This is a genomic window from Pseudomonas sp. BN505 (genome assembly GCF_029873175.1).
Taxonomy (GTDB): Bacteria; Pseudomonadota; Gammaproteobacteria; order Pseudomonadales; family Pseudomonadaceae; genus Aquipseudomonas; species Aquipseudomonas putida.
On the sequence record NZ_SSOI01000053.1, the window covers coordinates 57672 to 112832 of the forward strand.

At 63.4% G+C, this 55161-nt stretch carries 56 protein-coding genes and 1 pseudogene (2 of these 57 running past the window's edge); 29 read left to right on the forward strand and 28 right to left on the reverse strand.

Annotation, left to right across the window (positions count from 1 at the left end):
• The 12 genes from E8E78_RS18015 to ureG form a co-directional block, all read left to right on the forward strand.
• Positions 1 to 687, forward strand: the 3' portion of a protein-coding gene (locus E8E78_RS18015; protein ID WP_049273226.1) for an MFS transporter. 621 nt of this gene lie to the left of the window's left edge; the window shows 687 of its 1308 coding nt (coding positions 622–1308); its start codon lies off the left edge, out of view; it ends in the stop codon at positions 685 to 687.
• Positions 688 to 809: 122 nt separating this feature from the next.
• A complete protein-coding gene (locus tag E8E78_RS18020) occupies positions 810 to 2459 on the forward strand; it encodes a VRR-NUC domain-containing protein (protein ID WP_049273225.1) in 1650 nt (549 codons plus the stop codon).
• Complete coding sequence (locus E8E78_RS18025) at positions 2456 to 4717, forward strand: ATP-dependent DNA helicase (protein ID WP_059395507.1); 2262 nt, start codon at positions 2456 to 2458, stop codon at positions 4715 to 4717. Before E8E78_RS18020 ends, E8E78_RS18025 begins: the two co-directional genes overlap by 4 nt.
• A gap of 306 nt (positions 4718 to 5023) precedes the next feature.
• The gene (locus E8E78_RS18030; protein WP_049273223.1) at positions 5024 to 5938 is read left to right on the forward strand and encodes a tyrosine-type recombinase/integrase; all 915 of its coding nucleotides are present in this window, start codon (positions 5024 to 5026) and stop codon (positions 5936 to 5938) included.
• 373 nt (positions 5939 to 6311) lie between these two features.
• Positions 6312 to 7145 (forward strand): urease accessory protein UreD, encoded by an 834-nt coding sequence (locus E8E78_RS18035; protein ID WP_049277668.1) that lies wholly within the window; start codon positions 6312 to 6314, stop codon positions 7143 to 7145.
• A 9-nt stretch (positions 7146 to 7154) separates the two neighbouring features.
• The gene (locus tag E8E78_RS18040) at positions 7155 to 7457 is read left to right on the forward strand and encodes an urease subunit gamma (protein WP_016486440.1); all 303 of its coding nucleotides are present in this window, start codon (positions 7155 to 7157) and stop codon (positions 7455 to 7457) included.
• Positions 7458 to 7476: 19 nt separating this feature from the next.
• A complete protein-coding gene (locus E8E78_RS18045) occupies positions 7477 to 7794 on the forward strand; it encodes an urease subunit beta (RefSeq protein ID WP_016500038.1) in 318 nt (105 codons plus the stop codon).
• The gene (gene ureC, locus E8E78_RS18050) at positions 7791 to 9494 is read left to right on the forward strand and encodes an urease subunit alpha (protein ID WP_280313892.1); all 1704 of its coding nucleotides are present in this window, start codon (positions 7791 to 7793) and stop codon (positions 9492 to 9494) included. Before E8E78_RS18045 ends, ureC begins: the two co-directional genes overlap by 4 nt.
• Before the next feature lie 10 nt (positions 9495 to 9504).
• Entirely contained in the window at positions 9505 to 10002 is a 498-nt protein-coding gene (ureE, locus tag E8E78_RS18055; RefSeq protein ID WP_016500036.1) for an urease accessory protein UreE, read from the forward strand.
• Between the two features lie 18 nt (positions 10003 to 10020).
• Positions 10021 to 10566 carry a HupE/UreJ family protein gene (locus E8E78_RS18060; RefSeq protein WP_049277665.1) on the forward strand — a complete coding sequence of 182 codons (546 nt, stop codon included), beginning with the start codon at positions 10021 to 10023 and terminating at the stop codon, positions 10564 to 10566.
• Positions 10566 to 11240: an urease accessory protein UreF gene (locus E8E78_RS18065; protein WP_049277664.1), complete on the forward strand. Its 675-nt coding sequence runs from the start codon at positions 10566 to 10568 to the stop codon at positions 11238 to 11240. The genes E8E78_RS18060 and E8E78_RS18065 overlap by 1 nt, the downstream gene beginning before the upstream one ends.
• 11 nt (positions 11241 to 11251) lie before the next feature.
• Positions 11252 to 11875, forward strand: coding sequence for an urease accessory protein UreG (gene ureG / locus E8E78_RS18070; protein WP_049277655.1), 624 nt, complete (start codon positions 11252 to 11254; stop codon positions 11873 to 11875).
• 160 nt (positions 11876 to 12035) lie between these two features.
• Here the strand turns inward: ureG and E8E78_RS18075 are convergent, their stop codons facing one another.
• From E8E78_RS18075 to mcpP, 11 genes and pseudogenes are all read right to left on the reverse strand, one after another.
• On the reverse strand, positions 12036 to 12764 hold the full coding sequence (locus tag E8E78_RS18075; RefSeq protein ID WP_049273403.1) for a thioredoxin family protein: 729 nt from the start codon (positions 12762 to 12764) through the stop codon (positions 12036 to 12038).
• Positions 12765 to 12859: 95 nt separating this feature from the next.
• Positions 12860 to 15061, reverse strand: coding sequence for an LTA synthase family protein (locus E8E78_RS18080; protein ID WP_049273404.1), 2202 nt, complete (start codon positions 15059 to 15061; stop codon positions 12860 to 12862).
• 136 nt (positions 15062 to 15197) lie between these two features.
• Positions 15198 to 16475 (reverse strand): hypothetical protein, encoded by a 1278-nt coding sequence (locus E8E78_RS18085; RefSeq protein ID WP_049273405.1) that lies wholly within the window; start codon positions 16473 to 16475, stop codon positions 15198 to 15200.
• A 46-nt stretch (positions 16476 to 16521) separates the two neighbouring features.
• Entirely contained in the window at positions 16522 to 17274 is a 753-nt protein-coding gene (locus E8E78_RS18090; protein WP_016500030.1) for a hypothetical protein, read from the reverse strand.
• A 45-nt stretch (positions 17275 to 17319) separates the two neighbouring features.
• The gene (locus E8E78_RS18095) at positions 17320 to 18000 is read right to left on the reverse strand and encodes a C39 family peptidase (RefSeq protein ID WP_049273407.1); all 681 of its coding nucleotides are present in this window, start codon (positions 17998 to 18000) and stop codon (positions 17320 to 17322) included.
• A 61-nt stretch (positions 18001 to 18061) separates the two neighbouring features.
• Positions 18062 to 19513, reverse strand: a complete 1452-nt coding sequence (locus E8E78_RS18100) for a hypothetical protein (RefSeq protein WP_049273408.1) — start codon at positions 19511 to 19513, stop codon at positions 18062 to 18064.
• Between the two features lie 50 nt (positions 19514 to 19563).
• Positions 19564 to 20142, reverse strand: coding sequence for an autotransporter adhesin (locus tag E8E78_RS18105; RefSeq protein WP_049273410.1), 579 nt, complete (start codon positions 20140 to 20142; stop codon positions 19564 to 19566).
• A 1-nt stretch (position 20143) separates the two neighbouring features.
• Positions 20144 to 20584 (reverse strand): hypothetical protein, encoded by a 441-nt coding sequence (locus E8E78_RS18110; protein ID WP_049273411.1) that lies wholly within the window; start codon positions 20582 to 20584, stop codon positions 20144 to 20146.
• A 297-nt stretch (positions 20585 to 20881) separates the two neighbouring features.
• Positions 20882 to 21451 carry an AAA family ATPase gene (locus tag E8E78_RS18115; RefSeq protein WP_049273412.1) on the reverse strand — a complete coding sequence of 190 codons (570 nt, stop codon included), beginning with the start codon at positions 21449 to 21451 and terminating at the stop codon, positions 20882 to 20884.
• Complete coding sequence (pnuC, locus tag E8E78_RS18120) at positions 21448 to 22014, reverse strand: nicotinamide riboside transporter PnuC (protein ID WP_049273413.1); 567 nt, start codon at positions 22012 to 22014, stop codon at positions 21448 to 21450. The genes E8E78_RS18115 and pnuC overlap by 4 nt, the downstream gene beginning before the upstream one ends.
• A gap of 225 nt (positions 22015 to 22239) precedes the next feature.
• Positions 22240 to 23872: pseudogene (gene mcpP / locus E8E78_RS18125) on the reverse strand (methyl-accepting chemotaxis protein McpP).
• A 300-nt stretch (positions 23873 to 24172) separates the two neighbouring features.
• Here mcpP and E8E78_RS18130 point away from each other — a divergent pair.
• Positions 24173 to 25003 (forward strand): undecaprenyl-diphosphate phosphatase, encoded by an 831-nt coding sequence (locus E8E78_RS18130; RefSeq protein WP_049273419.1) that lies wholly within the window; start codon positions 24173 to 24175, stop codon positions 25001 to 25003.
• Entirely contained in the window at positions 24996 to 25409 is a 414-nt protein-coding gene (locus tag E8E78_RS18135; RefSeq protein ID WP_049273416.1) for a DUF1294 domain-containing protein, read from the forward strand. Before E8E78_RS18130 ends, E8E78_RS18135 begins: the two co-directional genes overlap by 8 nt.
• 58 nt (positions 25410 to 25467) lie before the next feature.
• Here the strand turns inward: E8E78_RS18135 and E8E78_RS18140 are convergent, their stop codons facing one another.
• A complete protein-coding gene (locus E8E78_RS18140) occupies positions 25468 to 25827 on the reverse strand; it encodes an MmcQ/YjbR family DNA-binding protein (RefSeq protein WP_028613769.1) in 360 nt (119 codons plus the stop codon).
• Complete coding sequence (locus E8E78_RS18145; RefSeq protein ID WP_059395505.1) at positions 25820 to 26722, reverse strand: LysR substrate-binding domain-containing protein; 903 nt, start codon at positions 26720 to 26722, stop codon at positions 25820 to 25822. Before E8E78_RS18145 ends, E8E78_RS18140 begins: the two co-directional genes overlap by 8 nt.
• A 133-nt stretch (positions 26723 to 26855) precedes the next feature.
• Between E8E78_RS18145 and E8E78_RS18150 the strand changes: the two genes are divergently transcribed.
• Positions 26856 to 27467, forward strand: coding sequence for an FMN-dependent NADH-azoreductase (locus tag E8E78_RS18150; RefSeq protein WP_049277030.1), 612 nt, complete (start codon positions 26856 to 26858; stop codon positions 27465 to 27467).
• A gap of 92 nt (positions 27468 to 27559) precedes the next feature.
• On the opposite strand, the gene E8E78_RS18155 is transcribed toward E8E78_RS18150, so the two are convergent.
• The 3 genes from E8E78_RS18155 to E8E78_RS18165 form a co-directional block, all read right to left on the reverse strand.
• A complete protein-coding gene (locus E8E78_RS18155; protein ID WP_049277029.1) occupies positions 27560 to 28762 on the reverse strand; it encodes an FAD-dependent oxidoreductase in 1203 nt (400 codons plus the stop codon).
• 81 nt (positions 28763 to 28843) lie between these two features.
• The gene (locus E8E78_RS18160) at positions 28844 to 29443 is read right to left on the reverse strand and encodes a cupin domain-containing protein (RefSeq protein ID WP_049277028.1); all 600 of its coding nucleotides are present in this window, start codon (positions 29441 to 29443) and stop codon (positions 28844 to 28846) included.
• Between the two features lie 39 nt (positions 29444 to 29482).
• Complete coding sequence (locus tag E8E78_RS18165) at positions 29483 to 31435, reverse strand: FAD-dependent oxidoreductase (RefSeq protein ID WP_049277027.1); 1953 nt, start codon at positions 31433 to 31435, stop codon at positions 29483 to 29485.
• A 176-nt stretch (positions 31436 to 31611) separates the two neighbouring features.
• Between E8E78_RS18165 and E8E78_RS18170 the strand changes: the two genes are divergently transcribed.
• From E8E78_RS18170 to E8E78_RS18195, 6 genes are all read left to right on the forward strand, one after another.
• Positions 31612 to 32661 (forward strand): ABC transporter substrate-binding protein, encoded by a 1050-nt coding sequence (locus E8E78_RS18170; protein ID WP_059395503.1) that lies wholly within the window; start codon positions 31612 to 31614, stop codon positions 32659 to 32661.
• A gap of 33 nt (positions 32662 to 32694) precedes the next feature.
• Positions 32695 to 33450, forward strand: a complete 756-nt coding sequence (locus tag E8E78_RS18175) for a class II aldolase/adducin family protein (protein WP_049277024.1) — start codon at positions 32695 to 32697, stop codon at positions 33448 to 33450.
• Between the two features lie 129 nt (positions 33451 to 33579).
• The gene (locus E8E78_RS18180; protein ID WP_049277023.1) at positions 33580 to 34464 is read left to right on the forward strand and encodes an EamA family transporter; all 885 of its coding nucleotides are present in this window, start codon (positions 33580 to 33582) and stop codon (positions 34462 to 34464) included.
• A gap of 69 nt (positions 34465 to 34533) precedes the next feature.
• Positions 34534 to 34854, forward strand: coding sequence for a YbjQ family protein (locus E8E78_RS18185; protein WP_016500011.1), 321 nt, complete (start codon positions 34534 to 34536; stop codon positions 34852 to 34854).
• Positions 34855 to 34992: 138 nt separating this feature from the next.
• The gene (locus E8E78_RS18190) at positions 34993 to 35181 is read left to right on the forward strand and encodes a hypothetical protein (protein ID WP_003253897.1); all 189 of its coding nucleotides are present in this window, start codon (positions 34993 to 34995) and stop codon (positions 35179 to 35181) included.
• 321 nt (positions 35182 to 35502) lie between these two features.
• Positions 35503 to 35814, forward strand: coding sequence for a hypothetical protein (locus E8E78_RS18195; protein WP_049277018.1), 312 nt, complete (start codon positions 35503 to 35505; stop codon positions 35812 to 35814).
• A gap of 46 nt (positions 35815 to 35860) precedes the next feature.
• Here E8E78_RS18195 and E8E78_RS18200 read toward each other — a convergent pair whose 3' ends face one another.
• Positions 35861 to 36193: a hypothetical protein gene (locus E8E78_RS18200; RefSeq protein ID WP_016486521.1), complete on the reverse strand. Its 333-nt coding sequence runs from the start codon at positions 36191 to 36193 to the stop codon at positions 35861 to 35863.
• Between the two features lie 300 nt (positions 36194 to 36493).
• Complete coding sequence (gene ampC, locus E8E78_RS18205) at positions 36494 to 37636, reverse strand: class C beta-lactamase (protein WP_280313895.1); 1143 nt, start codon at positions 37634 to 37636, stop codon at positions 36494 to 36496.
• A 119-nt stretch (positions 37637 to 37755) separates the two neighbouring features.
• Here ampC and E8E78_RS18210 point away from each other — a divergent pair, with 119 nt between their 5' ends.
• On the forward strand, positions 37756 to 38748 hold the full coding sequence (locus tag E8E78_RS18210; protein WP_016500006.1) for a bile acid:sodium symporter family protein: 993 nt from the start codon (positions 37756 to 37758) through the stop codon (positions 38746 to 38748).
• 153 nt (positions 38749 to 38901) lie between these two features.
• On the opposite strand, the gene E8E78_RS18215 is transcribed toward E8E78_RS18210, so the two are convergent.
• Together E8E78_RS18215 and E8E78_RS18220 are read right to left on the reverse strand one after the other, a co-directional pair.
• Positions 38902 to 39495 (reverse strand): DUF4157 domain-containing protein, encoded by a 594-nt coding sequence (locus E8E78_RS18215; protein ID WP_059395501.1) that lies wholly within the window; start codon positions 39493 to 39495, stop codon positions 38902 to 38904.
• On the reverse strand, positions 39482 to 40045 hold the full coding sequence (locus E8E78_RS18220) for a TetR/AcrR family transcriptional regulator (RefSeq protein WP_016500004.1): 564 nt from the start codon (positions 40043 to 40045) through the stop codon (positions 39482 to 39484). Before E8E78_RS18220 ends, E8E78_RS18215 begins: the two co-directional genes overlap by 14 nt.
• Positions 40046 to 40134: 89 nt before the next feature.
• On the opposite strand from E8E78_RS18220, the gene E8E78_RS18225 reads away from it, so the two are divergent.
• Positions 40135 to 40866, forward strand: coding sequence for an SDR family oxidoreductase (locus E8E78_RS18225; RefSeq protein ID WP_016500003.1), 732 nt, complete (start codon positions 40135 to 40137; stop codon positions 40864 to 40866).
• Between the two features lie 29 nt (positions 40867 to 40895).
• The gene (locus tag E8E78_RS18230) at positions 40896 to 41510 is read left to right on the forward strand and encodes a 2-hydroxychromene-2-carboxylate isomerase (protein ID WP_049274883.1); all 615 of its coding nucleotides are present in this window, start codon (positions 40896 to 40898) and stop codon (positions 41508 to 41510) included.
• Here the strand turns inward: E8E78_RS18230 and E8E78_RS18235 are convergent.
• From E8E78_RS18235 to E8E78_RS18255, 5 genes are all read right to left on the reverse strand, one after another.
• A complete protein-coding gene (locus E8E78_RS18235; RefSeq protein WP_016500001.1) occupies positions 41483 to 41782 on the reverse strand; it encodes a hypothetical protein in 300 nt (99 codons plus the stop codon). The two genes, E8E78_RS18230 and E8E78_RS18235, sit on opposite strands and share 28 nt — an antisense overlap.
• A gap of 2 nt (positions 41783 to 41784) precedes the next feature.
• On the reverse strand, positions 41785 to 42330 hold the full coding sequence (locus tag E8E78_RS18240; protein ID WP_016500000.1) for a cupin domain-containing protein: 546 nt from the start codon (positions 42328 to 42330) through the stop codon (positions 41785 to 41787).
• A gap of 81 nt (positions 42331 to 42411) precedes the next feature.
• Positions 42412 to 43617: an MFS transporter gene (locus E8E78_RS18245; protein ID WP_280313902.1), complete on the reverse strand. Its 1206-nt coding sequence runs from the start codon at positions 43615 to 43617 to the stop codon at positions 42412 to 42414.
• Positions 43618 to 43703: 86 nt separating this feature from the next.
• On the reverse strand, positions 43704 to 44237 hold the full coding sequence (locus tag E8E78_RS18250) for a cytochrome b (protein ID WP_016499998.1): 534 nt from the start codon (positions 44235 to 44237) through the stop codon (positions 43704 to 43706).
• Positions 44234 to 45286, reverse strand: coding sequence for a catalase family peroxidase (locus tag E8E78_RS18255; protein ID WP_049274881.1), 1053 nt, complete (start codon positions 45284 to 45286; stop codon positions 44234 to 44236). Before E8E78_RS18255 ends, E8E78_RS18250 begins: the two co-directional genes overlap by 4 nt.
• A 123-nt stretch (positions 45287 to 45409) precedes the next feature.
• On the opposite strand from E8E78_RS18255, the gene E8E78_RS18260 reads away from it, so the two are divergent.
• A complete protein-coding gene (locus tag E8E78_RS18260) occupies positions 45410 to 45931 on the forward strand; it encodes a sigma-70 family RNA polymerase sigma factor (protein ID WP_049274880.1) in 522 nt (173 codons plus the stop codon).
• Positions 45928 to 46680 carry an anti-sigma factor gene (locus E8E78_RS18265; RefSeq protein ID WP_049274879.1) on the forward strand — a complete coding sequence of 251 codons (753 nt, stop codon included), beginning with the start codon at positions 45928 to 45930 and terminating at the stop codon, positions 46678 to 46680. The genes E8E78_RS18260 and E8E78_RS18265 overlap by 4 nt, the downstream gene beginning before the upstream one ends.
• Before the next feature lie 177 nt (positions 46681 to 46857).
• Here the strand turns inward: E8E78_RS18265 and xthA are convergent, their stop codons facing one another.
• The gene (gene xthA / locus E8E78_RS18270) at positions 46858 to 47670 is read right to left on the reverse strand and encodes an exodeoxyribonuclease III (protein ID WP_049274878.1); all 813 of its coding nucleotides are present in this window, start codon (positions 47668 to 47670) and stop codon (positions 46858 to 46860) included.
• 162 nt (positions 47671 to 47832) lie between these two features.
• Here xthA and E8E78_RS18275 point away from each other — a divergent pair, with 162 nt between their 5' ends.
• Genes E8E78_RS18275 through E8E78_RS18285 form a run of 3 tightly spaced genes read left to right on the forward strand, consistent with a single transcriptional unit; the run spans position 47833 to position 53949 of the window.
• The gene (locus E8E78_RS18275) at positions 47833 to 48483 is read left to right on the forward strand and encodes a GNAT family N-acetyltransferase (protein ID WP_016499993.1); all 651 of its coding nucleotides are present in this window, start codon (positions 47833 to 47835) and stop codon (positions 48481 to 48483) included.
• A 52-nt stretch (positions 48484 to 48535) separates the two neighbouring features.
• Positions 48536 to 50278 (forward strand): autotransporter assembly complex family protein, encoded by a 1743-nt coding sequence (locus E8E78_RS18280; protein WP_041167753.1) that lies wholly within the window; start codon positions 48536 to 48538, stop codon positions 50276 to 50278.
• Positions 50275 to 53949, forward strand: coding sequence for a translocation/assembly module TamB domain-containing protein (locus E8E78_RS18285; RefSeq protein WP_059395498.1), 3675 nt, complete (start codon positions 50275 to 50277; stop codon positions 53947 to 53949). Before E8E78_RS18280 ends, E8E78_RS18285 begins: the two co-directional genes overlap by 4 nt.
• A 19-nt stretch (positions 53950 to 53968) precedes the next feature.
• On the opposite strand, the gene E8E78_RS18290 is transcribed toward E8E78_RS18285, so the two are convergent.
• Positions 53969 to 54523 (reverse strand): DUF2589 domain-containing protein, encoded by a 555-nt coding sequence (locus E8E78_RS18290; protein ID WP_016499990.1) that lies wholly within the window; start codon positions 54521 to 54523, stop codon positions 53969 to 53971.
• A gap of 73 nt (positions 54524 to 54596) precedes the next feature.
• A protein-coding gene (locus E8E78_RS18295) for a DUF2589 domain-containing protein (protein ID WP_016499989.1) crosses the window boundary here: on the reverse strand, positions 54597 to 55161 show its 3' portion. The gene runs 83 nt beyond the window's last position; the window shows 565 of its 648 coding nt (coding positions 84–648); its start codon lies beyond the right edge, outside the window; it ends in the stop codon at positions 54597 to 54599.

Below are 55161 nucleotides of genomic sequence, written 5' to 3' on the forward strand. Positions count from 1 at the left end.
GCCTCGGTGCAAACGCCGAAGGCTTCGTACTTCGCTGGCTGGCTGGACCTGTTCAAGCACCGCAGCACATGGGGTGCCGTGCTGGGTTTCATGGGTGTGATCTACATGCTGTGGCTGCACCTGACCTGGTTGCCGGGCTACTTCGAGCGTGAACACGGCCTGGACCTGTACAAGACCGCCTGGGTCGTGTCGCTGGCCTACGGCTTTGGTGCGGCGGGTACAATCGTTGCCGGGCGCTTCTGCGACCGGCTGGTGAAGCGTGGCATGACTGTGCTGGGTAGCCGCAAGTTCAGCGTCATTACCGGCCTGGTGCTGGCGGCGCTGTTCACCTTGCCGCTGTCGTTCGTCACCGGCCTGACAGGCTGCGTCATCCTGCTGTGCCTGGCACTGTTCAGCATCAACATGGCCAGTGCCACTGCCTGGATGATCGTCAATACCATCGTGGACAGCCCGCGCGTGGCCTCGTTTGGCTCGATCCAGAACTTCGGTGGCTACATTGCCGGCTCCGTGGCGCCGATCGCTACTGGCTTCAGCATCCAGTACTCGGGCTCGTTCACCACAGCGTTCATGATCAGTGCGGTGGTGGCATTGTGCTCGGCGGTGGCGTACTTCCTGTTGCTGCAGGCGCCGATTGGCAGTGCCAAGGACGAAGCAGGGGAGATGACTGGAGCGACTGAGCAGGCATAAATCCTGGGGGCTGCGAAGCAGCCCCAAGCGGATCGTTGATCGTGACGCGATCCACGGCTCTTGTCAGGCATGGTTATCTGTATGTATAAACAGTGCCTGTTACCGCAACCTGACCTCCGCCAGTGATCGCCCATTCCGTCGACGACCCGTTCTACTACCTGCATAACTTCCGCCAGGTAGTGCTGTGGGTCGAACAGCGCTACCAGGACCTGCTCGATGACCAGGAACTGGCCTTCATCCGTGCCTTCAATCAACTGCAAGCGCCAACCCAGGCCTTGATGGTGCGCATGGTCATGCGCAAAGGCGAGCTGTTTCGCAGCGACCGGCTCGACTACGCCGAAATCGGCGATACGGCGCTGGCGCTGCACCCTTTGCAGAAGCTCGGCTGGGTGCGGGAACCCGAGCAACTGAGCCTGGAACAGCTGTTCGCCTTGCTGCGCAAAGACGAACTGGCCCGCTGCTTCGCCCTGCAACTGAGCCGCCCGCGTGCCGCCAAGCATGAGCTGTTGGCACAGCTGCAACCGCTGGGGCTGGTGGCCCGGTCACTGGCCGAATGGTTTCCCGACAGCGAGGTGCGCATCCTCCAGTGGTGCCTGCAACCTTTGTGCGACCGCATGCGCCTGTTGTTCTTCGGCAACCTGTACCAGGACTGGTCAGAGTTCGTCCTCGCCGACCTCGGTGTGTTGCGTTACGAGCAGGTGCCATTCAGCACGGGCTCGCGAGCCCTGCAGCAACGTGCCGAAGTCGACCTGGCCATGGCCTTGCACCAGTGCGCCGAGCGGCTGGAGCAGGGCGACGAACCCGTGTCGATTCTGGGTACCCTGCAGGGCCTGCACAGTGACAACCCGTGGCTGGCCCGCCGCCATGCGCGCCTGCAGTTCGCCCTGGGCCAGCAATGCGAGCGCCTGGGGGAGTGGGGCCAGGCCATGGCAGTGTACGGCCAGTGCAGCCATGCCCAGGCACGCATTCGCCAGGTGCGGGTGCTTGAGCGCACTGAGCAGTGGCCCCAGGCCCATGCGCTGGCACTACAGCTCGCGGCGGCACCGGCTAACGCGCTGGAAGTGCAGGCACTGGAACGGATGCTGCCACGCCTGGCGCGCAAGCTCGGCGGCCCGCCACAGCGGCGCCAGCGTGCCACACCGCTGGAGCTGATCGAGCTCGAGCTGCCCCGCGAGTACGCTGCGTTGGGTGTGGAGGAAGCTGTGCGTCAACACCTGGCGCAAGAGGGCGGCCAGGCGCATTACGTGGAGAACACGCTGTTCAACAGCCTGTTTGGCCTGTTGTGCTGGGAGGCCATCTTCGCCCCTGTGCCTGGCGCATTCTTCAACCCGTTCCAGGCCGCGCCACAGGACCTGCACGACAGTGACTTCCAGCAGCGGCGCAGTGCGCTATTCGATCTTTGCCTGGGGCGGCTGGACGATGGCAGCCATCGTCAGGCGATTCTCGAGTGCTACAAGGGCAAACAGGGCCTGCAGTCGCCGTTCGTGTTCTGGTCCATGCTCAGCGAGGAACTGCTGGAACAGGCCTTGGCTTGCTTGCCGGCTGCCCAGCTGAAACAGTGCTTCCTGCGCTTGTTGCAGGACATTCGCAGCAACCGCGCTGGCATGCCCGACCTGATCCAGTTCTGGCCCGAGCAGGGCCGTTACCGCATGGTCGAGGTCAAGGGGCCCGGTGACCGCTTGCAGGACAACCAGCTGCGCTGGCTTGAGTTCTGCAGGCAACACGGCCTGCCCGTTGCGGTGTGCCATGTGCGCTGGAGCGAAACGCCTTGAGCTACAGCGTGGCGGTGCGTGCCTTGTGCGAGTTCAGCGCCAAGGTCGGCGACCTGGACCTGCGCTTTACGCCGTCGCCCACCGCCCAGGAGGGCATCGAAGGGCATCAGCGGGTAGTGGCACGGCGTGCTGCGGGCTACGAGTCGGAAATCACCCTTGAAGGCCAGTTCGAAACCCTCAGGGTGCGAGGCCGCGCCGATGGTTATGACCCTGGCAGCAATCGCCTGGAAGAGATCAAGACGCACCGTGGCGATCTGGCGCGTCAGCCGGCCAATCACCGCCAGTTGCACTGGGCCCAGGCCAAGGTCTATGGCTGGTTGATGTGCCAGGCACGGCAAGTGCCAGCCATCGAGGTGGCGCTGGTGTACCTGGACGTGGACAGCGATGACCAGACGCTGTTCAGTGAGCACTACACGGCTGCTGAATTGCGGGCTTTCTTCGAAACCCAGTGCCAGCGCTTTCTGGGTTGGGCCCAATTCCAGCAACGGCGTCTGGCCGAGCGTGACCAAGGCCTTCAGGGGCTGAGCTTCCCCTATCCACAGTTCCGCCAGGGCCAACGGCAGCTGGCCGAAACCTTGTACAAGGCGGTAAGTACCGGGCGTTGCCTGATGGCCCAGGCCAGCACCGGCATTGGCAAGACCCTTGGTACCTTGTTCCCGCTGCTCAAAGCCATGGTGCCGCAGCAGCTGGACAAGCTGTTCTTTCTCACTGCCAAGACCCCGGGCCGGGCGCTGGCCCTCGATGCCATGAGCCAGATCACCGATGCCACGCCACAACCTGCCTTGCGCACCCTGGAGTTGATCGCCCGCGACAAGGCCTGTGAGTACCCCGACAAGGCCTGTCATGGTGAATCCTGCCCACTGGCCGCAGGCTTCTACGACCGTTTGCCGGCAGCGCGTGAGGCTGCGGCAGCACTGCCTTTGCTTGACCGTGCCAACCTGCGCGAAGTGGCCTTGGCGCATCAGGTTTGTCCGTATTACCTGGGGCAGGAGATGGCGCGCTGGGTCGACGTGCTGGTCGCTGACTACAACTACTACTTCGATGCGCATGCCTTGCTGTTCGGCCTCACTCAGCTCAACCAGTGGCGCGTGGCAGTACTGGTGGACGAAGCGCATAATCTTGTCGAGCGTGGGCGCAGCATGTACAGCGCCACCCTTGACCAAGGGCAGCTGCTGGCCCTGCGTCAGAGCAAACCGCCTGGGCTGGTCAGTGCGCTGGACCGCCTTAACCGGCAGTGGAACGCCCTCTATAAAGAACAGCGCGCGCCTTATCAAGCCAGCGAGTCGCTGCCAGACGGCCTGCTGCGCGCCCTTCAGCAATGCATCGGGCTGATTCAGGAGCAGATCAACCAGACGCCTGCGCAAATGGACCCGCAGGTGTTGCAGTTCTTCTTCCAGGCCTTGCAGTTCAGCCGGGTTGCCGAGCTGTTCGATGAGCACTTTCTGTTCGACATCAGCCAGCGTCAGGGCCCGCGCAAGCGTCGGCTGGCTACTCTGTGCCTGCGCAATGTCACCCCGGCACGCCTGTTGGCCCCGCGCATGCAGGCGGCCCGCAGCGTGACACTGTTTTCCGCCACGTTGAGCCCGCGGCATTTCTACAGCGACTTGCTGGGCATGCCGGCCGATACCGCGTGGCTGGAAGTGGCTACGCCGTTTCGCGCAGAGCAGCTGGAGGTACGGATTGCCAGCCAGGTGTCCACCCGTTACCAGCAGCGCCACGCCTCCCTGGCGCCGATCGTCGAGCTGATTGCCCAACAGTACGAGCGCATGCCGGGCAACTACCTGGCGTTCTTCAGCAGCTTCGAATACCTGCAGCAAGTGGCCGGTCTGCTGGCCGAGCGGCATGGGCAGATTCCGCTGTGGGCCCAGGAACCGGGAATGGACGAGGCGGCCCGCCAAGGGTTTCTTGAGCGCTTTGTCGCCGATGGCAAAGGCGTGGGCTTCGCCGTACTGGGCGGTGCGTTCGGCGAAGGCGTGGATTTACCAGGTACCCGGTTGATCGGCGCGTTTGTCGCCACCTTGGGTTTGCCGCAGGTCAACCCGGTCAACGAACAGTTCAAACAGCGGCTGGGGCAGCAGTTTGGGGCGGGCTTCGATTACGCCTACCTGTACCCTGGAGTGCGCAAGGTGATCCAGGCGGCGGGCCGGGTTATCCGTGGTGACCAGGATCGAGGCGTGCTGGTATTGATAGACGAACGCTTTGCCGAACCCCGCGTGCAGCAGATGTTTCCGACATGGTGGCCGGCAGCCATCCTCTAGCAATCCCTGTCTCGCGCTGCCACAAATGAACGCGTCAGCCGGGCATGCCGTCTGTCTGGGCTACAGCAGGAACGATGGGTTGCACTTGCCATGGGCGATCCTCGGTTCGTTCGGTAGGCTTCAATTGGGGTAAGATTACGAACCGTGCCAGTTGCAAAGCTCTTGAATATCAAGGTGATGGCACCGTTCAGGGTCCTGATGGCATGCGCGCTTGCCGGTCATTGGGACTTGTTCGCAGCTCGTTTTGACTCGCTTGAGCGTTTGCCGGTTCGCTGCCGGCGACCGCTTCGCTACAGGATTCACCTTTTGTCCGATCTCTCGAAAAATGCGCTGCTGCAGTACATGGCCCGTCTGGCCCCATCCAGCCAGCAAACCATGCGCTACATCCTTCAGGACGCCGCCGACCGGCTGGGCTTTGTCGACTGCAATGTCGTCGACGTGCCCTGGCATCGGCTAGAGCCCGGCCACGTGATCGCCTTGGTGTCGGCCCTGCGTGCCGACGGTTACGCGCCCAACAGCTCGTCGCTGTACGTCAACGCCATTCGCGGGGTGATGAACGAGGCCTGGCGCCAGGGCCTGATCGACCATGAGCAGCTGTTGCGCATTCGCGAGGTCAAACCGGCCACTGGCAGCCGCCTGCCGCCAGGGCGCAACCTGCGCCGCAGCCTGATTCGCGAACTGATGGATGTGTGCGCATCCGACCCGCGGCCGCAGGGGGTACGCGACGCGGCGATCATCGCCTTGCTGTACGGCACCGGCATGCGCAAGTCGGAGTCGGTGGACATCGATCTGGCCCAAGTCGATTTCGAGGCGCGCAGCCTCCAGGTGGTGGGCAAGGGCAACCACCAACTGATCAAGTACGCCCCGCCATGGGCGTTCGAAAAGCTGCAGGCGTGGCTGGATTTGCGCCGCCAGGACCTGCCAGCCGGGGCAGAAGACGACTTGTTCCTGTTCAACCGTATCCGCCGCGGTAGCCACATTACCCGGGCGCGTATCACCAAGCATGCGATTTACTACATTGCCCGCCAGCGCGGTGCGCAAGTGGGGGTGAAAATCATGCCGCACGACTTCCGCCGGGCGTTCATCACCCGGGTGATCGAAGAGCATGACCTGTCGATTGCCCAGAAGCTGGCGCACCATGTCAACATCCAGACCACAGCCATCTATGACCGGCGTGACGACAACGAACGTAGGCGTGCGGTCGACCGTTTCGATTACTGAGGTTTGATGTTTTGGGGCCGCAACGCGGCCCTTCGCGGGCACGCCCGCTCCCACAGGTATAACACGGGCCTCCAGGCGCAGATCAACCTGTGGGGGGCGTGCCCGCGAAGGGCTGCAAAGCGGCCCCTTTTGCACTTATGCCGGCACCGAAACAGGGCCAACCTCCGCCCCCGCTTTGTGCGCCATCCCCTCGTATGCCCGATGCCAGAGCGGCCCTGGCGAAAGTTTCATTTGCCTTCACCTGCGGAGTTGGCCCGCAACCTGCTATATCCAGCCTGCGAATTTGATCGAGTGGTCAGGCCGCGCGTGCTAGCTGCTGCCCGCGCCGGACCCTCTAAACGGCCAGCAGGCCACGGATTTCAGGGGCCGCAGGATGTCGCTCGCGGAGCAGATCGAACAACAACAAGACGATGCAGGCTGGAGCGCCCACCTGCAGTTGCGCTTTGTCAGGCGCGAGGATGTGACCCGCCTTGGTGCGCGTAGGCATTTCGGACCTCTTTTGGTGCAGCGGCCTTTCTACCCGGAAGGTGCACCGTGCCATGTCTATGTACTGCACCCGCCGGGTGGCATCGTCGCCGGCGACCGCCTTGACCTGGATATCCATCTGGAACCCGGCAGCCATGCGCTGCTGACCATGCCCGGTGCCAGCAAGTTCTACCGCAGCATCGGCCCCACCGCGCGGCTGACCCAACGTTTTCAGCTGGCCGCCGGCAGCACCCTGGAATGGCTGCCGCAAGACAGCATCTTCTTTTCCGGCGCCCGCGCCAGCCTGCACAGCCGTTTCACCCTCGAACCCGGGGCGCGCTTGCTGGCCTGGGAAACCCTGTGCCTGGGGCGCCCTGTGATGAACGAGCGTTTCGAGCAGGGCGCTCTGGACAGTCGTTTGCACATCCAATTACCCGACGAAGTCGGCCTGCATGAACGCCTGCGTATCGAAGGCGGGCGCCTGGACAAGCTTGGCGGCCACCCGCTGCTTGCGACGTTTTGTGCGGCACCGGCCGACCAGGCGGTGCTGGAGCAGGTACGTCCACTGCTCGACGAACTGGCCAACCCGGCCGGCGCGACCCTGCTGGGGTCGTTGCTGGTTATCCGTGTGCTTGACCATGACAACCAACACCTGCAACGCACCCTGCAACGCCTGTGGCATGTGCTGCGCCCGGCCGTCCTCGGCCTGCCAGCCTGCCCACCGCGTATCTGGGCTACCTGAGAGAGCGCCATGGAGCTGACCCCAAGAGAGAAAGACAAACTGCTGCTGTTCACTGCCGCATTGCTGGCGGAACGGCGCCTGGCCCGTGGCCTTAAGCTCAATTACCCGGAGGCCGTGGCGCTGATCAGTGCTGCCGTACTGGAAGGCGCCCGCGATGGCCGCACCGTTGCCGAACTGATGAGCCAGGGGCGCGAAGTGCTGACCCGCGAGCAGGTGATGCCCGGCATCGCCGAGATGCTCCACGACGTGCAGGTCGAAGCGACCTTCCCGGATGGCACCAAGCTTGTGACCGTGCATGACCCCATCGTCTGAAACAGCCCAGGAGCCCCGCATGATCCCAGGTGAAATCCAGGTCGCCGCTGGCGATATCGAGCTGAACAGTGGCCGCGAGACGGTCAGTGTCAGTGTGGCCAACCACGGCGACAGGCCGGTGCAGGTCGGCTCGCACTACCACTTCTACGAAGTCAACGACGCGCTGGTGTTCGACCGTGCGCCAACTCTGGGTTTTCGCCTGGATATCCCGGCCGGCACCGCCGTGCGTTTCGAGCCGGGCCAGGCACGCACCGTGCACCTGGTTGCCTACGCCGGCAAGCGTGAAGTCTATGGCTTCCAGGGCAAGGTGATGGGCCCGCTGGAGGGCAGGGTATGAGCCGCATTTCCCGCCAGGCCTATGCCGACATGTTCGGGCCCACCGTGGGCGACCGTGTGCGGCTGGCCGACACAGCGTTGTGGGTAGAGGTGGAGAAGGACTACACCATCTACGGCGAAGAGGTGAAGTTTGGCGGTGGCAAGGTCATCCGCGACGGCATGGGGCAGGGCCAGATGCTGGCCGCCCAGGCCATGGACCTGGTGCTGACCAACGCCCTGATCATCGACCACTGGGGTATCGTCAAGGCCGATATCGGCATCAAGCACGGGCGAATCGCAGTCATCGGCAAGGCCGGCAATCCGGATGTGCAGCCTGGCGTCAACGTACCGGTGGGCCCCGGCACCGAAGTGATCGCGGCCGAGGGCAAGATCGTCACCGCCGGCGGTGTCGACTCGCATATCCACTTCATCTGCCCGCAGCAGGTGGATGAGGCCCTGAACAGCGGAGTCACTACCTTTATCGGCGGCGGCACCGGGCCTGCCACCGGCACCAATGCCACCACCTGCACGTCCGGCCCCTGGTACCTGGCGCGCATGCTGCAGGCCGCCGACAGCCTGCCGATCAACATCGGTCTGCTGGGCAAGGGCAATGCCTCGCGGCCAGACGCGCTGCGTGAGCAGATAGCGGCCGGTGCGGTGGGCCTGAAGCTGCACGAGGACTGGGGCTCGACCCCGGCGGCTATCGACTGCTGCCTGGGCGTGGCCGAGGAAATGGACATTCAGGTAGCGATCCATACCGACACCCTCAACGAGTCCGGTTGTATCGAAGACACCCTGGCGGCCATCGGCGACCGCACCATCCATACCTTCCACACCGAAGGTGCCGGTGGTGGTCACGCGCCGGACATCATCCGCGCTGCGGGGCAGGCCAACGTGCTGCCATCCTCGACCAACCCGACCCTGCCGTACACGGTAAACACCGTGGACGAGCACCTGGACATGCTCATGGTCTGCCACCACCTGGACCCGAGCATCGCCGAGGACGTGGCCTTTGCCGAATCGCGCATCCGCCGCGAAACCATTGCTGCCGAGGACATACTTCACGACATGGGCGCCTTTGCCATGACCTCGTCTGATTCCCAGGCGATGGGCCGGGTTGGCGAAGTGGTGCTGCGCACCTGGCAGGTTGCCCACCAGATGAAGCTGCGCCGTGGGCCTTTGGCGCCAGACACGGCCTACAGCGATAACTTCCGGGTCAAGCGCTACATCGCCAAGTACACCATCAACCCGGCGCTAACCCACGGCATCGGCCACGAAGTGGGCTCGTTAGAGGCAGGCAAGCTGGCCGACCTGGTGCTGTGGTCGCCGGCGTTCTTCGCGGTCAAGCCGGCCCTTGTGATCAAAGGCGGCATGATCGTCACCGCACCCATGGGCGACATCAACGGCTCCATCCCCACGCCGCAGCCGGTGCACTACCGGCCGATGTTCGGCGCCCTCGGTGCCGCGCGACATGCCACGCGCATGACCTTCCTGCCCCAGGCGGCAATGGACCGTGGCCTGGCCGAAGAGCTGAACCTGCGCAGCTTGATTGGCGTAGTCAACGGCTGCCGCCGGGTGCGCAAGCCGGACATGGTCCACAACACCCTGCAACCGCTGATCGAGGTTGATGCGCAGACCTACCAGGTGCGCGCCGATGGCGAATTGCTGGTATGCGAGCCTGCCAGCGAACTGCCGCTGGCCCAGCGTTACTTCCTGTTTTGAAGGAGCACCCATGATTGTCTTGAACCGCCGTATCACCGAAACCGGCACGCTTGCTGTAAGCGGCACCGTCACCCTGGACGTGGACAGCCGCATCAAGAGCCGCCTGCGGGTAACCCTGGACGATGGGCGCGAAGCCGGGCTTATGCTCGAGCGCGGCCACCTGTTGCGTGGCGGTGAACTGCTTGCCGATGCCGAAGGCAGCCAGCTGATTCGCGTACTGGCGGCGCCCGAGGCTGTGTCGACGGTGCGCTGCGCCGACCCGCACCTGCTGGCCCGCGCGGCCTATCACCTGGGTAACCGCCACGTGCCGCTGCAGATCGAGCCTGGCCTGTTGCGCTTCCAGCATGACCATGTGCTGGACGACATGCTGCGTGGCCTGGGCCTGACGGTAGAAGCGGAACAGGCACCATTCGAGCCTGAAGCGGGGGCGTACCAGAGCGCACCGCACGGCCACAGCCACGCCCACGGCCACGATCACCCGTTCGTGCGACTGCCTGCCCATTCCTGAACTGCCTCGGAGCAACCTATGAAAAAGACGTTCGCCGTGTTTCTGCTGATGCTGGCCCTGCCAGCCTTCGCCCACCCTGGCCATGACAGCAACCCGCTGCAGGACGGCCTGCTGCACCCGCTGACCGGCCTTGACCACCTGCTGATGCTGCTGGGCACCGGGGTACTCGCGGCATTGACCGGGCGCAGCCTGACACTGCCCCTGGCAACCCTGGCAGCGATGTTTGGCGGGGCAGTGTGTGGCCACCTGTTTGGCGACGTGCTGGGCATGGAAACCTTGATCGCCCTGTCGCTGCTGGTGGCTGGCGGGGCGGTATTGCTGCCGAGCCGTCAGTTGCTGCTGGCCATGGCCATGCCGGTGTTCGCCCTGTTCCATGGCTGGGCCCATGGCGTAGAAGCCACGCCAAGTGCGTTTTGGCAATTCAGCGCCGGCTTTGTCGCGGTCAGCGGCCTGCTGTTGGCGGCGGGCTTTGCGGTCGGTTGCCTGTTGCGCCGTCACAGTGGCCTGCAGAAGGCCTTTGGCGGTGGCTTGCTGGCCGGCGCCGCGCTGGTGCTGGCCGGTTGATGGACAGCGACATGGCATTGCTGCGCCTGCTGCAGCTGGCCAGCCCCGGCCTGCCGGTGGGGGGCTTCACCTACTCGCAGGGCCTGGAGTGGGCGGTGGAGGCGGGCTGGGTAAAAGGCGTGGACGGTTTCGCTGCCTGGCAGCGCGAGCAGGTCGACGACACCCTGGCCTGCCTCGACTGGCCGCTGCTGGCGCGCCTGTACCACGCTTGTCAGGTCGAAAATGCCGAGACGTTCGCCCACTGGAGCCGCTTCCTGTTGACCAACCGAGAGACCACCGAGCTGCGCCTTGAAGAGCAACAACGTGGCGCGGCGTTTGCGCGGCTGCTTGATGGCTGGCAACTGGGCCAGGCCCCGGCCTGGCGCGCCAGCCTTGAACTGACTCAGCTGGGCGGTATGGCCTGGTTGGCAGTGCACTGGGCAATTCCGCTGCGCCAGCTGGCCCTTGGCTATGCCTTTGCCTGGTTGGAGGGCGCGGTCATGGCCGGGGTCAAGCTGGTGCCTTTCGGCCAGCAGGCTGCCCAGACCTTGCTGCGCGACCTGAGCACCGGCTTGCCCGCGGCCCTCGACCAGGCATTGGCCCTGGGCGACGACCAGATCGGTGGCGGCCTGCCATTGCTGGCCATTGCGTCATCACGTCACGAAACCCAATACACCCGTTTGTTCCGTTCCTGAGGACTGCCTTCATGCAAAGCTATCAACAACCCCTGCGCGTCGGTGTCGGCGGCCCGGTCGGCTCTGGCAAGACTGCACTGCTGGAAGCGCTGTGCAAGGCCATGCGCGACCACTATCAGATCGCCGTGGTGACCAACGACATCTACACCAAGGAAGACCAGCGCATCCTCACCGAGGCCGGCGCCCTGGAGCCCGAGCGCATTGTGGGCGTGGAAACCGGCGGCTGCCCGCATACGGCGATCCGCGAAGACGCCTCGATGAACCTGGCGGCCGTCGAGGCGCTGGCGCGCAAGTTTGGCAACCTGGAGGTGATCTTCGTCGAAAGCGGCGGTGACAACCTCAGCGCCACGTTCAGCCCGGAGCTTGCCGACCTGACCATCTACGTGATCGACGTGGCCGAAGGCGAGAAGATCCCGCGCAAGGGCGGCCCAGGCATTACCAAGTCGGACTTCCTGGTCATCAACAAGACCGACCTGGCCCCTTATGTAGGGGCTTCGTTGGAAGTGATGGAGCGCGACACCCAGCGCATGCGCCCGCAGCGGCCGTGGACCTTCAGCAACCTGAAGAAGGGTGAGGGGTTGCAGGCGGTGATTGATTTCATCGTCGAGCGCGGGATGCTGGGTGTGCGCTGCTAAAGAGCTGACAGCCATGCGCGGTCTGTGTAGGAGCGGCCTTGCGCCGCGAAAGGGCTGCAGAGCAGCCCCAAGATCGCAAATTCAACACAGATTGCCGGGGCCGCTTTGCGGCCCTTTCGCGGCACAAGGCCGCTCCTACAACGACCGTGCCTTGCCTCGATCATCTGTGGCAGCAGGGTGGCTTGTCTGGCTGCCCTTCATAGCGATCATGGTGCCGCACCCAGTCCATGGTTCCGCTTTCGTTGCGCCCCAGTGGCGCAATGTCGAGGAAGTTGTAGGTATTGACCAGAATGTCCAGCCCGCGGGCATAGGTCGAGTAGGTGTGGTACACGCTGCCATCCGCTTCGCGGTAGAACGCGCTCAAACCGGGCAATTCGCTTTCACTGCCCTCATACGGCTCATAGTTGTAATGCCGCTCACCCGCGCTGCCGACACTGACGCCAAAGTCTTCGTTGAACCCGCTGCCGTGTGACGAGTACCAAGGGAACTGCCAGCCCATGCGCCGGCGGAACGCCTGGAACTCGGCGTAAGGTGCCCGCGATACCGCCACCAGCGACACGTCGTGGTGAGCCAGGTGCAGGTTGGCACCGTCAAAATGGTCGGCCAGGAACGAGCAGCCGGGGCAGCCTTCGCTCCAGCCCTCGACGAACATGAAGTGGTAAAGCAACAACTGGCTGCGCCCCGCAAACAGGTCGGCCAGGCTCAGCCCGCCCTCCGGCCCCTGAAACTGATAGTCGTGCTCGACCTTGACCCAGGGCAGGGCGCGGCGGGCTGCGGCCAGTGCGTCGCGGTGGTGGGTAAAGGCTTTTTCGTGCAGCCACAGTTGCTGGCGGGCCGCCAGCCACTGGCTCCGTGAAACCACCGGGTGCCTGCTTTCGCTTGTGCTCATGGTGCTGTCTCCACGCTGGGGGATTCACACACTAGTCGAGCACGCTCAGGTCGAATCGACAGGCACCGGTGGCCGGCTGATGAGCGGTCAGGCGCTCAGCCCGAATGGGCGATATGCCCCTCGGTCAGTTCATCCGCTGGGTCTTCCTCGCCGGGCAGCGCGGTGATCACGCTGAAGTCACTGACCTCCACCTTGCCGCCGCCGTAGCCCAGCAAGTGGAAGGAAAACGCTTTGCGCTCGGTCGGGTTGTCAAAGCTGAACTCCATTTCCAGCGGCTCGTCGGCGGTGACCTTCACTTCAGCAGGCAGGCCCAACGGTACATCCTGCTCCAGTTGCTTGGCCTTGAGCTGGATGTAGGCGACACGCTTGGGGTCCAGCGAGCGAACCTTGACCCGCACCCGGGTATGCGAGCCTTGCGGCATTTCCAGGTACTGGGCGCCGATCAGGTTGTCAGCCCAGTCATCGTTAATACGCTTGCGCAACTTGATCGGCGAAGGGCCGCCGAACTGGTAGCGCAGGTTGAGCGGGGTTTGCAGCAGTGACTGGTCGAGCACCCCGGCCAGGGCCCCGATCTGCTGGCCGAGCAGGCTGTCGCCCGGGCCCAGGTAGCGGGCCTGATCGGCAATGAAGCCTTCGCTGGCGTACCGTCGGCAGCGTTGCTGGAAGTCACACTCTGTGAACACGCCCTGGCCGTTGTGGTAACGCAGCATGCCGTTGGTGTAGGAAATCATCTCGCGGCCGGTGTCGTAGTCGCGGTACAGCGAGCGGCCGCCAAGCGCCATGGGAATGGGTAGCGCAAAGTAGTCGAGCACGGAGGTGGCCAGGTCGATATGGCCATAGGTGCCGCGTTTGATACCCGGCAGCTGCGCCTGCTCCGGCGCCAGGGTGAGGTTGAAGCCCCAGGACGAGGCCAGACGCACGCCGTCGATACCATGGGACTCGTCTGAGGTCACCACCACCAGAGTGTCCTTGAGTACGCCCTGGCGTTCGAGGTTGTCGAGGAAGGCCCCGAGCGCGTCATCCAGGTAGGCGACCGCTGCCTGTTTTGGCGTGTCATAGCGCTCCAGATATTCGGCTGGCGCGGAGTACGGCTGGTGGGTACCCACGGTGAGCAGGGTCAGCATCCACGGTTTGTCTTGTTTCTGTAGCTGGCCGACGTAGTCCAGGGCACCTTCGAAGAAGGCGCGGTCATCCTTGCCCCAGGGGAAGTCCAGGTAGTTCTTGTTGCGGAACCACTCCAGGCCATGCACCGAGTCGAAGCCGATATGCGGCATGATGCGGTCCTTGGCCATGAAGCGCAGGCCGGCACCTTGCAGGTAGTGGGTGGTGAAGCCGGCCTGGCGCAGTTGCGCTGGCAGGCAGGCCTGGTTGCGTTCGTTCTGCGTCAGCAGCTCCACGCCCTTTGGCGTGCCATTGGCCAGCTTGTCGTAATCACCGCACAGCATCGCGTACAGGCCGCGGATGGTCTGGTGGGTATGCAGCACATAATCCGGGGTATTCATGCCCCGCTCGGCCCATTGACTGACCTTGGGCATCAGATCTTCGTCAAAGCGGCTGTGCAGGGCCTGGCGGTTGGGCCGCAGGTAGGCACCAGGGATGCCCTCCACGGTGATGACCAGCAGGTTGCGAGCGCTGCCTGGCCCGGCCAGCAGCCGCTGCCCGTGCAGGTCGGATTGGGTCAGGCCGCTGCTGGCCAGCGGTGTGAACGTTTGCGTACGGCCCATCCAGCCTTCGAGCGTGCGCTCCAGGCTGCCGACCCCGGCTGACATCAGTTGGTGGGTGAGGTTGTATTGGCGCCACTGGTCGGCGTCGGTAGGTGCCAGCTGCTGGCTACCCCAATGGGCACCAAACAGCGCTACCGGAATGGCCCAGGCCGTACGTGGCAGCGGTATGCTGCGCTGGCTGCGGCTGCGCCAGGCGGTGCCTAGCCACGCCAGCAGGCCGGCACCCATGGTCAAGGGCAGCCAGGCGTGGGCCAGCCCGCCACCGGTTGAATTCTCCATGAACTGCGGGTCGACCAGGTAGGTCAGGTCGGCGCTGGTGGGTAACCGGCCCACGGCGCTTACCAACTCGGCTGAAGCCACCCACAGGGCTGCCCAGGCCAGCAGCACGGGCAGGGCCAGCCACCATGGCCGACGGTTCAGCAGCACTATCAGCAGGCTGCCAAGAGCGAGGTCGGACAGGTATCCGAGCGGGTTGGACCAGCCCAGCATGGCGCGCGTACCCAGCGGGATCACCAGTACCAGGGTTGCCAACGCGGCAAGCCGGGTACGTGGGTGGTCTGACAGGTTCTTCACAAAAACTTCCCTTTTGCCATTAAATCGTCATGCATCTGTGCTTGATGATAACAGGCCGGGGAAGGGAAAGCGGTTTGCTACAAGGCTGGTAACCAAAAGCCGGGCCCGCGCTAGCGGGCTCGGCCGAGGGCAAGTGTCAGAAGTAGTAGGGGAATTTCAGGCTGAAGGAAAAGTCTGGCGCATCATCGGTCAGACCAATGGACAGGTTGGGCACGATGGTCAGGTTGTTGGTGGCGGCGAAGGTCAAGCCCACGTTGAAGTTGGCCGCGTTGTAATCACTGTTGGAGATCGATTGCCAGTCGCCGCCATCGGGTTTGATCTTGCTCTTGCGGGCGAACTGGTCAGACACCGAGAACGACATGCTCATCTTTTCGTTCAGGGCAAAGGCAATACCGCCGCCAATCTGCCAGGAGTCGCCAAGCTTCACGTCACCCGGCACCTTGCTGTTGACCTGTGGGCTGATATCGCTGAACGAGTCCTGCATGTTGTAGGTGTACGACAGGCTGCCGAACAGCACGGCCGGGTCGAAGGTCTTGACCAGCGAGATGCCCGGCGTGATCGACCACACGCCGTTGCCGGTCGGCAGGCTGTCCGGCACTGCCAGGTTGTTGTTGCCGTCTACTTCGCGCAGCTTGATGCCATATGGGTCCTTGCCGGTCGGCGCCTTGACCCGCAGGGTGGCAACCGCGTCAGGCCAGGTCTCGTCCTCGTCGAGGAACTTGTAGGCCACGCCCACGTTGATATCGCCGATTTCCGGGTCGCGGGTGACGGTTGCATCGGAGGTGGTCGCCCCGGCGCCTCCCGCACCGCCGGAAGAGTAGGTCGATTCGCGATACACCACGGGCACGTTGATGTCGAACTGCCAGCGCTGCGCCAGGTTGTAGCGCGCGGTCATGTCCAGGGTCCAGTTGTCGGCCTTGATCCGGTCAAGGTTGATACTGCCGAGGAAGATCGAATCCAGTGCCAGGAAGCCATTGAGCGTCAGCGCACGGGTATCGTAATGGGTGTAGGTGACACCCGTTTCGAAGCTGAACTTGCCACCGCCAAAGAATCCGCTGGCCTCGTCATACAGGTTGGAAACGCTTTGCGCCGGCTGGGAATCGGCCGTCAGCGCCTGGCCGTACGAGCTGCCTGTGGTGCCTGGCGCGCCTGAGGCGACGGTCTGCGCACCTTTGACGCCCTCGGCGGGGGACTTGACCAGGCGTTTGGGCGGCGCTGCTGCGGGGGCCTCCTCGACCTGGCGCACGCGCTGTTCAAGTACCATCAGCGCCTGTTGCTGGGCCTCGTAACGGCGTTTGAGTTCGATCAGTTCCTGTTTTAGCGCTTCGACCTGTGGGTCGGCGGCTGCGTAGAGTGCTGTGGGTGCCAAGGTAGTCAAACACACAAAAGCTCTGAGCGTAAAAGATCGGTACATGGAGTTGCCGTCCCTTCCAACTACTTTTGATGAGACTGAGCGTAGATCAGTATCCGAAGGTGCGAAGACCTTTGAGCTGGTCGAGGCTGCCGTTGAGCGAAGCCGCTGTCGGCACGTTCTCGCGCATGACGACATTCAAGGATGTCATGTTGCTGACCCGGTTGCCGTTGCCGAGCAATGTCGAGTTCTGCATCAGGCCCCCCTGGGCCAGGCGTTGCACGCTGCTGCCCTGGTTGTTGCTGGCATTGATGTTGAGCTGTACACCTACACCGCTGGAAGACACACTGAGCGCGCCTGCGCCGTTTTCCCCGACCAGGGTCTGGCCGGCGGCCAGCACCTGGCCCTGCTGTTGCACGGCGGGGGCCTGGTTGGCCTTGGTGACGTTGATATCGACGTTGTTGTAGGCCGCGTTGTTGTCACCGGCCGCACGTACCACCTGGGTCACACCCTCGGTAGTGGCAAGGCCATTGCCGCCCGTGACCACGCCAGTCCCGGCAGAAGGCGCACTGCCCGGCGCCGTACCTGTACCTTTTTCATCAATCATCGATACATAGAACTGGGGCTTGATGGTCGACTGCTGAACCTGCAGCGTGGACGTTGCCCCGATCACGTCGCCCTTGGCGTTTTGCCAGGTGCTGCTCATGACGATGCCGAAGCTGACGATGCGTCCCGGCATCACGTAGCGGCCACGCAGGTTCGCCAGCTCCTGGTCCTTCAGTTCAATGGGTTTCAACGCCTCGGCGTGGCTTGGCAGGCTGGCAGCCAGGCAGGCCATGGCCAGCCACAAAGAAGTCTTCATGAAATGCTCCCTGGAGCATCATGCTCCTTGTCATTAGAACAGTCGTTAGAAGAAGTCGCTTTTGATAAAGCCGAAGTCCAGCAGCTCGTTGTCCTTCACGGGGGTGAAGGTGTCCACCCGGCCCTTGGCGGTCAGCGGAAGGGGCGGGTCGAGCAGGATGTTGTTCTTGTCGTAACCCTGGCCGATCACGGCGAAGATGATGCCGTTCCAGCCTTTGAGGAAGTCTTCGACTTTGTAGCGTCTATGGCCCAGTACTGGGTCACCGACGTACACCCAGCCTTTGTCGACTTTCTGCATGACTACAAAGTGCTTGTAGCCACGCACATCCATCAGCACCACGACCGGGATACGCACGCTGTGAAGGGTGTCGGGCGCTACCCGGTAACCGCGGGCACGCATGCCTAAGCTTTCGACGTAGCGTTTCATGTCGAGCATCGAGAAGCCCTGCGTGCGCACCAGGTCCTGGTCGGCGTGGGCCAGCATGCCTTCGATGATTTGATGTTCGTCCACATCCAGCCAGTAAGCCTGGCGCAGGATGGTGGCCAGTGCGGCGGCGCCGCAGCTGAAGTCGGTTTTTTGTTGCACCAGGTCGGCAAACTTGCGTTCGCGCACGCTCTGGATGGGTTTGAACACCACGGCGCCGCCCGGCAGGACGGACAGCGGCATTTGTGCAGCTTCGCTCACGCTGGCCAGGCACAGCAAAAACGCCAAGGCGAAAATACGCATGATCGGACGCCTTACGGTGTGTTGAAGAAAGGCCCCCCGAAGGGGGCCTCAAGCGCAGCGTTTAGAACGAGGTGTTGGAGATGGCCAGCGAGTTGCTCTGCTGGTTGCCCACACCGGCTGCCACGTTCACGCCCAGGTTGCCGCTGCCACCGTTTACCGAACCGCTAAGGGTTGCAGTATTGGTAACAGGGTTGGCCCAGCCGGTCGGGGTCAGCACTTGGAAGGACACGGTATTGCTCAAGTCGTAAGCGCTGCTTTCGCTGTAGCTCTTCGAAACGTCGTTCGAGGATTGTTTTGATTTCTCGCCAGACTTCGAGAACTCAGACGCCGAAGCATTCTCGTACGAAGAGTCGTGAGACTTGGTGTACGAAGACTCTTTGGACTTGTCGTACGACGATTCACGCGACTTGTCGTAGTTGGAGTCGAATGCTTTTTCGAACGACGAGTCGTATGCACTTTCGTGCGACTTGTCGACCGATACATCCAGCGATGCACTCAGCGAACCGTCGAAGGTGCTGGAGCGGGTGCGCTCGCGACGGCCATCATCGGTGGTGAGCGTACGCGTAGCGTTGGCGGCTGCATCCAGCGAAGCGTTCAGGTTGGCACTGCTCGACGAGCTGTTGCTGCCGCTGGCTGAGCCGCTCAGGCCCCAGCTGTTGGAGCCACTTGCACTGGAACTGTTGGAGCCGCTGGCGTTCGAGCTGCTCGAACCGCTGGAGTTCCAGCCGCTCGAACCACTGTTGCTGGCGCTTTGCGAGCCGGCCACGCTGAAGCTCGACGACGAGCTGCGGTCGTCAGTCGAGTTGAACGTGCCATCACGCGAGGCCGAACCACTTGCCGAGGTGGTAATGGTGATCGTGTCGACGCGATAGGTGCGGTCAGCACCATTGTTCACGGTCAGGCCAGGACCATCCTGGTTGGCAGAGGCGGTGGCAGTGGCATTACCCAATGGTGCATTGGAGTTGGCGATTGCCATGGTGTTTTTCTGTTGGTTTAGGTCGCCACCGGCCACGTTGATGCCGATATTGCCTTCAGCCCCACTGGCCGAGCCGCTCATCACTGCCGACGACTGGGTCGACCAGTTGTCGACTCGGTTGTTCCTGCTGGTTTGCTGAACGTCTGCAGTCGCGTCGGCCATACCGAACACGAAGCTGTTATCCAGGCTCGAATCGGCGCCAGCGTTGGCAATGGCAGCGGCGTTGTCCTGCTGGTTGCCGTTACCGGCCGCCACGTTGACACCAACGTTACCGCTGGAACCTTGGCCCGAGTCGCTCATTTCGGCTTCGTTGATGGTGCCTTGGTTGGTGATGGTGTTACGGGTGCTGCTTTGGGTGTCTATAGCATTGGCCGTTGCATACACAGGGATTTTGGTGGGTGGAGGCGTATGCTGACCATTGTTATGGTGGCCGTTATGGTGGTCATTACGCCGATCGTTTTGCCCAGCTTGTACAGCAACAGCCATGACCGCAGCAATTGCGAAAACCAGAGGCTTGATTGCCATCGAGGGTTTCATGGTGATTCTCCGTACTTTATTAGGTTAAGTGTTGTTCTTAACTGATTGGGTCAATCCGCGACCCGGATGCTCAAGGTGTTGGCCATGCGGTTTCCCACCCCGGCACTCTGGTTCAACTGGATCACCCCACGGCTACCGGTGAAGGCCTGGTCACTGGTGGTGACCTGGCGATAGCCGGCTGGAATGTCAGTTGCTCCGGAGTTGTTGATCAGCGCCACGTTCTGTTGCATGAGGACGCTGTCGTCGATACTTTGCGGTTGAGCACTGAGGGTGATGCTCAGGGCGTTGGCTTGCTGGGTGTTGGCCCCGGCGCTCTGGTTGACGCCCAGTGCGCCACTGCCGTTGCTGAAGGCGTTGCCCTGAATGGTCGAGCGGGCATCCATCGCGGGGTCGGTCGGCGTGTTCAGCCGTTGCCGGATCTGCGTGCTGGCGTTCGCTTCAGGCCCCACGGCGATGGCGCGCGCATTGACCTGTTGCTGTTTGTCGCCAGCCGCCTGGTTGACAGAGAGGTTGCCCTGGTAGCGGCTGCCGGAGCTGTCGATGTTGGCGTTATTGATGACGGGAACAAGCGAGTCGGCGAGGGCTGGCGCACTGCAAAGGGTGGCCAGAATCAGCAGCATGTGCTTCATCTCACTTGCCCCCGCCAGTCAGGATCTGCAACGGCGCGAGCCCGCGCTGGACACTCGAGTTGACCATGTTCGAGATCCCGTTGCCCGATCCCCCTGTGCCCCGACCACCCGACAGGTTGGGTAGTTGGTTCTGATTGCCGAGGTTGCCGCCCAGGTTGTTGGTCTGCTGGGTGATCATGTTGCTGATGCCGGCGCCACTGCTGATGCTTGCGAAGTCGCCATCGCTCAATTCGTTGGTCTGTTTGAGCACGTAGGCAGAAGGGTTGGCGTTGACTGTGGTCGGGCTCGGGTCAGGGATGAGGGGGGGGATGGTCGCGTTGCGCACCTGAACGTCGCGCTTGATGATGATGATCCCGTTGTCCGCCTGGGCCGTCAGGCTCAGTGACCCCAATACACAACCCACCAGTACGAGGTGATAGAGGTGTTTGTCACTTTTCCTCACGACGGCAACTCCTTCTTTGAGCGCTGGCCCTGTTCAGCGATGCGAACAACAGAGCAGAAGGTGTGCCGCTTTTGACAATCGTTTGCAGATCAATGGGTTAAGGCAGAGGAATGACAATCTGCGGCGTATTCTGTCTCGCTGCTGATACAGGTCGCCGCGAGTGGTGCTGGCTAACCCAGCAGTGGCTTTGACTGGAAGGGTTTTTGCAGGGGTGTATCACTGGCTTGACACTGACCCCGATGCCGGGCCAAACCCCGCATTTTCGGGGGCTCTGCCCCACCGGTATGTCTCAGTGGCTTAACACTCGGTGGGGCATGCTGGCGCATCGATATCAAGCAGCATAGCAACCGCCTGCAGAGCCAGCCATTGGCGCTGTGGCCAATTGCCCTCAAGTATCTGGTACGCCTGATGGTGCCGCCTCAGCCAAGCCAGGCTGTCGTCGAAAAAGCGCTGGCGGTCGTTGAGGTCGGGCTGGCTGCGCTGGCCATCGGCAACCCAGTCCACACCTTGTGGGCTGAGTAGCAGGTGCAGGTCGTAACGCCGTGCAAGCAATGCCTGTTCCAGCCAAGGCGGGCAGGCATCGAACAAGGCGTGGCTCCAGAGCATATTGCTGAGCAGGTGAGTGTCGAGGATCAGCAGCGGTGGAGCCTGCTCGCGGGCCCGGTCCTCCCAGGCCAGCTGGCCGCGGGCGATGGTGGGGATATCGGCGTAGCAGGTATCGCGGCACTCCTGGTCGATGAAGTGGCGCACATACTCGGCCACCACCACGCCGCCGAAATGCGCCTGGATGACGCCACTGAGCCAGCTCTTGCCGCTGGATTCCGGGCCGCACAGCACCAGTATCTTCATGGCCTGGTCTGCGCTCATGGCTGCACCAAAGCCGGGTCACGGCGCCATTCCAGCCAGCCGCGCACGGCAATCAGGGTAAGCACGGCGAAGAAGCCTGCGGTGAAATACAGCTGCTGGTGCAGGTACTGGCCTACATAGACGATGTCTACCACTACCCACAGCGGCCAGCATTGCAGGCGCTTCTGGGCCATCCACAGTTGCGCTACCAGGCTGAAGCCGGTGAGGGTGGCGTCCAGCCAGGGCAGGGCGGCATCGGTCCAGTTGGCCATGGCCGCGCCCAGCGCCGCGCTCAGCAGCAGCCCGGCGACCAGGCCGCTGAGCAGTGCCGGGCGTTGCAGGCGGGAAACCTGGCGGGCGTCTTCCTCATGACCGGGGCGCTTCCATTGCCACCAGCCGTACAGTTGCAGGATGGCGTAGGCCAGTTGCAGCAACATGCCCGAATACAGCTTTACCTCGTAGAACAGCCAGCCATAGATCAGCACCATGACCAGGCCGATCGGCCAGCACCAGGCGTTCTGCTTGACCGTTAGCCAGACAGCGGTAACGCCGAGGACGGCGGCGATGAGTTCAAGGCCGGTCATCGGCGATCCTTGGCGGCTTAGGGGAGGGGGCGAGATTGTAGCGGGTCATTGGGCCAAGTTGTAGCGCACAGTGTGGAAGCGGCCTTGCCGGGGCGCCGGACCGGTCGGAAAGGGCCGCAAAGCGGCCCCGGGATTTCGGCATCAAAACATAGATTGCTGGGGCCGCGCTGCGGCCCTTTCGCGGCGCAAGGCCGCTCCTACAAAGGCCGCGTCGATGTCCAAAGGCTAGACCCGGAACTGCCGCAGCAACTGTTCCAGCTCCTCGCTCAACTGCTCCAGCCGCCCCGGCATCACTGGATTGGCGTGCCGCGTCGGCCGTTTGCTGGGACAACCCGGCGGTATCCAGTACGTTGCGGTTGATCTCTTCGACCACATGCGCCTGCTGCAAGGTGGCACTGGCGATGGATGCATTCAAGGCCGTGAGGTTGTTCAGCACCTGGTTGATGGCATCCAGGCTGGCGCCGGCCTCGCGGGCTTGCTCGACGGTCTGGCGCGAGGCTTCGCTGCTGGTGTCGATGGCCTTGACCGCCGCGTCCGACTGGCTTTGCAGGTGCTCGATCATGGTATGGATCTCGGCCGTCGACTGCGCTGTGCGCTGGGCCAGCAGGCGCACCTCGTCGGCGACCACGGCAAAGCCGCGACCTTGCTCGCCGGCCCGTGCCGCCTCGATGGCTGCGTTCAGCGCCAGCAGGTTGGTCTGCTCGGCGATGGAGCGGATTACCTCCAGCACGCCACCGATGCGCGTGCTGTGCCCGGCCAGGTCGCGAATCACTTGCACGGCCTGGTCGATGGTCAGCGACAGCCGATCGATCTGTGCCAGGCTGCCATGGATGGCTTGCTGGCCATGCGCTACCTGCTGCTGCGCGGTGCGCATTTCGCCGGCGGCCTGTTCGGCGGTCTTGGCCACGTCCTGCACGGCGTACGTCACCTCGTTCACGGCAGTGGCCACTTGGTCCATCTGTAGCGATTGCTGGGCACTGTGCTGTTGTGCGGCACCCGCATTGTCACCCACATGCCCGGCGGATTGGGCCAATGCGTGGGCGGCGCCCTGCAGCTGGCCTACCAGACCTTGCAGCTTGCCGTTGAAGCGGTTGAAGTGCTCGCCCAGGTGGGTGATTTCGTCACGACCGTGGGTGTCCAGGCGCCGGGTCAGGTCGCTTTCGCCGCTGGCAATGTTGCCCATGGCCTGTACAGCCTCCTGCAAGGGGCGGGCGATGCTACGGGCAATCAGCAAGACCACCAGCGCCATCAGCAGGGCGATGCCCACGCCTACCAGCGAGGCGTCGCGCAGCTGGCGGGCGAATTCGGCCTGCACATCATCAATGTACACGCCAGACCCGATGATCCAGCCCCAGGGCTTGAACAGCTGTATATAGGAAGTCTTGGCCACTGGCTCGCTGGCGCCGGGCTTGGGCCAGCGGTAGTTGACCGGCCCGGCGTCCTGCAGGCGGGCCAGTGCGACCATCTCGTTGAACACGGCAAAGCCGTCAGGGTCGCGAATGGCCGAGAGGTCCTGGCCGTCGAGCTTGGGGTTGGCCGGATGCATGATCATCCTGGGCCCCAGGTCGTTGATCCAGAAGTAGTCGTCGTGGTCGTAGCGCAGCGCCCGCACCACTTGCAGCGCCTGCTGCTGGGCAGCTTCGCGGCTGAGTGTGCCGGCCGCCTCCAGACCTTGGTAATAGGCCAGTACACCGGCCGCCGTCTGCACCACGTGGCGGGTTTTCTCCGCCTTGGCCTGGTACAGGTCACCGTGGATCTGGCGCAGCATCAGCAGGCCCAGCACCACCAGCATGGCCACTGCCACCACCAGCATCAGCCACAGCCGACGGCTGATCGACATCGATCTTAGAGTCTTCATCCACGAGCTCCCGCATTGTTCTTTTTATTGAGGTGCATCCAAGCATGCTTTGCGCCAGGGCCCCACTCGACTAATGGCTAAGTGATATCTTAGTAATAGTCTGCAGGAGGTCTCGTAAAGCGAATGCAAAGGCGCTCTGCTAGGATTTCGGCCGCGCAAGATGAAACCGTTAGCCGCCGTGAACGTTTCCACTGGCGTTGCGCCCAACAGTCGCTGTAAAACAGCCGGGCCGCGTGCGGCAATTTCAAGCAAATCAAGAACAAGGGGCCTGCAGCAAGCAGCGCTCCATCCGGGGGAATGATGGATTTTTGGACTGCCTTCCAGGCAATCATCTTGGGCGTGGTTGAAGGGCTGACGGAGTTTCTGCCGATTTCCAGTACCGGGCACCAGATTATCGTCGCCGACCTGATAGGTTTTGGCGGCGAACGGGCCATGGCTTTCAACATCATTATCCAGCTGGCGGCGATCCTGGCGGTGGTGTGGGAGTTTCGCGGCAAGATTCTCGAAGTGGTGTTCGGCCTGACCAGCCAGCCCAAGGCACGGCGTTTTACCGGCAACCTGCTGTTGGCGTTCATGCCGGCGGTGGTGTTGGGGGTGCTGTTCGCGGACCTGATTCACGAGTACCTGTTCAACCCGATCACCGTGGCGACGGCGCTCGTCGTGGGTGGGGTCATCATGCTCTGGGCCGAGCGTCGCGACCACAGCGTGCAGGTGGACCATGTGGATGACATGCGTTGGAGTCATGCGCTGAAGATCGGGTTTGTCCAGTGCCTGGCGATGATCCCTGGCACTTCGCGCTCCGGCTCGACCATTATCGGCGGCCTGCTCTTCGGCCTGTCGCGCAAGGCGGCGACCGAGTTCTCGTTCTTCCTGGCGATGCCGACCATGGTCGGTGCGGCGGTGTACTCGGGCTACAAGTACCGGGACCTGTTCCAGCCCAGTGACTTGCCGGTGTTTGCCATTGGCTTCGTGACTTCGTTCATTTTCGCCATGATCGCTGTGCGTGCGCTGCTCAAGTTCATTGCCAACCACAGCTACGCGGCATTTGCCTGGTATCGCATTGTCTTCGGCCTGTTGATTCTGGCGACCTGGCAGTTCGGCTGGGTTGACTGGTCCACCGCACATGGCTGAGGCATTGCGCGGGCAACGGGCTGAAGGTGTACGCAATGTGCGCCTGAAGCTGATGCTGTTGGGCCTGCTTTGCCTGTTGCCTGGCCTGGGGGCTGCGCGCATGGCCTGGAACGATGAAGCCTGGTGGCCGTTGGCGCTGTACCCGGCGATGAGCCTGATCAGCCTGTTGCTGTATTGGCAGGATAAGCAGCAGGCGCGTACACAGGCCTGGCGTACACCCGAGAAAGTGCTGCACGGCAGTGAATTACTGGGTGGCTGGCCTGGGGCCTTGCTGGCACAACAGCTGTTTCGGCACAAGACCCGCAAGGTTTCGTTCCAGTTGGTGTTCTGGGGGATTGTGCTGGTGCATCAGGTGTTCTGGGCAGACTGGCTGTTTTTTGAAGGGCGTTATCTGCCCTTCAATTGATGTTTACCTGTACTGGCTTCTTCGCGGGCAAGCCCGCGAAGAGGCCGGTACAGGCTGACTAGATCAACAAACCCACCTGCAACCGCTTGGGCAACCGCCGCACCACCAGTTGGTGCGAGCGCTGCAGCAAATCACACAGCTCATCACGCCCCATGGGATAGGGCAGCGCCATGCTGATCCACCGCGCCCGCGCCAGATACGGCGCAGGCCGCACCCCTGGGCGGTCGCAGTAGCCGAGAAACAGCTCATCGGCCACTTTGAACGACAGCCCGGCACCTGCCAGGTCGAGCACCGCGAACATCTTGTTGCCCGCCACCGAAAACACCCGAATGCCGCCCCATTTGTAATCTTCACGTGCACCCGGCAGGCTCAGGCAAAACGCTGCCACCTGGGCTTCGCTCATCTTCCTTTCAGACATACCGCTCTCCACAGGCCTCGAATGAGGCCGCCAGGTGATCGATCCACACCCGCACTGCAGGCAGTACACCGCGCCGATGCGGGTACACCGCCTGCAGATAGCCGCCTGGCAGTGACCAGTCTGGCAGCAGGCGCACCAGTTCGCCGCGTTCCAGTTCTTCTTCACAAAACATGCTGGGCAAGGCGGTGAATCCGAGTCCAGCCCGTACAGCAGCATTACGTACTACGAAATCGTCGATGGCCAAGCGAGGTTCCAGGGCGATTTCCTGCTGCTTACCATGCGGGCCGAACAGGCGGAAGTGCACTAACCGGTCTGCTTCGGCGGCGCCTAGCACCGGCAGTGACGCCAGCTCACCCGGTTCGCGGATGTGGTCGGCGAAACCGGGTGCGGCCACCAGTTGCATCTGCGCCTGGCGCAGGCGGCGGGTGACCAGGGCCGGGTCTTCATCACCCAGATCTCGCACGCGCAGCGCGACGTCGATGCCTTCGGAAATCAGGTCGACGCGGCGGTTGAGCAGCACCATGTCCAGCTGCACCAGCGGGTACTGGGCAAGAAAGCGGCTGATCACATCCGGCAGAAAGGCATGCGCCAGCGCCACCGGGCAAGACACCCGCAAGCGCCCGCGCGGCTCGCTGCTCATGCTGGCCACGGCTTCATCGGCGGCTTCGGCCTCCAGTAGCATGGCCTGGCAGTGGTGCAGGTAGCGTTCGCCGACCGCCGTGAGTTTCAGCTGCCGTGTGGTGCGTTGCAGCAGGCGGGTGCCCAAGCGTTCTTCCAGTTCGGCAATGCGCCGTGACAGGCGCGACTTGGGGATGCCCAGCTGGCGCCCGGCTGCAGCGAAACCGCCGGCTTCGACCACTCGGGCAAAGTAGAAAAGGTCGTTGAGGTCTTGCATGGGAATGTCTCACTGTTCCATATGTGGGACAAACTAGCGCATTTTTGCCGGCTTATCAGCCATTACTCATCCCGGTAGGATTCTCTCCATCGTGATCGCCCAACGCTGCGGTCTTCAATCACAGGAGAGTCCCATGAAACTGTTGCACATCGATTCGAGCATCCTGGGCGACAATTCCGCCTCCCGCCAACTGAGCCGTGAAGTGGTCGAAGCCTGGAAAGCCGCTGATCCGAGCGTGGAAGTGGTGTATCGCGACCTGGCCGCCGACGCCATCGCCCACTTCTCTGCCGCCACCCTGGTGGCCGCAGGTACTCCTGAAGATATGCGCGATGCAGCCCAGGCGTTCGAAGCCAAGCTGAGCGCGGAAACCCTGGAAGAGTTCCTGGCCGCTGATGCCGTGGTGATTGGTGCGCCGATGTACAACTTCACCGTGCCGACCCAGCTCAAGGCCTGGATCGACCGCGTTGCTGTTGCCGGCAAGACCTTCCGCTACACCGAAGCGGGCCCGGAAGGCCTGTGCGGCAACAAGAAAGTGGTGCTGGTGTCCACCGCCGGTGGCCTGCACGCTGGCCAGCCGACTGGCGCCGGGCATGAAGACTTCCTGAAAGTGTTCCTGGGCTTTATTGGTGTGACCGACCTGGAAATCGTCCGCGCTCATGGCCTGGCTTATGGCCCGGAACACCGCAGCCAGGCAATTGATGCTGCCCAGGCGCAGATTGCCAATGAGCTGTTTGCTGCTGCCTGATCCTCGGTAGCTGGCCTGTCATGGCCTCATCGCCGGCAAGCCATCTCTCACCCAGTACGTGCGGGAGCTGGCTTGCCGGCGATGAGGCCGTTTCAGGCGACCGGGATGATTGGGTCGGCAGCCGCCAAAGCCGCAGCGCGATCCGCCGCTGGCGGGTAGATCCATACCGTGTTGATCTGCGCCTTTAGCGCCTTGGCCTCGGCCTTGTCCTCCGGTGGCGACACCGCACGCTCCCACCCCTCGGTATACACCGCGCCCCAGGCGCCCAGGTCCAGGCACGTCACGTACTTGGGCTGGCTGTAGGTCATGGGTGCCACGTCAATCAGCTCGGCAGCGGCATTGTTGCCTGCATGGCGCCCCAGCGGAATCGCATGCTGGCAGGACATCACTGCGTAATTGCCTAGCTCGTCACAGGCGGCATAGGCCACATCACCGGCTGCGTATACCGCATCATTGCCCTTGACCTTCAGGTTGCCATCCACGTGCAGGCGCCCCAGGCGGTCACGCTCGCCGCTGATCTGTTCGGTGAGCGGGTTGGCCTTGAAGCCCACCGTCCACACCACGGTATTGGCGTCGATGCGCTGGCCGTTGTCCAGCAACACACCGGCCGGGTCAACCGAAGCGACTGTGGCACCGCACACCCACTCCACCCCCAGCGCCTCGCAAGCCTGTTCGATGGCCGGGCGGATGCCGTCTCCCAACGCAGCACCCATCCTGGCGCCGCGGTCGATGACTAGCACACGCAAGGCTGCGCCCTCACCGAGGATTTCCCGAAGCCGTGCCGGCAGCTCGGTGGCCGTCTCGATACCTGTAAAACCGCCACCGGCCACCACCACGGTATTGCGCGCCGGCGTGTCGGGCAGGCTGGCCAGCGACTTGAGATGGGTTTCCAGCCGCGCAGCGCTGTCGATCTTGTCGACGTCGAAAACGTGCTCGATACCGACCATGTCTGGCCGGTTGAGCACACTGCCGCAGGCCATGATAAGGCGGTCGTAGGGCAGGGCGCACTGGGTGCCGCTGCGGGTACGGTAGCTGACCCGGCGGGCCGCTTCATCAATGTGGAATGCTGTGCCTTGCACGAAGCGAACGTTGACGGCATCGAGCAGGTCCTGCAGCGGCGCGGCCATGGTGTGAACGTTGGGCTCGTAGAAGCGCGGGCGCACATGCAGTTCGGCCTGGGGGGCGAGCAAGGTGACCTCGACGTCCTTGCTACCGTTGAGGTCAAGCTGGCGGATGGCGCTGAGTGCGCTCCACAAGCCGGCAAAGCCCGCGCCAATGATCAGGATCTGCTTCATGGTTGTGCTCCTTTTCAAGTTCGGTGAACAAGGTAGACCGTATTGCAGGTCAACGGTGTTACGAACGCCTGCAGGAGTGCTTCAGAATGTTGGCGGCGTGATCACCCAGATCACCACGGCATCCACCTCGCCGGGGTTGCCGTAGCGGTGGGGCTCCTGGCTGGAGAAGCTGAAACTGTCGCCTTCACCTAGCTGGAAGTGCCGTTCGCCCACCCAAAGCTCAAAGCTGCCACTCAGGATGTAGCCGGCTTCTTCGCCTTCATGGCTGTAGCTTTGCTGGCTGTAGGTGCCTGGGGGGAAGCGCGAGTGCAGTATCTCCAGCTGGCGGTTGGGCTGGGGGGTGAGCAGCTGATCGACGATGCCATCTTCATAGTGCACGCTCAGGCGGCTGTTGCGGCGCACCACATAGCCCTGGTCCTCTGGTGCAGTGGTGGCTTCGCTGGCGAAGAACCACTGGATGGTGACACCCAGGCTGCGGGCGATGTTGAACAGCGCCGGGATCGACGGGTAGGAAAGGTTGCGCTCCAGTTGGCTGATGTAGCCGGCGGTCAGTTCACTGTGCGCGGCCAGCTCCGCCAGGGTCATGCCGCGGCGCTTGCGCAGGCCGCGGATGCGTGTGCCCAGGAACTGCGGCGCGGCGCCCCCGGCTTCGCTGGCGGGGGGCTGGGGGAGTTGGCTCATGCACGTCGGTCCATCGCAAAAGCCGCAGTATGTACAGCCTCAGAGCGACCAGGCAACCGTCAAGCCGTCGTGAATCGCTTCTTCCGCGGTACGTGGTGCCAGGCAGTCGCCAACGCGCCGCACTTCTACCAGGCCGGCCAGCTCGCTGGCCAGGCTGTCTTCCGGCTGATGGCCCATGCACAGCACCAGGGTGTCGATGCCCTCGAAGATCATCGGTTCGCCGCTGGCGGTGTGCTGCAGGTACACCGTGTTGTCGTCGCTGCCATACAAGCGCGCATAAGGGGTGATGGGGATGCCCAGGCGATGCAGCTCGCCGGCCAGTTGGTCGCGCACGTACAGCGGCAGGTTCTCGCCGCAATGGGTACCGTTGACTGCCAACTGCACCTGGTGCCCCTCGCGCACCAGGCGTTCGGCGATGCCAGGGCCGATCCAGTCGCAGCGCCAGTCGATCACCAGCACCGAACGCCCCAGCTTCACTTCATTGCGCAGCACCTGCCAGGCATCCACCACCTGCAGTTCACCCGTGCGCTCGAACGCCGGCCAGTAGGGGGTAGCGCCAGTGGCGGCAATGACCAGGTCGGGGCGCTCGCGCTCGACCAGGGCACGGTCCACCCGGGTGTTGCGAACGACTTCCACGCCGGCCAGGGCCATTTCCCGTTGCAGGTTGGTGCTGGCCCCGCCGAACTCGCTGCGCCGCGGTAGCAATTGGGCCAGCAGCACCTGGCCACCGAGCTGCGGGCCGGCTTCGTACAGCGTTACCTGGTGCCCACGGGCGGCGGCCACGGCGGCGGCCTTCATGCCGGCCGGGCCGCCACCGGCGACGAGGATACGTTTGGGCGTGGTGGTGGGCGTCAGCTGCCCGTACTGCAATTCGCGGCCGGTTTCTGGCCGCTGGATGCAGGAGATGGCCAAGCCACGATGAAAGTGGCCGATGCAGGCCTGGTTGCAGGCAATGCAGGCGCGTACATCTTCGACCTGGCCGCGTTCGGTCTTGCTCGGCATCAGCGGGTCGCAGATCAGTGCACGGGTCATGCCGCAGACATCCGCCTGGCCGCGGGCCAGGATCAGTTCGGCTTCCTGGGGCTGGTTGATGCGCCCGGTAACGAACAACGGAATGTCCAGTTGCTGCTTGAAGGTTCCCGCTTCTCGGGCCAGGTAAGCCGCCTCGATGGCCATAGGCGGGACGATGTGCACGGCGCCGCCCAGGGACGCCGAAGTGCCAGCGACGATGTGCAGGTAGTCGAGCTGGGCCTGCAGGGCAACCGCAGCGGCCAGCGACTCATCCTCGCTCAGCCCTTGGCTGTCGCGCTCGTCGGCGCTTATGCGCAGGCCAATGATGAATTGCTCGTCGGTGGCGGCGCGCACGGCGGCCAGCACTTCACGCAGGAACCTCAGGCGCTGTTCCAGGCTGCCGTTGTACCCGTCGCTGCGCAGGTTTACCCGCGGATTGAGGAACTGCGCGGGCAGGTAGCCATGGCTGGCCACCACCTCGACGCCATCCAGCCCGGCCTGGTGCAGGCGCCGGGCCGCACTGGCATAGCCCTGGACAATTTCGTCGATCATCGGCTGGTCCAGTGCACGTGGCATCACCCGGAAGCGTTCGTTGGGCACCGAAGACGCGGAGTAGGCAACCGCCAGCAGGCCGTCCGCCGACTCCATGATTTCCCGCCCGGGGTGAAACAGTTGCGACAGCACCACGGTGCCGTGTGCATGGCAGGCCTCGGCAAGCTGCCGGTAGCCGTCGATGCAGGCATCGTCGGTGGCCATCAGCACATGCGAGGTGTAGCGGGCGCTGTCATGCACCCCTGCAACCTGCAGCACGATCAGGCCGACGCCACCGGCTGCGCGGTCGCGCTGGTAGGCGATCAGCTTGTCGTTGACCAGGTTGTCGGTGGGCAGGCAGGTGTCATGGCCGGTGGACATGATGCGGTTCTTCAAGCGTTTGCCGCGCAGCTGCAAGGCTTCGAACAGGTGAGGGAAGGCGGTCTGCATACAGGCGGCTCCGGTGCGGTGTTGTTCTTGTTTTGTTTATGAAAGTGTAGCGTCAGTAAAAAATCAACTTGTTTTTTTACTGATGCGCGACTAGGTTTTGATCACCCTCACCGCGAGGGTGTGACCTCACAACAACAAGAAAACGGGCCCTAGGGCACCGGCAGGAGGAAGCTAAGATGCAGTTAATACCCCGTGTTCCTGGCCTATGCGCAACGTTCCTTGCCCTTGCCCTTGGCCTGGGCAGCGCGCATGCCGCGCCGCAGATGGTCGTGGTGGGCTATGGCGGCGCCGGCCAGAAGGCCCAGGATGAGGCCATCTTCAAGCCCTTCAGTGCCCAGGATGGCAGCAAGCTGATCCAGAGCGAATACAACGGCGAGATGGCGCGGATCCAGGTGATGGCCGACACCGGCAACGTCGATTGGGACGTGGTGCAGATCGAGGGGCCGGACTTGATGCGCGGCTGTGAAGAGGGGGTCTACGAACACCTTGACTGGCAGCGCCTGGGCCATGGCGCCGAGCTGATCCCCGACGCAGCTCAAGACTGCGGTTCGGCTGCGCTGGTGTGGAGCGTGGCCATCGCCTACGACCGCAACAAGCTGGCTGAGGCACCGACCTCGTGGGCCGACTTCTGGGATGTGAAGAAGTACCCGGGCAAGCGGGGCCTGCGCAAGCGTGCGGTGTACAACCTGGAGTTCGCGCTGCTGGCCGACGGGGTGCAGGTGGAGGACGTCTACAAGGTGCTGTCGACGTCGGCCGGGGTTGAGCGTGCGTTCGCCAAGCTCAGCGAACTCAAGCCCTATATCCAGTGGTGGGACGCCGGCGCCCAGCCTGCGCAGTGGCTGGCTGCAGGTGATGTGGTAATGACTTCGACCTACAGCGGGCGCATCGCCGTGGCGGCGCAACAAGGTAGCCCGCTGGCCGTGGTATGGCCTGGGAGCCTGTATGGCATGGACTACTGGGCCATCATCAAAGGCTCGCAGCATGTCGATCAGGCCAAGCGATTGATTGCCTATGCCAACCAGCCTGATACCCAGGTGCGCTATGTGCAGCAGATTCCCTATGGGCCGACCAATACCCAGGCAGCTGCCAGGCTGGACCCGGCCTTGGCCAGCTGGGTACCCACTGCGCCGCAGAACCTGCAAGGGGCGCTGGCGATGAATGTCGAATTCTGGGTCGACCATGGCGAAGAGCTGGAACAGCGCTTCAATGCTTGGGCGAGCAAGTAGTTTCAGGCCACTTCATCTACAGAGATAACGACCATGAACGCCACCGAGCAGCGCCTGCGCCAGGAACTCGCCGCCTGTTATCGGCTGATCGCGCATTTTCGCATGAGCGACCTGATCTTCACCCACATATCCCTGCGCCTGCCAGGGCCGGAGCATCACTTCCTGATCAACCCGTACGGCCTGCTGTTCGACGAAATCACGGCCTCCAGCCTGGTGAAGATCGACCTGCAGGGGAGGCCGGTCGAACCTTCGCCGCACCCGGTCAACCCGGCTGGCTTCGTCATTCACAGCGCCATTCATGCCGCCCGCGAGGACGCCCACTGCGTGCTGCACACCCACACCCGTGCAGGTTGCGCGGTGGCTGCGCTGGAGTGCGGGCTGCTGCCGGTCAACCAGATGTCCATGGAGTTTTACGGCCGAGTGGCTTACCACGCCTATGAAGGTATCGCGCTGGATATGGACGAGCAGCAGCGGTTGGTGGCCGACCTGGGCGACAAGCCGGTGATGATCCTGCGCAACCATGGCCTGCTGGCCACCGGGGGTAGCGTGGCCGAAGCATTCCTGCGCATGTACTACCTGGAGAAGGCCTGTGAGATCCAGTTGGCGGCGCAGAGTGCCGGGCAAGTGATACTGCCGCCGGTTGAAGTGTGCGCGCATACCGAGCGGCAGTTCAACGCGCCGGGGAGGGGGGTGAAGCAGGGTGAGCTGATCGACCCGGATGCGCTACAGCTGGCTTGGGCGGCATTGTTGCGGATGCTGGAGCGGGTAGCGCCTGGTTATCAGGATTGAGCGCCGTCCAGGCGGCCAAGAACAGTCACTGTTGCGCAACCCTTGGCCGCAACTGTAATGGTCCCATTCGAGGGAATCGTCTTATGCTGTAACGAAATATGTATATAAAGCCTGAGGAAGGACGCTGCAATGCCGCTTAAGGACCTGCTCATAGCCCTGGTGGTGATTGTTGCCTGGGGAGTCAACTTCGTGGTCATCAAGGTAGGCCTCGATGGCTTGCCGCCGATGTTGCTGGGGGCGCTGCGCTTCTTGTTGGTGGCGTTTCCGGCAATCTTGCTGGTCAAGCGGCCGAAACTGCCCTGGCGCTGGTTGATCGCCTACGGCGGGACGATTTCGCTGGGTCAGTTTGCCTTCCTGTTCCAGGCCATGTACAGCGGCATGCCGCCGGGGCTGGCCTCGTTGATCCTGCAGTCTCAGGCATTCTTTACCCTGGGTTTTGCCGCGCTGTTTCTCGGTGAACGGCTGCGCCTGGCCAGTGTACTGGGGCTGCTGGTAGCGGCCAGCGGCCTGGCGCTGATTGGCAGCGAAGATGGTGGCCATGTGCCCCTGCTGGCACTGGTACTGACCTTGTGCGCTGGTGCCATGTGGGGCATGGGCAACATCATCACCCGGCGTTTTGGCTCGGTTGACCTGGTGGCGTTGGTGATCTGGGGCGGGCTGATACCACCACTGCCGTTCCTGGCGTTGTCCTGGTGGCTGGAAGGGCCGGAGCGGATCGGCCATGCACTGGCCAACATCAGCTGGAGCTCGGTGCTGGCCCTGGTGTACCTGGCCTTTGTCGCCACCATGCTCGGCTACAGCCTGTGGAGCAAGCTGCTGTCGCGCCACCCGGCCGGCAAGGTGGCACCGTTCTCGCTGCTGGTACCCGTGATTGGCTTGAGTTCATCGGCGCTGTTGCTGGGCGAACGCCTGACCGCCATCCAGGGCTGGGGCGCCTTGCTGGTGATGGCGGGGTTGCTGGTGAACGTGTTCGGCGCGCGTATCGGGCAAAGGTTGCGGGCAGTCAGCGCGTAAACCGCGCAAATAGGCTGCTCGGCGCTCTGTTAGAATCGGCCTCTTTATCCAGGCCGACGGAGCGCTTTCATGATCATTTCCACCACCAGCCAGCTCGAAGGGCGCCCGATTGCCGAATACCTGGGCGTGGTCAGCTCCGAATCGGTGCAGGGCATCAACTTCGTACGCGATTTCTTTGCGCGTTTTCGCGACTTTTTCGGCGGCCGCTCGCAAACCTTGGAAAGCGCCCTGCGTGAAGCACGCGAGCAGGCCACCGAAGAACTCAAGGCGCGGGCACTCCAGTTGCGTGCCGACGCGGTAGTGGGTGTGGATTTCGAGATCAGCATGCCGTCGGTGCAGGGTGGCATGGTGGTGGTATTTGCCACCGGCACCGCGGTGCGCCTGAAGTAGAGCAGTCTGCCACTGGTCGGCTGCAAGGCTCTTGTCCGGGCGGTCCGCAAATGACCAGCTAGTCTCTTTTTCACAGGCCGCGTTTTCTGGGCGACTCTTCTGGTTGCCGGCGCGACTGCCACTGGAGGGAGACAGGGCATGAGCGAATCCTTTTTCGAAGACCTGAACGATGCGTTCCCGATCAACAGCCAAGTGCGTTGCGGCCAGGCGGCCTTCCGCCTGGGGTTCGCCCACATGACGCTGGATGATTCCGAACAGCTCCAGCCTGCACATCTGCAGCGCAGTAAAAAAGGCCGCTTCATGCCGCGGGTTCCGCTGAAGAAGTGATCCCGCCCCAGTACATAACCCCGCCCAATGGCGTAATGCTGTTCACTTAGGGCTGCTGCGCAGCCCATCGCGGCACAAGGCCGCTCCTACCACGACCGCGTAAGCCAATATTCACGGGGCTCACGCGGTCGTGGTAGGAGCGGCCTTGTGCCGCGAAAGGGCCGCAGAGCGGCCCCGGCGATCTTAAGTGAACAGCATTACGCCCAATGGCGGGGTTTTTATTGCGCTTTATTGATCCGCCTCATGGCATTGCCGGGTTGCGCTCGCCGGCTGGGTGAGGTTGTGGTTTTCTGTCGGGGCATTCCAGCAACGGAGGATTGAATGCTCATGCGCGTCAGGGAAGAGACTTATTGGCAGTGGGCCGACGCCCAGTTGCACAGCCGCAGCCACGACGAAGTCCTCAGTGACGGCACCACGCTGGATGTGCAGGTGCGCTTGTCACGTTTGGGGGCAACTCAGCTGTTTTTGGGGTTGTATGCCGGGGATGGGCGGGCATTGCTGGAGGAGTACTACCCAGCGCGGCCAGGGGAGACCATGACCCGCGCCCTGGTATGGGGTGTGGACCGTGCCCGTGCGATGGCTACCGGGGCCTTGCCATTGCCGCAAAGCCGCCGCCAGCGGCGCCAGGCATGAAAAAGCCCGGCCTATGCGGGCCGGGCTTGGTTAAGGGTGAGAACCCTCAGTTGAGCGGTTCGATCACCTTGACTGCCTGCCGCTCACGGGCGGCTGGCCATTCTTGTTGCAGGGTCTGCAGGACGCGGCCAACGAACTCGGTGTCGGCGGCGGCCTTCTTGCCGACGTAGCCTTGGCCACGGCGGTAGACCTTGAAGCGCGCACGCATGCTGGGCAGGTGCTCTTCAAATTCATCTTCGATCGTGTTCGGTGGCAGGCGGTCGAGCCGCACCTCACCGGTTTGGCTGACCCACAGCAAGTGATCGTCAAGGCTGTCCTTGCGTACGGCGAACAGCTGCGCCAGTTGATCGATAGTCGGATTGTTGTTCAAGTTCATCATAAAGCCCCCATTACCCATTCGTAGGTGATTTTCACAGTTGGCGCTAACACGGTGTAGCGCACTACCAACGCTGCTACAGCAGCATCGCAACAGGGGCTTTCTCACGCTGCCTTTTGGACAGTTCCCTCTCCACGGACGGCCTGCGTTACCGCGCAAGCCGTCTGGAACACCCTTGCCACCGCTCCCGATCAGGGAGACGGCTTCATCATGCACAAGGGCGATGAGCGGCGTCAATGGTTTTGTAGTGAATATTTTTACCCACTACATTTCTGTCGTTTTGTTCGACAATCGCTGCTCGCACTACAGCCCGGACAGTATCTTGAAGGCTGCACGAACCCGCTCTTCGTTCGGGTAATTTCGATTCGCCAGCAACACCACTGCCAGCTTTTCACTGGGCACAAAAGCGGCGTATGCACCGAAACCGTTGGTTGCACCGGTCTTGTTGTACCAGGCCGCTGGCAGCGGCGGCAGGGCCGGTTGCAAGCGCGTGGTTGCATGCGGTTCACGGATCATCCGCGCGCTGTTGCCGTCTACCAGGGTACCCAGCGTGACCGGGTAGGGATAACGTTCCCAGCCCAGTCCCTGGGTCATGCTGCCGACCTGGAAGTAGCCCTGCCGGGTAATGGTGGTTGCTTTTGCAAGTGCCGGTGGCAGGCCCTGCGGCTGCATGTGCAGCCGCACGTACTGCAGCAGGTCGCTGGCGCTGGTCTTGATGCCGTAGGCCTCGTCGGCGTAAGGGCCGGGGCCGACGCGCACCGGTTTGTCGGCGGCGTCGTAACCTTGAGCATAAAGCCCCTGAGCACTGGCCGGGACGTGCAGGTAGGTGTTTTTCAGGCCCATTTTAGCCAGCAGGCCCTCGGTCATCAGTGTAGAAAACGGTTGATGCTGCGCGCGGGCGGCCAGGTCACCGAACAGGCCAAGGCTGGGGTTCGAATAGCAGCGCTGGGTGCCGGGTTCGGCATGGGGTTGCCAGTGGCGGAAGAAATCGACGACTTGCTGCGGTGTCTGCACCGCATCGGGGAACTGCAAGGGCAGGCAGTCGGCACTGTAAGCGCCCAGTTCCAGCACCGTCGCATCACCGATGGGCGCCCCCGCCAGTGCCGGATGGTAGCGCTTGACCGGGGCGTCAAGGTCCAGCTTGCCCTCGGCGCTGGCCAGCGCGGCCAAGGTGGCGGTGTAGGTCTTGCTCAGCGACCCGATCTCGAACAGCGTGTCTCGGCTGACGGGCACATTGTCGGCCTTGCTGGCCACGCCATAGCTGAAATAGTGCGCATGGTCGCGTGCGTAGATCGCCACGGCCATCCCGCTGATACCTTGCTCCTGCATCAACGGGCGGATGATCTGGTCGACCTTGGCTTGCAACTGGTCGTCGGCCTGAGCGCCGGTGTGGCCCAGAACCAGTGCGATGACAGCCGCTAGCGCGGCCGGGCGGGAGAGGGGCATGAGCGGGTCCTTTTGCGGAACGTGTCCGTTGAGCGATACCAATGGGGGTTCCGGCGTTAGCGGCGAAAAGCCGTAGACCTTATCGTCTGCCCTTGCACAATGACAAGACGGACACTGTGATGAAGTATTTGCGCATGTTATTCGATAATTTCACCCTGGCCTTGCTCGGGGTGGTCCTGATCGCCACCGTGCTGCCTTGCTCGGGCGACGGTGCGGTGTATTTCGGCTGGCTCACCAACCTGGCCATCGGCCTGCTGTTCTTCCTGCATGGCGCCAAGCTGTCGCGTGAGGCGATCATTGCCGGCGCCGGGCACTGGCGCCTGCACCTGCTGGTGTTCTCTTGCACATTCGTGATGTTCCCGCTGCTTGGCCTGGCGTTCAAGCCGCTGTTCGTGCCGCTGGTGGGTAACGAGTTGTACCTGGGCGTGCTCTACCTGTGCGCCTTGCCGGCCACGGTGCAGTCGGCCATCGCCTTCACCTCGCTGGCCCGCGGTAACGTGCCTGCAGCCATTTGCAGCGCGGCGGCATCCAGCCTGCTGGGCATCTTCCTGACCCCCTTGCTGGTGATGATGTTGCTGGGCGCCAGTGGTGACACCGGTTCTGGCCTGGATGCCGTGCTGAAGATCACCCTGCAACTGCTGGTACCGTTCGTTGCCGGGCAGATTGCGCGGCGCTGGATCGGCGCCTGGGTCAAGCGCAATGCGCGCTGGCTCAAGGTGGTGGACCAGGGTTCGATCCTGCTGGTGGTGTATACCGCCTTCAGCGAAGCCGTGGTCACGGGCTTGTGGCACACGGTATCGCCGCAGCACCTGGCCGGGTTGTTCGTCGTGTGCGGGATCCTGCTGGCGGTGGTGCTGTTTGGCACCCGCGTGCTTGGCAAGGCATTGGGCTTCGACCTTGAGGACCGAATCACCATTTTGTTTGCCGGCTCCAAGAAGAGCCTGGCTACGGGCGTGCCCATGGCCCAGGTGTTGTTCGTGGGCAGCGGTATTGGCGCGATGATCCTGCCGCTGATGCTGTTCCACCAGATCCAGCTGATGGTCTGCGCGGTGCTGGCGCAGCGTTATGCCAGCCGTGAGCAGGACGCTGAAGAGGCTTCGGCGGCGTCCTGAGCGCATGCGCGGTCCCCTGTAGGAGTGGCTTTGTGTCGCGATGGGCTGCAAGGCAGCCCCGGCGATATCCGCAGCGATACTGAAATGGGGGCTGCTTTGCAGCCCATCGCGACACAAGGCCGCTCACACACAGAGATCGCGTAGTAACTGATATCAGCGGGCCTGCCCCGAAGCGCGTTCGCGCAGCGCCTTGCCGACTTCGGCCTCGATCTTGTAGGCCGGCGCCTCCAGATCGTCATAGTTGCGCGTATAGCGTCGGGCAAACTCCTCCACACCCAGCTCCTGATACTGCTGTACATGCTTGAGCTCGTGCGCCCACAGGGCCACGTTGTCCTCGGCATCGCCGGCCCGGCGGAAGATGATCGTGTCGATCAGCGTCACGGCGTTCACGTCGGGGTTCTGCAGCAGCGCGTTGGCCGCGCTCATTTGCTGTTCGTCACCCACCCGGAAGCGCGCCGCATCGAGCACGGCAAAGTCGTACCAGGGTTCGAGTTGCGCACGGATATGCAGCGGGATCGGCTCGACGCCGCTGGCGGTGGCCTCATCCCTGGCCTGGCGCAAGGCGAACGTCAGGCTGGACGAGGCCATGACCTCCACATCCTTTAGAATCTGGCCCGCTTGACCAGGGTCTATCGGCGCACAAAAACAGCCCATCAGGCACACTTGATACTGCCCGGGTGGGCAGGCTTGTTCGGCAAGCGCGGGCAGCGCCAGCGTCAGGCCCAGCAGCAGGCTAATCCACTTCATGCAGGGCCTTTTCGACAAACTGGCGGCTTGCGTCCAGCACTTGCGACTGGACATGTTCAGTGGCCAGCATGCGCCCGACCATCAATGCACCTACGCACTGACTGATCAGCACCCAGGCCAGTTGATCATCCTCCAGCGTTGCGCTCCAGGCCTGGTGCAGGTCGACCAGCCAGTGCTCGGCCTCTTCGCGCACCGGTGCTGCGGCCCGGGCGATTTCCACACCCAGCGGCGGCAGCGGGCAGCCGCTTTCGGCATTGTGCAGGTGGGCCAGGCTCAGGTACTGCTGCAGGCAGCGGCCCAGGCGCTCGCGGCTGGCGCCTTGAGTGGCCAGGCGGGCCAGCGGGCTGTTGTGCAGCTCCTGGCGTACCACCTCGGTAAACAGGTCATCCTTGGAAGGGAAGTGGTTGTAAAAGGCGCCGCCGGTCAGGCCGATTGCCTTCATCAGCCCGGCGACGCCAGTGCTGGAAAAGCCCCCACGCTTCGCCAGCGCACCGCTGCTGCTCAGCAAACGTTCGCGGGTTTGCTGCTTGTGTTCGTTGGAATAACGCATTCACTTGCCTCTGCAGGCGGGCTTGACGATGACGGGGATCATAACATAGCGTTCGTTTACTAAACGATCATTCACCAATGGAGGCGGGCATGTCAGAACAACAAAAAGTAGTGCTGGTGATCGGTGCGGGCGACGCTACCGGTGGCGAGATTGCCAAGCGCTTTGCCCGGGAGGGCTACATTGCCTGCGTGACGCGGCGGCAGGCAGAAAAGCTGCAACCGCTGCTGGAGGAAATCCGCGCCGCTGGCGGCCAGGCCCATGGTTTTGGCTCCGATGCGCGCAAGGAGGAGGAGGTGGCAGCGCTGGTCGATACTATCGAGCGCGATATCGGCCCGATCGAGGCGTTTGTTTTCAATATCGGCGCCAATGTGCCCTGCAGCATCCTTGAGGAAACCCCGCGCAAGTACTTCAAGATATGGGAAATGGCCTGCTTCGCTGGCTTTCTTACCGCTCAGGCGGTTGCCCGGCGCATGGTCCAGCGTGAGCGCGGCACCATCCTGTTCACCGGCGCCACCGCTGGCACCCGGGGTGCAGCAGGTTTCGCGGCTTTCGCCGGGGCCAAGCACGGCTTACGCGCCCTGGCCCAGAGCATGGCGCGAGAGTTGGGGCCACGGAATATCCATGTCGCGCATGTGGTGGTGGACGGGGCCATCGACACTGCCTTTATCCGCGACAGCTTCCCCGAGCGCTATGCCCTCAAGGACCAGGACGGCATCCTCGCCCCGGCGCACATTGCCGACAGCTACTGGTTCCTGCACGCCCAGCCCCGGGACGCCTGGACGTTCGAACTCGACCTGCGCCCCTGGATGGAACGCTGGTAAGCCCCTCTCACCACGCAAGGACCGTAACCATGCACAAGACTGTCGATTTCTTTTTTGACCTGGGCAGCCCGGCCAGCTACCTGGCCTGGACCCAACTGCCAGGCCTGTGTGCCCGCCAGGGTGCCACGCTGCATTACCGGCCCATGCTGCTGGGCGGGGTTTTTCAGGCTACCGGCAATGCTTCGCCGGCCATGGTCCCGGCCAAGGGGCGCTACATGTTCACCGACCTGGCACGCTTTGCCGCGCGCTACGGGGTACCGTTCGGGCTGCCGCCGGGGTTTCCGGTCAATACCTTGCCCTTGATGCGCGGGGTGTTGGGCACCCAGTTGCGCTCGCCAGAGCGGTTGGAGGCATTGCTGTCGGTGCTGTTCAAAGGGCTGTGGGTGCAGCGTTGCAACCTGAGCGATAGCGCCGTTCTGGACGAAACACTGAGCCAGGCAGGGTTCGACCCGCAGGCGTTTCACGCGCTGGCGGCTGACCCTGAAGTGAAAGCAGCGCTCAAGCAGGCGACCGAGGTGGCAGTCGAACGCGGCGTGTTTGGCGCGCCGACCTGCTTTGTCGGTGAGGCAATGTTTTTTGGGCAGGACCGCCTGGACTTTGTCGAGGAGGCGTTAAGTCAGCGGGCCAGCAGCTTCTCGAGCTGAGTGCGTTCCCACAGGCTGAGCAGGTCGACCGGGTTGGTGCCGTAGCGCTGCCAGTCCTCGGTCCCGGCATGCTGGCCGTCAGGGGATTGGCAACTGATGCAATGCGCCAGGCCTTCGGCATCGAGGGCCAGCGTCAATTGCCAACCCTGGATGTCGATATCGACCAAACCGCCATCGCGGCGTGCTCTCACCTCAAGGTGATGCACGCCAAGGGCCGCGTTGCGCAGGCTCTGGTAGATGGCTCGGGTGTTCAGCGTACCGCTGCGCGTCAAGATCAGAAATTCGCCGGTGTGTTGGCGCTGATGATCTCGGCCTCGTCCGGGCCGATGTTCTTGAAGCTGTGCGGCAGGGTAGTGGGGATGTAGTAGCCGTCGCCCGAGCTGAGCACGCTGACTTGGCCATCGACCCACAGCTCCACGGTGCCGCGGGTGACCAGGCCACATTCTTCGCCTTCGGCATGCACGATCGGCTCGCCGGAATCCGCACCCGGTGCGTACAGCTCGCGCAGCATGCGCATCTGCCGGCCCTCGACACTGGCGCCGACCAGCAGCATGCGCAGGCCGTTACGGCCCAGATCGGGCTGCTCGCCGCCACGGAACACAAAGCGCTCTTCTCGCACCGGCTCGTCGAAGCTGAAGAACTCCGCCAGGCTCATGGGAATGCCTTCGAGCAGTTTTTTCAGGGAGCTGACCGAAGGGCTGACGCGATTCTGCTCGATCTGCGAGATCGTCGAATTGGTCAGCCCGCTGCGGCGGGCCAGTTCCCGTTGGGAGAGGTTGTTGCGTTCACGCACCAGTTTGAGTCGCGTCCCCGTGTCCATAGCCGCCTTGTAATCAGAGGTGTAAAAAATAATGAGCGATGCGCATTAAAACACACTCTGCACGCTTGCGCGCTGTGCTTCTCAGGCACGCTGGTCGCGCGGCATCGGCCATAGCCCGACCAGCAGCAACAGCGCGGCCACGGCCAGAAATGGCAGGCGCGGATCGAGGGCATAGACCAGGGTGCCGGCCATTGGACCGATCACCGCGCCCATGCCTTGGGCCGCACCAATGGAACCGGCTGTGGCACCTTGCTCGGAGGCGTGCATGGCGTTGGCCGCCAGCGCTGAAAACGACGGGAAGACAAAGCCCATGCCTGCAGCCGCGACGAAGTAGCAGCCCCATAGCCAGGGTGCGGTGGTCGCGAGCGCGCCGTAGGCAAAGCCCAGGGCCGAAACCGTAGCGCCTACCCGGATCATTTTCAGTGGCGGCCATTCCAGTTTGCGCAGCAGTACCTGTGACAGCATCAGTGCCACGCCCACCGTGGTCAAAGCGATACCGGCGGCCTGGGCAGCTTCTGTCGGGCCGAGGTGCAGGCGGTCCAGGGCAAAGAAGCCGACAATGATCTGCGACACGGTAACACTGAGCATGGCACTGAACGCTACCAGCAAGGGCCGGCGCAGGCGTGGGTCGTTCAAACGCACCGGGCTCGGGGCATGGTTGTGGGGTAGCGCCTGCGGCTTGAGGGTGAACAGCAGCACGAGAAAGGCACTGGCCGGCAGCAGCGACATAATATGGAAAGGTAGGCTCAGGCTATGCCGCGCCAGTAGCGCCGCCAGTGCCGGCCCTACTACCAGGCCGACCGCGTTGGCCGCCCCCAGCGAAGCCATGGCCCGGGCACGCCGCTGCGGCTCGACATGGTCGGCGATCAGCGCATTGCAGCCTACCGGAATTGCAGCATAGAAGGCGCCGATGCAGCCGCGTGCGACCATCAGCCCGATGAACGCTGCGGTCGCGCCCGGCAGCCAGCGCAGCGCGCCCTCGACAAACAGGCATAACAGCCAGTAAGCCAGGGTGAAGCCGGCGGTCCCTAGCAACAGGATACGTCGCCGGCCCAGGCGATCTGCCGCACGGCCCCAGGGCCGGGCCAGCAGCACCCAGACTACGCCGGCCACCGTCACGGCAGCGCCGGCCTGCCAGGTGGCCATGCCGAGTTGGCGGGCAATCGGGCCGATCAGGGCGACGAAGGCCATCATCGACATGGTACAGGCCATGTTGGCCAGCAGCAGCGGACGCAAGTCCAGGGTACTGGCAGGTTTAAGGGTTGCAGGATCCTTTGCGACGTTCATAGGGCAGTCCAGGGCAGTAAGGCAAATAGAAAGCCGATCTTATTAAGAACGATTATTGATTGTCGAATGCCCCGGGCTGCCGCAGGTCATTCGCTGCGGCGCAGGGGGCCAGGCCACATGCTACGCAACACGCCGTCACGGCGCACCCACGCGTGCATCAAGGCTGCACCCACATGCACCAGCACCGTGGCGAACAGCAGGTAGCCGGCCCAGCCGTGTGCCAGGCGCAACACGGCATACAGTTGCAGGTTGTGCGGGGCGATGGCGGGCAAGCCCAGCGGGCGAGGGTAGTCACCAGCCGACAGCATGGCCCAGCCCAGTAGCGGCATGGCCAGCATCAGGCCATAGAGCAGCAAGTGCGATGCCCCGGCGGCCCAGCGCTGCAGGGTTGGCAGGTCTCGCGGCAAGGGTGGGTGAGGCACGGCCAGGCGTACCCCGATACGCAGCACTACCAGCACCAGCAGTGCCAGGCCGGTGGCCTTGTGCAACCCGATCAATACAGGATGGCGTAGCGACAGGTCTGCAACCATGCTCACACCAATGAACAGCATGGCCAGGATCAGCACGGCCATCAGCCAGTGCAGCAGGCGGGCAAAAGGGTGGAAGGCTTCGGGTTTCATGGGCGGGCTCCGGTGCTGAGCGATTCACGGCTGCGGCGGTTGAACGATTCCGAGTAGGCAGCCGAACGGGCGGCGAGGATCGGGTCGGCAGATGCCTCTATGCCTCGGGGCAGGATCAACGGGTCGAAATTGAGGTCGCGGCATGCCCCCTGCTCAGGGGCGTCGACCTGTTCCAGCACCAGGGTGCCGGCGTCTACGCTGCGCCGCTCGGCGGGCCAGGGCCGGGCAGGGTCGTCCACCGCATCGCCGGGTTCGGCCAGCACCAGGCGAAGCGTCCAGCGCAAAGGGCCCTGGGCCAAGCGTTGCTGCAAGTCGTGTTGTAGAAACTGTTTGTCATCGATCTGGGTGGGCAGCGCGGCAAACGCGGTTTGCGGCTCAAGCTGCCAGCGCACCGGGTGGCGCGTGCCGCCTGCGTCGATCAGGTGAAAGGCGTTGATACTGTGGTATTGGGTGCTGGCGAAGCTGTTGCTGGGCTTATAGCCCGCCGCCCATTGGCGAAACGCCGCGCTCTCCGGGTGGGCTGCGAAAAACGCCTGCAGGCTGGCAGGGTTCGGTTTGCCGGTGGCCGGGTCTGGCGTGTTGGCCAGCACTTGCTCGTAGAACCCGTGCGGTGTGCTGATTGCCAGCACTGGAGGGTTGTTCATGCCGGTGCGCCATACCTGCCCGTCGTCGGTACTCAGCTGAATGGCCAGGCTGCGCACGGGTATGCCGGTGTCCGGTGCGAACGGGTTGGCACCGCCAATGGCGAAACGGCCGGTTACCGGCACGCGTGCCTGGCTGAAGACGCGCGCAGTAGAAAGGTTGGCGGCCTGCCCGCTGGCCTGGAAGTAGCCGCTGACGCACAGGCCCTTGGCATGGTTCTTCCGGTAGCCTGGGTAATGCCCGGCCTGGGCCTCGAAGGTGTCGATGATACGCTGTGGCGTCAGCCGGCTTTCGCCGAGCCAGCCGGCGGCGTAGGCAAAGCCGGCGCCTGCGGCCAGCATCACGGCGCCGATGGCAGCCAGGCGCACGGCTTTCGCCGGGCCGTGCAAAGGTGAGTTCATGGTCATCGTCCGGTTTGGTGAAGGTGCCAGTACGACGCGGCAGGGAAAAACTTATTCCATCGGCGGGAATAGAATTTCCTGGCAGGCGTCTGCCTTTACAATGACAACTTCAAAGGCCGGGACTTTTCCATGCACGATCTGGATGACCACCAGTGGCGCGAGCTGCTGGCCCGCCTGCGCCGCTTTGCCGTGTGGCTGACCCGCGAGCCGGGCAGCGCCGATGACCTGGTGCAGGCCACGGTCGAGCGGGCCCTCAGCCGACGCGACCAGCAACGCGATGCCGAGGCGCTGCGGGCCTGGCTGTTTACCATCCTCTATCGGCTTTTCCTTGATGGTAAGCGCCGCGACCGCCTGCATGCGCGCTGGCTGTCCTGGTTCGGCCGTGCCGAGTACGAGGAGGAGCCGCAAGGGGCCAATCTTGAGGCCAGTGTCCTGGCCCAGGCCGACTTGCAGGCGTTTGCCCGGCTGACGGCCGAACAGCGCGCCTTGTTGCTGCTTATCAGCATCGAAGGCTTGAGTTACAAGGAAGCCGCCCAGGCCCTGGGCATCCCTATCGGCACTGTGATGTCGCGCCTGTCGCGCGCCCGCAGCGCCTTGCGCGAACTGACCGAGGGCAACCCCCAGCCCCCGGCCTTGCGGAGACTGAAATGACGCGTCTGATCCCCAGCGAAGACGAATTGCACGCTTACATCGATGAGCGCCTGGCGCCTGTGCGCCGGGCCGAGGTGCAGGCCTGGCTGGCGGCCAACCCACAGGCGGCGGCACGGGTGGAGGGCTGGCGCGCCGATGCCCGCCGGTTGCGTACTGCGCTGGCCGGGTTTGGCGAACTGCCCGGGGCAGCGCAATTGGACCTTGGGCAGGTGCGTCGGCACTTGCGACAGCGTCGGCAGCGGCGTTGGGCCGCAGCGGCGGTGGTGATGCTGGCATTGGGTGTGGGAGGGCTGGGCGGCTGGCAGGTGCGCGATGCGTCCCTGGCACGAGTCGACCTGCCCATGGCCGATGCCGTCCAGGCGCACCGTTTGTTTGCCGGCAGCGAGGCGCTGGATATCCAGGCCAGTGATGCGGGGCAGTTGCGCGACTGGTTGGGGCGGCATTTCAGCCGCGTAGGGCAATTGCCGGACCTGGCGGGCTATGGCTTCAAACCGGTGGGGGCGCGCTTGCTCAGCAACGAGCAGGGGCCGGCGGCGCTGCTGGTGTTTGAGGATGGCAAGGGCCAGCGCATCAGCCTGTTCTTGCGCTCACCGGGCGAGCTGTATCGGCGCATGCCGGACGGGCAGCGGGTCGATGGCCAGCTGGAGGCGCGGTACTGGTCGCATGGGGCTTACAACTTTGCCCTGGTCAGCGCGGCGGACGATGTCCGTGGGGCCGGGGTGGGGGAGGCGTTGCGGTTGGGGTTGTGAGTGCGGAGGTCGAAAGCGCCACACACCTACTGTGGGAGCGGCCTTGTGTCGCGAAAGGGCCGCGCAGCGGCCCCAGGATTTCTGCGTCAACGTCTACATTGCTGGGGCTGCGATGCAGCCCTATCGCGACAGGCCGCTCCCACAGGGCGGCGGTGATGCGGATATGGCACCCGGCGATCAGCTCAGTTCCAACCAGATCGGCGCATGGTCCGAGGGTTTTTCCATGCCACGCAGTTCATAGTCCACGCCCGCTGCCTTGATGCGCGGCACCAGGTGCTGCGAGGCCATGATCAGGTCGATGCGCAGGCCGCGCTTGGGATCGTCCTCGAAACCACGGCTGCGGTAGTCGAACCAGCTGAAGCGGTCGGTGACGTCCGGGTGCAGGTGGCGGAAGCTGTCAACCAGGCCCCAGCCTTTCAAGCGCTCCATCCACTCACGCTCTTCTGGCAGGAAGCTGCACTTGCCGGCCTTCAACCAGCGCTTGGCGTTGTCCGGGCCGATGCCGATGTCGCAGTCCTGCGGCGAGATGTTCATGTCGCCCATGACAAGCAGTGGCTGGTCGTTGCGGAACTGGCCTTCCAGCAGTGCCTGCAGGTCGCTGTAGAAACGCTGCTTGGCCGGGAACTTGGTGGGGTGGTCGCGGCTTTCGCCCTGGGGGAAATAGCCGTTCATGATGGTGATCGGGTTGCCATCGGCATCGGCGAAGGTGCCCCAGATGAAGCGGCGCTGGGCCTCTTCTTCATCGGTGGCAAAGCCCTTGTGCAGGCTCAACGGGGCCTGGCGCGACAGCAGCGCCACGCCGTAATGGCCTTTCTGGCCGTGGTAGTGCACGTGGTAACCCAGCGCCTCCACGTCGGCCAGCGGGAACTGATCGTCGCTGACCTTGGTTTCCTGCAGGCCGATTACGTCCGGCTGGTGCTTTTCGATCAGCGCTGCCAGCTGGTGCGGGCGGGCTCGCAGGCCGTTGATGTTGAAACAGACGATCTTCATGGAAAGACGATCCCGGTAAAAGGCGGGATGCTAGCCGACATCGCCCCACATCACCAGCATGGCGGCTTGGGGAGCCTGCTGCTAACGTGCTGTAGGGGGTGAACGAAGCGCGGTGGTGCACCTCCAAGGCAATGTACGCCCATTCCAGGAGGTCTGCCCGCAATGCCCGAAACCACTGCCGCTCCGGCTCAAGTCTGCTTGCTCGATGACGGCTACAGCCGCGAGGCGCGTTCGCTGCTGTACAACGCCTACCGCCACGAACCTACCTTTGCCTATATCTTCGAAGCCCAGCGCCCAGGGTATGAGCAACGCTTGCGGGTGATGGTGCGCGAATGGGTGCGCCAGCACTTTTACTTGCAGTTACCTGCCATCGGTTTGCTGGTGGACGACCGCCTGATTGCCCTGGCCCTGATCGTGCCGCCGGTGCGCCGGTTGGGCGTTGCCGACAGCTGGGCCTGGCGCCTGCGCATGATCCTCGGCACTGGCCTGCGCTGCACGCGGCGTTACATGGACTACCAGGCCGCCCTGTCCACCTGCCTGCCCACCGATCAGGTGCATGTGTTGCCATTGCTGGGGGTACATCCGCAGTTTCAGGGCAAGCATTACGGGGAGCAATTGTTACAAGCCGTGCACGACTGGTGCGCGGATCAACCAGGCACCCAGGGCGTGGTGCTCGACACCGGCAATGAACATTACCTGGCCTTTTACCAGCGCCAGGGCTATGAAGAAATTGGTGAGGTCGCCGTAGGACCTATCCGGGAACGGGTCTTCTTCCATCCCAATCCAGTCTCTTCAACCTCCACTTTTGCCTGAACATCCCGCCAGGCGGCTCCCTTGAGCGCCTGGCTCTGGTAGCATTTGCCGCATGACGTATTCAGGAAGATTGACCTGGGGCCTGGTTATCTGGGCCGCCAGTTTCGCAGCATGGGGCCAGAGCGAGTTGCTGGTGAAGGTAAAACCAGCCAACAAAGCGCTCAAGGCCAATGTCGAAGGCTATATAGGCACCCTTGGTGACCGCGATGAAGAAGCATTGTTACGCTTCAGTCGCGGGGCAGAGGAGCAAGCGCGCAAAGCCGCGCAGGCACTTGGCTACTACCAGGCGCAGATCGATACCGAGGTAAAGCCCCCCAAAGACGCAGACCATTCCCCGCAACTGATCCTCAGCATCAACCCGGGCGAGCCGATCCGCCTGCGCAACGTGACCGTGCGCATCGAAGGCCCCGCCAGCGAAATGAAGGCCTTCCGTGTGCCCGACAGCAAGGCACTGCGCCCAGGTGAACAACTCAACCACGGCCATTACGAAGATGCCAAGCGGCTGATCCAGAACCAGGCGTCGCGCTACGGTTTTTTCAGTGGCCGCTTCAGCAGCCAGCGCCTGGCCGTCGACCCGCAGGCCGGTGTGGCCGATATCGAACTGGTCTACCTGAGTGGTCCGCGCTATCACTTGGGCGCAGTGACCTTCGGCGGCGACACGCCGCTGGACGATGACCTGCTGCAGCGCATGGTGTCGTTCAAGCCGGGCACCCCCTACGACTCGGAACTGATTGCCGAACTGAACAATGACCTGCAATCGAGCGGGTATTTCGAAGGCGTGCGGGTGGATGCTGCGCCCACCGCCGCGGTGGGTGAAGAAATCCCGGTGGATGTCCGCCTGGAAACCCGCAAACCACGCACCATGGGCTTGGGCCTGGGCTTCTCGACCGACGTCGGTCCGCGTGGCAAGGCCAACTGGACCCGCCATTGGGTCAACCCGCAGGGCCACAGTTATGGTTGGGAAACCGAGCTGTCGGCACCCCGGCAGAACGTTGGCCTGTGGTACGACATCCCCCTCGACCCGCCACTGACCGACAAGTTGCGCTTCGCCGGCGGCTACCAGAACGAGGAGCTTGCCGGTACCGATACCCTCAGCAAACTGCTGACAGTCGGCCCCGAGTGGCACAGCAAGCTGCCCAGCGGCTGGCAGCGGGTCATTTCGCTCAAGTACCAGCGCGAGGAGTATCGCCTGGGTGACGATTCCGGGCTGAGCAACCTGCTGATGCCTGGCGTGAGCTATTCCTTCCTGCGCAGTGACAACCGCATCGATCCGCACAACGGCTACCGGCTGCAGTTCGATGTGCAGGCGGCCAAGGAAGGGCTGGTTTCCGACACCAACCTGTTGCACGGCAATGTCCTGCTCAAGGGCCTGACCACGCTTGGCCAGAACCACCGCTTGCTCGGTCGCGTACAGTTCGGCGGCAGTGCGACCAATGGCTTCAAGAACAACATTCCGCCGTCGCTGCGCTTCTTCGCCGGTGGCGACCAGAGCGTGCGTGGCTACGACTACCAGACCCTGTCGCCGAAAAACAGCGATGGCGACCGCATCGGCGGGCGTTACATGGTGGCCGGCAGTGTCGAGTACCAGTATTCGTTGACCGAAAAGTGGCGGATCGCGACGTTTGTCGACCAGGGTAACTCGTTCAACAACCTTGAGCTGCCCAGCCTCAAGACCGGTGTCGGTTTTGGTGTGCGCTGGGTATCGCCGGTCGGGCCGTTGCGCCTGGACCTGGCCAAGGCGCTGGATGACGAAGGGGGCATTCGCCTGCACTTTTCCATGGGGCCTGAGCTGTGAAACGCGTGATCAAATACATTCTGCTGGGCCTGCTCGGGGTGGTCGCGAGCCTGGGCTTGGTGCTGGGCCTGCTGCTGGGTACCGAGGCGGGCAGCCGCTGGGCGCTGGGCAAGGTGCCCGGGCTTGAGGTGGCCGACTTCCAAGGCCGCCTGGCTGGCAGCTGGCAGGCCAGCATGCTGCGCTGGGCCGACGGTGGCAGCACGGTAGAGGTGCAGGCACCGCTGCTGGCCTGGTCGCCTGCCTGCCTGCTGCGCGCAACCCTGTGCATCGACCGGTTGCAGGCACAACGCATCGACATGGCCTTTGCGCCAAGTGCCGAGGCGGCCGAAAGCGGCCCGCTGCAGTTGCCGGCGCTGCGCTTGCCGCTGGCCATCGAACTGGGCGAGGTCAAGGTCGGCCAACTGCGGCTGGACGGCAGCGACCTGCTGGGTGACTTGCAACTGGCGGCGCACTGGACCGGCACCGGCATGCGCATCGACAGCCTGCACCTGCAGCGCGATGACCTGCAATTGAACCTGCAGGGCGACCTGCAGCCCGAAGGTGACTGGCCAGTGCAACTCCAGGCGCAGCTGCAATTGCCAGCCGTGGACGGCAAACCCTGGCAGTTGGCACTGACCGCCACCGGCGAATTGCAAAAGACACTGAAGCTTGCCGGCACCAGCAGCGGTTACCTCGACGCCACGCTGAACGGGCAGTTGCAGGCGCTGGCCGAGCACCTGCCGGCGACCCTGCAGATTCGTTCAGAGGCATTCAAGCCGGCGGGCTCGCTGCCCGATACCTTGCAGTTGAATCAGCTCAAGCTTGATGCCAAGGGCGACCTGCTCAAGGGTTATCAACTGTCGGGAACGGCCAGCCTGCCGGCTGAACAGTCGCCAATCGCGTTGGCGCTGTCCGGGTTGGTCGACAGCAAAGGCGCCAGGCTCGATGCCCTTGACCTGACCGCCAGCGACACCCAGCGCGTGAAACTGCAGGCCACGGCCGACTGGCAGCAAGGCTTGACCGCCGATGCGCAGCTGGACTGGCGGGACTTCCCATGGTTGCGCCTGTACCCACTGGAGACACCGCCCGAGGTTACCCTCAAGCGTTTCAATACTCAGGTGCATTATCGCGATGGCAATTATCAGGGCACCTTCAAAGGCGACCTCGACGGCCCGGCAGGGGCGTTCAGCCTGGTCAGCCCGTTCGAAGGTGACCTGACCCAGGTGAAACTGCCGCAACTGGCGCTGACCGCCGGGCAAGGCAAGGCCGCCGGCAGTGTGGCCGTGCGTTTTGCCGACACCTTGGCCTGGGATGTCGACTTGCAGCTTTCGGCGCTCGACCCGGCCTATTGGCTGGCGGAGCTGCCGGGCACCTTGGCGGGTCCGCTGCGCAGCAAGGGCGAGATGAAGGGCGAGGTGCTCACCCTTGATGCCCAGCTTGATCTCAAGGGCCGCCTGCGCGGCCAGCCGGCAGTGTTCAAGGCTGAGGCCCAGGGGGCGGGGCAGAACTGGACACTCGGCGCCCTGGCGATCCAGCTGGGGGACAACCGTATCAACGGCAGTGGCAGCTTGCAGCAGCGCCTGGCCGGGCGAATCGACCTTGACCTCCCGCGCCTGGGCCAGCTGTGGCCAAGGCTGCAAGGCCAGGTCAAGGGCCGGCTGGATGTTGCCGGCACCTTGCAGGCTCCTCAAGGCACGCTGACCTTGCAGGGCCAGCGCTTGGCCCAGGCCGAAAACCGGCTGCAACAGCTGGACCTGGATGCCCGCCTGGACAACGCCCAGCGCGGTGTGATCGAGCTAAAGGCCACTGGCATTCACCTGGGCGACACGGCATTGGGCACGCTGCAGGCCAACGGCAAAGGCGACATTCGCCAGCAAGCCTTGACCTTGGCGCTGGATGGCCCGCAACTCAAGCTTGACCTGGGCCTGGACGGCCAGTTGAGCAAGGGTGACTGGCGTGGCCGCCTCGCGAGTGGGCGTATCCAGGCCGGTGGCCAGGATTGGCAGCTGCAATCGCCGGCACGCCTGCAGCGTCTGGCCAGCGGCCAGCTGGACTTCGGTGCCCATTGCTGGCGATCTGGCCAGGCCAGCCTGTGTGGTGACGACCAACGCCTGGCGCCCGAGCCGCGCTTGCGCTACCACCTCAAGCAGTTCCCGCTCGACAGCCTTGCCCAGTGGCTGCCAAAAGACTTCGCCTGGCAGGGCCTGCTCAATGCGGATATCAATCTGGACATCCCGGCCAGCGGCCCCAAAGGCAACATTGTCATTGATGCCAGTGGGGGCACGCTGCGTGTGCGCGACAAGGGCCGTTGGGTCGATTTCCCCTATCAGGCCCTGCGTGTCGACAGCACGTTGGCGCCACGGCGTATCGATACTCGCCTGGCGTTCCGTGGAGAGCGCCTGGGCGAGCTGAACGTCAATACGCGCCTCGACCCGTTGGGCAAGAACAAGCCGTTGTCAGGTGATTTCCGCCTGGCCGGGCTGGACCTGTCGGTGGCGCGTCCGTTCGTGCCGATGGTCGAACGCCTGGCCGGGCAGCTCAACGGCAGTGGGCGGCTTTCAGGCACCTTGCTGGCACCACAGGTCAACGGCAACCTGATGCTCAGCGGTGGCGAAGTGAGTGGCGCCGAGTTGCCGGCCAGCCTTGAGGACCTGACATTGCAGGCGCTGATCGCCGGCGATCAGGTGCAACTCAATGGCAACTGGCGCAGCGGCGATGCAGGGCGCGGCCAGTTGAGCGGCAACCTCACGTGGGGGCAGGCATTGGGCATGGACTTGCGCCTGCAAGGCCAGCAACTGCCGGTCACGGTCGAGCCTTATGCAACGCTGGAGGTCGCCCCGGACCTGACCTTGCGCCTGATCGACGACAAACTGGCGGTTACCGGCAAGGTGCAAGTACCCAAAGGCAAGATCACCGTGCGCGAACTGCCACCGTCGACCGTGAAGGTATCGGATGACACGGTAATCGTCGGTCACCAGACCGAAGAGGGCAAACCGCCCATGGCGATGGCCATGGACATCGATGTCGAGGTGGGCCGCGACAAGTTGTCGTTCAGTGGCTTTGGCCTGACCGCCAACCTGCTTGGCCACGTGCATATCGGCGACAACCTCGACACCCGTGGCGAGTTGAGCCTGGCTGACGGTCGTTACCGTGCCTACGGCCAGCGGCTGACCATCCGCCGTGCGCGCTTGCTGTTCGCCGGCCCGATCGACCAGCCGTACCTGGACATCGAAGCCATCCGCACGGTCGATGATGTGATTGCCGGTATCCGCCTGAGCGGCAGTGCCGAGCAACCCACAACCAAGGTGTTTTCGGAACCGGCCATGAGCCAGGAGCAGGCGCTGTCGTACCTCGTGCTGGGGCGGCCTCTGGGCAACTCTGGCGAGGACAACAACATGCTTGCCGAGGCAGCGTTGGGCCTGGGGCTGGCAGGCAGTGCCGGCATCACCGGCAGCCTGGCATCGAGCTTGGGGATCGATGACTTCCAGCTGGACACCGAAGGCTCGGGCAACAGCACCAGCGTGGTCGCCAGCGGCAACATCACCGAGAAGCTGAGCCTGCGTTACGGTGTGGGTGTGTTCGAGCCTGCCAACACCATCGCGTTGCGTTACAAGCTGAGCAAGAAGGTGTACCTGGAAGCCGCCAGTGGGCTGGCCAGCTCACTGGACATCTTCTACAAGCGCGATTTCTGAAGCGGTGTCGGGGCGGCCGTCAACGGACAGTGGCCGCCTCGATGAATTCGTTGGTGTCGGGCGAGGGCAGTGGGCCGGGGGCGCGTACCGGGGTGATCAGGCTGGTGTACTCCTCGATGAGCCGGTTCAGGGCTTCCGGCGGCTCGCTGGCCTGGAACTGCATGCGGATCTGCACTTCGTCAGGGTCACGGCCTTCGCCCTGACGGCCTTGGCCACCGATGGTGACCTTGAAGCTGGCAGCCTTGTTCTCGCTCGCGGTCAGCAGTGCCTGTTGTGCTTCGGTCCCTTTGACCCGGACCGACAGGTCCACCTGCATGCGCTCCAGGGCCAGGCCCTTGGGCGACACCAGTGCAAACAGGGGGACGCGCATGATGTGCTGCCCATCCATGGCCACTTCGACCATCTTGGCTTTCATGGGGGCGCCCAAGGCGTCGCTGTCGCACTCGAAGAACTGGTCGAACAGGTTGATGTACTGCTGTGCAATCAGGCTGTTGGTGGCGCTTGCGGCTTCCTGCAGGCCACGGGTGATCTCACGCAGGTCGATGGAGGTCATCGGGGCAGGGGGCTTGTTCATGGGCTCGACTCCTCAGGCCAGGTGGTGCCCCCCCGGTGCTGGCCAGGGGGCTGTTTGCGGCTCGTGGAGCGTCTCAAGGGGTGTTGTTGCCTGCATCGGCAGCAGGGTCTTTCAAGGTGTCGGCCTGGGAAATTTCGTCCGGGCTCTGCAGTTCGGCGGTTCTGACCACGGTTGGCTTGGTTGCCGCGTCGGTGAGGAACTCGATCACCCTCATCATTGCTTCAGGTGGCTCCTGGCGCTTCATCGTCGTATTGAAGGCGTAGCGGGCGCGGGTGTCGGTCTTGCGTGTCTGGGCGGACTTGTGGCTGACGCTGCCCTTTACGTTCAGCTTGAAGGGCCCCCACCCCAGTGAGCCGGTCACGTCCGCACCCATTTCCGTGCTGGAGGTGTCTTCCGACATCTGATTGATGATCAGCTCGAATTCGACATTACCTTCATCGATGGAGATGTTCGGGTGTGTGATGGCCGCCAGCAATGGCACCTTCATGGTCTTGCTGACCACGCCCTTGTATTCACCCTGTTCGTCGACGATGGTCTCGTCGTAATCGAACTGGATAGCCACGGCCTTGCCGTCCTGCACACATACCTGCATCAGGAAGTCGGCGTACGACTTGCTGGCGGTAACCTGGGCCTGGACC

Coding starts and splice junctions, on each gene's coding strand:
- E8E78_RS18060 (WP_049277665.1), top strand. CDS start 10,021: ATGAAAAAGACGTTCGCCGTGTTTCTGCTGATGCTGGCCCTGCCAGCC.
- E8E78_RS18245 (WP_280313902.1), bottom strand. CDS start 43,617: ATGAACGTCGCAAAGGATCCTGCAACCCTTAAACCTGCCAGTACCCTG.
- E8E78_RS18250 (WP_016499998.1), bottom strand. CDS start 44,237: ATGAAACCCGAAGCCTTCCACCCTTTTGCCCGCCTGCTGCACTGGCTG.
- E8E78_RS18175 (WP_049277024.1), top strand. CDS start 32,695: ATGAACGCCACCGAGCAGCGCCTGCGCCAGGAACTCGCCGCCTGTTAT.
- E8E78_RS18140 (WP_028613769.1), bottom strand. CDS start 25,827: ATGTCTGAAAGGAAGATGAGCGAAGCCCAGGTGGCAGCGTTTTGCCTG.
- E8E78_RS18230 (WP_049274883.1), top strand. CDS start 40,896: ATGCACAAGACTGTCGATTTCTTTTTTGACCTGGGCAGCCCGGCCAGC.
- E8E78_RS18220 (WP_016500004.1), bottom strand. CDS start 40,045: ATGCGTTATTCCAACGAACACAAGCAGCAAACCCGCGAACGTTTGCTG.
- E8E78_RS18180 (WP_049277023.1), top strand. CDS start 33,580: ATGCCGCTTAAGGACCTGCTCATAGCCCTGGTGGTGATTGTTGCCTGG.
- ureE (WP_016500036.1), top strand. CDS start 9,505: ATGATTGTCTTGAACCGCCGTATCACCGAAACCGGCACGCTTGCTGTA.
- ampC (WP_280313895.1), bottom strand. CDS start 37,636: ATGCCCCTCTCCCGCCCGGCCGCGCTAGCGGCTGTCATCGCACTGGTT.
- E8E78_RS18075 (WP_049273403.1), bottom strand. CDS start 12,764: ATGAGCACAAGCGAAAGCAGGCACCCGGTGGTTTCACGGAGCCAGTGG.
- E8E78_RS18200 (WP_016486521.1), bottom strand. CDS start 36,193: ATGATGAACTTGAACAACAATCCGACTATCGATCAACTGGCGCAGCTG.
- E8E78_RS18150 (WP_049277030.1), top strand. CDS start 26,856: ATGAAACTGTTGCACATCGATTCGAGCATCCTGGGCGACAATTCCGCC.
- E8E78_RS18185 (WP_016500011.1), top strand. CDS start 34,534: ATGATCATTTCCACCACCAGCCAGCTCGAAGGGCGCCCGATTGCCGAA.
- E8E78_RS18280 (WP_041167753.1), top strand. CDS start 48,536: ATGACGTATTCAGGAAGATTGACCTGGGGCCTGGTTATCTGGGCCGCC.
- E8E78_RS18130 (WP_049273419.1), top strand. CDS start 24,173: ATGGATTTTTGGACTGCCTTCCAGGCAATCATCTTGGGCGTGGTTGAA.
- xthA (WP_049274878.1), bottom strand. CDS start 47,670: ATGAAGATCGTCTGTTTCAACATCAACGGCCTGCGAGCCCGCCCGCAC.
- E8E78_RS18255 (WP_049274881.1), bottom strand. CDS start 45,286: ATGACCATGAACTCACCTTTGCACGGCCCGGCGAAAGCCGTGCGCCTG.
- E8E78_RS18215 (WP_059395501.1), bottom strand. CDS start 39,495: ATGAAGTGGATTAGCCTGCTGCTGGGCCTGACGCTGGCGCTGCCCGCG.
- E8E78_RS18275 (WP_016499993.1), top strand. CDS start 47,833: ATGCCCGAAACCACTGCCGCTCCGGCTCAAGTCTGCTTGCTCGATGAC.
- E8E78_RS18165 (WP_049277027.1), bottom strand. CDS start 31,435: ATGCAGACCGCCTTCCCTCACCTGTTCGAAGCCTTGCAGCTGCGCGGC.
- E8E78_RS18260 (WP_049274880.1), top strand. CDS start 45,410: ATGCACGATCTGGATGACCACCAGTGGCGCGAGCTGCTGGCCCGCCTG.
- E8E78_RS18155 (WP_049277029.1), bottom strand. CDS start 28,762: ATGAAGCAGATCCTGATCATTGGCGCGGGCTTTGCCGGCTTGTGGAGC.
- E8E78_RS18045 (WP_016500038.1), top strand. CDS start 7,477: ATGATCCCAGGTGAAATCCAGGTCGCCGCTGGCGATATCGAGCTGAAC.
- ureG (WP_049277655.1), top strand. CDS start 11,252: ATGCAAAGCTATCAACAACCCCTGCGCGTCGGTGTCGGCGGCCCGGTC.
- E8E78_RS18145 (WP_059395505.1), bottom strand. CDS start 26,722: ATGCAAGACCTCAACGACCTTTTCTACTTTGCCCGAGTGGTCGAAGCC.
- E8E78_RS18195 (WP_049277018.1), top strand. CDS start 35,503: ATGCTCATGCGCGTCAGGGAAGAGACTTATTGGCAGTGGGCCGACGCC.
- E8E78_RS18105 (WP_049273410.1), bottom strand. CDS start 20,142: ATGAAGCACATGCTGCTGATTCTGGCCACCCTTTGCAGTGCGCCAGCC.
- ureC (WP_280313892.1), top strand. CDS start 7,791: ATGAGCCGCATTTCCCGCCAGGCCTATGCCGACATGTTCGGGCCCACC.
- E8E78_RS18135 (WP_049273416.1), top strand. CDS start 24,996: ATGGCTGAGGCATTGCGCGGGCAACGGGCTGAAGGTGTACGCAATGTG.
- E8E78_RS18115 (WP_049273412.1), bottom strand. CDS start 21,451: ATGAGCGCAGACCAGGCCATGAAGATACTGGTGCTGTGCGGCCCGGAA.
- E8E78_RS18090 (WP_016500030.1), bottom strand. CDS start 17,274: ATGAAGACTTCTTTGTGGCTGGCCATGGCCTGCCTGGCTGCCAGCCTG.
- E8E78_RS18100 (WP_049273408.1), bottom strand. CDS start 19,513: ATGAAACCCTCGATGGCAATCAAGCCTCTGGTTTTCGCAATTGCTGCG.
- E8E78_RS18210 (WP_016500006.1), top strand. CDS start 37,756: ATGAAGTATTTGCGCATGTTATTCGATAATTTCACCCTGGCCTTGCTC.
- E8E78_RS18160 (WP_049277028.1), bottom strand. CDS start 29,443: ATGAGCCAACTCCCCCAGCCCCCCGCCAGCGAAGCCGGGGGCGCCGCG.
- E8E78_RS18265 (WP_049274879.1), top strand. CDS start 45,928: ATGACGCGTCTGATCCCCAGCGAAGACGAATTGCACGCTTACATCGAT.
- E8E78_RS18095 (WP_049273407.1), bottom strand. CDS start 18,000: ATGCGTATTTTCGCCTTGGCGTTTTTGCTGTGCCTGGCCAGCGTGAGC.
- E8E78_RS18065 (WP_049277664.1), top strand. CDS start 10,566: ATGGACAGCGACATGGCATTGCTGCGCCTGCTGCAGCTGGCCAGCCCC.
- pnuC (WP_049273413.1), bottom strand. CDS start 22,014: ATGACCGGCCTTGAACTCATCGCCGCCGTCCTCGGCGTTACCGCTGTC.
- E8E78_RS18225 (WP_016500003.1), top strand. CDS start 40,135: ATGTCAGAACAACAAAAAGTAGTGCTGGTGATCGGTGCGGGCGACGCT.
- E8E78_RS18290 (WP_016499990.1), bottom strand. CDS start 54,523: ATGAACAAGCCCCCTGCCCCGATGACCTCCATCGACCTGCGTGAGATC.
- E8E78_RS18035 (WP_049277668.1), top strand. CDS start 6,312: ATGTCGCTCGCGGAGCAGATCGAACAACAACAAGACGATGCAGGCTGG.
- E8E78_RS18040 (WP_016486440.1), top strand. CDS start 7,155: ATGGAGCTGACCCCAAGAGAGAAAGACAAACTGCTGCTGTTCACTGCC.
- E8E78_RS18240 (WP_016500000.1), bottom strand. CDS start 42,330: ATGGACACGGGGACGCGACTCAAACTGGTGCGTGAACGCAACAACCTC.
- E8E78_RS18085 (WP_049273405.1), bottom strand. CDS start 16,475: ATGTACCGATCTTTTACGCTCAGAGCTTTTGTGTGTTTGACTACCTTG.
- E8E78_RS18170 (WP_059395503.1), top strand. CDS start 31,612: ATGCAGTTAATACCCCGTGTTCCTGGCCTATGCGCAACGTTCCTTGCC.
- E8E78_RS18190 (WP_003253897.1), top strand. CDS start 34,993: ATGAGCGAATCCTTTTTCGAAGACCTGAACGATGCGTTCCCGATCAAC.